General features: G+C 65.9%; 52 protein-coding genes (2 of these 52 only partly in view). 24 read left to right on the top strand and 28 right to left on the bottom strand.

The annotated features are described in order from the left end of the window. Positions 1-1,343: the 3' portion of a hypothetical protein gene (locus V9K97_RS19945; RefSeq protein WP_337320168.1), read on the top strand. The gene continues 397 nt to the left of window position 1, outside the view; the window shows 1,343 of its 1,740 coding nt (coding positions 398-1,740); the start codon falls outside the window, past its left edge; the stop codon is at positions 1,341-1,343. Between the two features lie 87 nt (positions 1,344-1,430). Here the strand turns inward: V9K97_RS19945 and V9K97_RS19950 are convergent, their stop codons facing one another. Next, positions 1,431-2,579, bottom strand: a complete 1,149-nt coding sequence (locus V9K97_RS19950; RefSeq protein ID WP_337320170.1) for a YaaC family protein — start codon at positions 2,577-2,579, stop codon at positions 1,431-1,433. 191 nt (positions 2,580-2,770) lie between these two features. Next, entirely contained in the window at positions 2,771-4,288 is a 1,518-nt protein-coding gene (locus V9K97_RS19955) for a ComEC/Rec2 family competence protein (protein WP_337320171.1), read from the bottom strand. Between the two features lie 231 nt (positions 4,289-4,519). On the opposite strand from V9K97_RS19955, the gene V9K97_RS19960 reads away from it, so the two are divergent. From V9K97_RS19960 to V9K97_RS19970, 3 genes are all read left to right on the top strand, one after another. Further along, positions 4,520-5,347, top strand: a complete 828-nt coding sequence (locus tag V9K97_RS19960) for an HDOD domain-containing protein (protein ID WP_337296685.1) — start codon at positions 4,520-4,522, stop codon at positions 5,345-5,347. A 191-nt stretch (positions 5,348-5,538) separates the two neighbouring features. Further along, the gene (locus tag V9K97_RS19965) at positions 5,539-6,108 is read left to right on the top strand and encodes a PadR family transcriptional regulator (protein ID WP_126746121.1); all 570 of its coding nucleotides are present in this window, start codon (positions 5,539-5,541) and stop codon (positions 6,106-6,108) included. Between the two features lie 15 nt (positions 6,109-6,123). After that, positions 6,124-6,972 carry a siderophore-interacting protein gene (locus V9K97_RS19970; RefSeq protein WP_337320172.1) on the top strand — a complete coding sequence of 283 codons (849 nt, stop codon included), beginning with the start codon at positions 6,124-6,126 and terminating at the stop codon, positions 6,970-6,972. A gap of 131 nt (positions 6,973-7,103) precedes the next feature. Here the strand turns inward: V9K97_RS19970 and corA are convergent, their stop codons facing one another. Then, positions 7,104-8,081, bottom strand: coding sequence for a magnesium/cobalt transporter CorA (gene corA, locus V9K97_RS19975; protein ID WP_337296688.1), 978 nt, complete (start codon positions 8,079-8,081; stop codon positions 7,104-7,106). A 34-nt stretch (positions 8,082-8,115) separates the two neighbouring features. Next, on the bottom strand, positions 8,116-8,739 hold the full coding sequence (locus V9K97_RS19980; protein ID WP_337320173.1) for a hypothetical protein: 624 nt from the start codon (positions 8,737-8,739) through the stop codon (positions 8,116-8,118). A 185-nt stretch (positions 8,740-8,924) separates the two neighbouring features. Here V9K97_RS19980 and mutS point away from each other — a divergent pair, with 185 nt between their 5' ends. The 4 genes from mutS to V9K97_RS20000 all read left to right on the top strand — a co-directional run bounded on the left by mutS (position 8,925) and on the right by V9K97_RS20000 (position 14,093). Then, positions 8,925-11,522, top strand: a complete 2,598-nt coding sequence (gene mutS / locus V9K97_RS19985; protein WP_337320220.1) for a DNA mismatch repair protein MutS — start codon at positions 8,925-8,927, stop codon at positions 11,520-11,522. Between the two features lie 28 nt (positions 11,523-11,550). Beyond that, on the top strand, positions 11,551-12,390 hold the full coding sequence (locus tag V9K97_RS19990; protein WP_157614818.1) for a proteasome-type protease: 840 nt from the start codon (positions 11,551-11,553) through the stop codon (positions 12,388-12,390). A gap of 17 nt (positions 12,391-12,407) precedes the next feature. Beyond that, positions 12,408-13,217: an alpha/beta hydrolase gene (locus tag V9K97_RS19995; RefSeq protein ID WP_337296690.1), complete on the top strand. Its 810-nt coding sequence runs from the start codon at positions 12,408-12,410 to the stop codon at positions 13,215-13,217. A 192-nt stretch (positions 13,218-13,409) separates the two neighbouring features. Continuing rightward, the gene (locus V9K97_RS20000; protein WP_258501318.1) at positions 13,410-14,093 is read left to right on the top strand and encodes a response regulator transcription factor; all 684 of its coding nucleotides are present in this window, start codon (positions 13,410-13,412) and stop codon (positions 14,091-14,093) included. Between the two features lie 3 nt (positions 14,094-14,096). On the opposite strand, the gene V9K97_RS20005 is transcribed toward V9K97_RS20000, so the two are convergent. The 4 genes from V9K97_RS20005 to V9K97_RS20020 all read right to left on the bottom strand — a co-directional run bounded on the left by V9K97_RS20005 (position 14,097) and on the right by V9K97_RS20020 (position 17,988). After that, complete coding sequence (locus V9K97_RS20005; RefSeq protein ID WP_337313904.1) at positions 14,097-14,921, bottom strand: undecaprenyl-diphosphate phosphatase; 825 nt, start codon at positions 14,919-14,921, stop codon at positions 14,097-14,099. An 81-nt stretch (positions 14,922-15,002) separates the two neighbouring features. Then, positions 15,003-15,668 (bottom strand): aspartate/glutamate racemase family protein, encoded by a 666-nt coding sequence (locus V9K97_RS20010; RefSeq protein ID WP_337320174.1) that lies wholly within the window; start codon positions 15,666-15,668, stop codon positions 15,003-15,005. Between the two features lie 13 nt (positions 15,669-15,681). Beyond that, positions 15,682-16,596, bottom strand: coding sequence for a transporter substrate-binding domain-containing protein (locus V9K97_RS20015; RefSeq protein ID WP_337320175.1), 915 nt, complete (start codon positions 16,594-16,596; stop codon positions 15,682-15,684). 57 nt (positions 16,597-16,653) lie between these two features. Then, complete coding sequence (locus V9K97_RS20020) at positions 16,654-17,988, bottom strand: aspartate aminotransferase family protein (protein ID WP_337320177.1); 1,335 nt, start codon at positions 17,986-17,988, stop codon at positions 16,654-16,656. Positions 17,989-18,134: 146 nt separating this feature from the next. Here V9K97_RS20020 and V9K97_RS20025 point away from each other — a divergent pair, with 146 nt between their 5' ends. Beyond that, entirely contained in the window at positions 18,135-19,001 is an 867-nt protein-coding gene (locus tag V9K97_RS20025; RefSeq protein WP_337320178.1) for a MurR/RpiR family transcriptional regulator, read from the top strand. A 113-nt stretch (positions 19,002-19,114) separates the two neighbouring features. Next, the gene (locus tag V9K97_RS20030) at positions 19,115-19,480 is read left to right on the top strand and encodes an SPW repeat protein (RefSeq protein ID WP_337296698.1); all 366 of its coding nucleotides are present in this window, start codon (positions 19,115-19,117) and stop codon (positions 19,478-19,480) included. Positions 19,481-19,491: 11 nt separating this feature from the next. Here V9K97_RS20030 and V9K97_RS20035 read toward each other — a convergent pair whose 3' ends face one another. Genes V9K97_RS20035 through V9K97_RS20050 form a run of 4 tightly spaced genes read right to left on the bottom strand, consistent with a single transcriptional unit; the run spans position 19,492 to position 28,667 of the window. Beyond that, the gene (locus tag V9K97_RS20035) at positions 19,492-20,934 is read right to left on the bottom strand and encodes an efflux transporter outer membrane subunit (RefSeq protein WP_337320179.1); all 1,443 of its coding nucleotides are present in this window, start codon (positions 20,932-20,934) and stop codon (positions 19,492-19,494) included. An 8-nt stretch (positions 20,935-20,942) separates the two neighbouring features. Further along, positions 20,943-24,185, bottom strand: coding sequence for an efflux RND transporter permease subunit (locus V9K97_RS20040; RefSeq protein ID WP_337320180.1), 3,243 nt, complete (start codon positions 24,183-24,185; stop codon positions 20,943-20,945). Continuing rightward, positions 24,182-27,289, bottom strand: a complete 3,108-nt coding sequence (locus V9K97_RS20045) for an efflux RND transporter permease subunit (RefSeq protein ID WP_337320181.1) — start codon at positions 27,287-27,289, stop codon at positions 24,182-24,184. The genes V9K97_RS20040 and V9K97_RS20045 overlap by 4 nt, the downstream gene beginning before the upstream one ends. Positions 27,290-27,332: 43 nt before the next feature. After that, a complete protein-coding gene (locus V9K97_RS20050; protein WP_337320182.1) occupies positions 27,333-28,667 on the bottom strand; it encodes an efflux RND transporter periplasmic adaptor subunit in 1,335 nt (444 codons plus the stop codon). Positions 28,668-28,896: 229 nt separating this feature from the next. On the opposite strand from V9K97_RS20050, the gene V9K97_RS20055 reads away from it, so the two are divergent. The 4 genes from V9K97_RS20055 to V9K97_RS20070 all read left to right on the top strand — a co-directional run bounded on the left by V9K97_RS20055 (position 28,897) and on the right by V9K97_RS20070 (position 31,706). Beyond that, positions 28,897-29,418: a DUF6622 family protein gene (locus tag V9K97_RS20055; RefSeq protein ID WP_258501448.1), complete on the top strand. Its 522-nt coding sequence runs from the start codon at positions 28,897-28,899 to the stop codon at positions 29,416-29,418. Positions 29,419-29,482: 64 nt separating this feature from the next. Then, positions 29,483-29,776, top strand: coding sequence for a 2TM domain-containing protein (locus V9K97_RS20060; RefSeq protein WP_337320184.1), 294 nt, complete (start codon positions 29,483-29,485; stop codon positions 29,774-29,776). Then, a complete protein-coding gene (locus V9K97_RS20065) occupies positions 29,773-30,870 on the top strand; it encodes a sensor histidine kinase (protein WP_337320185.1) in 1,098 nt (365 codons plus the stop codon). Before V9K97_RS20060 ends, V9K97_RS20065 begins: the two co-directional genes overlap by 4 nt. Beyond that, positions 30,867-31,706, top strand: coding sequence for a LytR/AlgR family response regulator transcription factor (locus tag V9K97_RS20070; protein ID WP_258501453.1), 840 nt, complete (start codon positions 30,867-30,869; stop codon positions 31,704-31,706). The genes V9K97_RS20065 and V9K97_RS20070 overlap by 4 nt, the downstream gene beginning before the upstream one ends. 89 nt (positions 31,707-31,795) lie before the next feature. Here the strand turns inward: V9K97_RS20070 and V9K97_RS20075 are convergent, their stop codons facing one another. Continuing rightward, on the bottom strand, positions 31,796-32,146 hold the full coding sequence (locus V9K97_RS20075; protein ID WP_258501455.1) for a hypothetical protein: 351 nt from the start codon (positions 32,144-32,146) through the stop codon (positions 31,796-31,798). A gap of 134 nt (positions 32,147-32,280) precedes the next feature. Here V9K97_RS20075 and V9K97_RS20080 point away from each other — a divergent pair, with 134 nt between their 5' ends. The 3 genes from V9K97_RS20080 to V9K97_RS20090 are packed head-to-tail and all read left to right on the top strand — an operon-like array spanning position 32,281 to position 35,588. Then, positions 32,281-34,095 carry a glutamine--tRNA ligase/YqeY domain fusion protein gene (locus tag V9K97_RS20080; protein ID WP_337320186.1) on the top strand — a complete coding sequence of 605 codons (1,815 nt, stop codon included), beginning with the start codon at positions 32,281-32,283 and terminating at the stop codon, positions 34,093-34,095. Next, positions 34,095-34,631, top strand: a complete 537-nt coding sequence (locus tag V9K97_RS20085; RefSeq protein WP_337320222.1) for a pseudouridine synthase — start codon at positions 34,095-34,097, stop codon at positions 34,629-34,631. Before V9K97_RS20080 ends, V9K97_RS20085 begins: the two co-directional genes overlap by 1 nt. Before the next feature lie 42 nt (positions 34,632-34,673). Continuing rightward, a complete protein-coding gene (locus V9K97_RS20090) occupies positions 34,674-35,588 on the top strand; it encodes a peptidoglycan DD-metalloendopeptidase family protein (RefSeq protein WP_337320187.1) in 915 nt (304 codons plus the stop codon). A 62-nt stretch (positions 35,589-35,650) separates the two neighbouring features. On the opposite strand, the gene V9K97_RS20095 is transcribed toward V9K97_RS20090, so the two are convergent. The 4 genes from V9K97_RS20095 to V9K97_RS20110 form a co-directional block, all read right to left on the bottom strand. Further along, positions 35,651-36,586, bottom strand: a complete 936-nt coding sequence (locus V9K97_RS20095; RefSeq protein WP_337296709.1) for a succinylglutamate desuccinylase/aspartoacylase domain-containing protein — start codon at positions 36,584-36,586, stop codon at positions 35,651-35,653. Between the two features lie 80 nt (positions 36,587-36,666). Beyond that, positions 36,667-37,797, bottom strand: coding sequence for a Fic family protein (locus V9K97_RS20100; protein ID WP_337320188.1), 1,131 nt, complete (start codon positions 37,795-37,797; stop codon positions 36,667-36,669). A 73-nt stretch (positions 37,798-37,870) separates the two neighbouring features. Then, a complete protein-coding gene (locus V9K97_RS20105; protein WP_258501467.1) occupies positions 37,871-39,073 on the bottom strand; it encodes an ammonium transporter in 1,203 nt (400 codons plus the stop codon). 179 nt (positions 39,074-39,252) lie between these two features. After that, positions 39,253-40,152 (bottom strand): LytTR family DNA-binding domain-containing protein, encoded by a 900-nt coding sequence (locus V9K97_RS20110; protein WP_337320189.1) that lies wholly within the window; start codon positions 40,150-40,152, stop codon positions 39,253-39,255. A gap of 161 nt (positions 40,153-40,313) precedes the next feature. On the opposite strand from V9K97_RS20110, the gene V9K97_RS20115 reads away from it, so the two are divergent. Further along, positions 40,314-41,546 (top strand): acyltransferase family protein, encoded by a 1,233-nt coding sequence (locus tag V9K97_RS20115; protein ID WP_337320190.1) that lies wholly within the window; start codon positions 40,314-40,316, stop codon positions 41,544-41,546. On the opposite strand, the gene V9K97_RS20120 is transcribed toward V9K97_RS20115, so the two are convergent. Further along, on the bottom strand, positions 41,482-41,901 hold the full coding sequence (locus tag V9K97_RS20120; protein WP_337320191.1) for a PaaI family thioesterase: 420 nt from the start codon (positions 41,899-41,901) through the stop codon (positions 41,482-41,484). The genes V9K97_RS20115 and V9K97_RS20120 overlap by 65 nt on opposite strands. 206 nt (positions 41,902-42,107) lie before the next feature. On the opposite strand from V9K97_RS20120, the gene V9K97_RS20125 reads away from it, so the two are divergent. Further along, positions 42,108-43,760, top strand: a complete 1,653-nt coding sequence (locus tag V9K97_RS20125) for a DUF4139 domain-containing protein (RefSeq protein ID WP_337320192.1) — start codon at positions 42,108-42,110, stop codon at positions 43,758-43,760. 16 nt (positions 43,761-43,776) lie between these two features. Here V9K97_RS20125 and ylqF read toward each other — a convergent pair whose 3' ends face one another. Continuing rightward, the gene (gene ylqF / locus V9K97_RS20130) at positions 43,777-44,748 is read right to left on the bottom strand and encodes a ribosome biogenesis GTPase YlqF (RefSeq protein WP_337320193.1); all 972 of its coding nucleotides are present in this window, start codon (positions 44,746-44,748) and stop codon (positions 43,777-43,779) included. A 207-nt stretch (positions 44,749-44,955) separates the two neighbouring features. Here ylqF and bamE point away from each other — a divergent pair, with 207 nt between their 5' ends. From bamE to V9K97_RS20145, 3 genes are all read left to right on the top strand, one after another. Next, complete coding sequence (gene bamE / locus V9K97_RS20135) at positions 44,956-45,564, top strand: outer membrane protein assembly factor BamE domain-containing protein (protein ID WP_337320194.1); 609 nt, start codon at positions 44,956-44,958, stop codon at positions 45,562-45,564. A 141-nt stretch (positions 45,565-45,705) separates the two neighbouring features. Beyond that, a complete protein-coding gene (locus V9K97_RS20140; RefSeq protein WP_337320196.1) occupies positions 45,706-46,134 on the top strand; it encodes a CBS domain-containing protein in 429 nt (142 codons plus the stop codon). A gap of 97 nt (positions 46,135-46,231) precedes the next feature. Beyond that, on the top strand, positions 46,232-46,591 hold the full coding sequence (locus tag V9K97_RS20145; RefSeq protein WP_126746153.1) for an HPF/RaiA family ribosome-associated protein: 360 nt from the start codon (positions 46,232-46,234) through the stop codon (positions 46,589-46,591). A 19-nt stretch (positions 46,592-46,610) separates the two neighbouring features. On the opposite strand, the gene V9K97_RS20150 is transcribed toward V9K97_RS20145, so the two are convergent. From V9K97_RS20150 to V9K97_RS20175, 6 genes are all read right to left on the bottom strand, one after another. Beyond that, on the bottom strand, positions 46,611-47,066 hold the full coding sequence (locus tag V9K97_RS20150; protein WP_337320197.1) for a MerR family transcriptional regulator: 456 nt from the start codon (positions 47,064-47,066) through the stop codon (positions 46,611-46,613). Then, the gene (locus V9K97_RS20155; protein WP_258501476.1) at positions 47,056-47,481 is read right to left on the bottom strand and encodes a nuclear transport factor 2 family protein; all 426 of its coding nucleotides are present in this window, start codon (positions 47,479-47,481) and stop codon (positions 47,056-47,058) included. Before V9K97_RS20155 ends, V9K97_RS20150 begins: the two co-directional genes overlap by 11 nt. Before the next feature lie 100 nt (positions 47,482-47,581). Next, positions 47,582-48,505: an SDR family NAD(P)-dependent oxidoreductase gene (locus V9K97_RS20160; protein WP_337320199.1), complete on the bottom strand. Its 924-nt coding sequence runs from the start codon at positions 48,503-48,505 to the stop codon at positions 47,582-47,584. A 118-nt stretch (positions 48,506-48,623) separates the two neighbouring features. After that, entirely contained in the window at positions 48,624-49,004 is a 381-nt protein-coding gene (locus tag V9K97_RS20165; protein WP_337296720.1) for a response regulator transcription factor, read from the bottom strand. 189 nt (positions 49,005-49,193) lie between these two features. Then, entirely contained in the window at positions 49,194-50,750 is a 1,557-nt protein-coding gene (gene gshA, locus V9K97_RS20170; RefSeq protein WP_258501479.1) for a glutamate--cysteine ligase, read from the bottom strand. A gap of 183 nt (positions 50,751-50,933) precedes the next feature. Then, on the bottom strand, positions 50,934-51,599 hold the full coding sequence (locus tag V9K97_RS20175) for an alpha/beta hydrolase (protein WP_258501481.1): 666 nt from the start codon (positions 51,597-51,599) through the stop codon (positions 50,934-50,936). A 108-nt stretch (positions 51,600-51,707) separates the two neighbouring features. Between V9K97_RS20175 and V9K97_RS20180 the strand changes: the two genes are divergently transcribed. Then, entirely contained in the window at positions 51,708-52,190 is a 483-nt protein-coding gene (locus V9K97_RS20180) for a Fur family transcriptional regulator (protein ID WP_258501482.1), read from the top strand. Between the two features lie 14 nt (positions 52,191-52,204). On the opposite strand, the gene zigA is transcribed toward V9K97_RS20180, so the two are convergent. Further along, the gene (gene zigA, locus V9K97_RS20185) at positions 52,205-53,398 is read right to left on the bottom strand and encodes a zinc metallochaperone GTPase ZigA (RefSeq protein ID WP_337320202.1); all 1,194 of its coding nucleotides are present in this window, start codon (positions 53,396-53,398) and stop codon (positions 52,205-52,207) included. A gap of 105 nt (positions 53,399-53,503) precedes the next feature. Between zigA and V9K97_RS20190 the strand changes: the two genes are divergently transcribed. Further along, a complete protein-coding gene (locus V9K97_RS20190) occupies positions 53,504-54,160 on the top strand; it encodes a glutathione S-transferase (protein ID WP_337320204.1) in 657 nt (218 codons plus the stop codon). On the opposite strand, the gene V9K97_RS20195 is transcribed toward V9K97_RS20190, so the two are convergent. Further along, positions 54,161-54,958 carry an enoyl-CoA hydratase/isomerase family protein gene (locus tag V9K97_RS20195; RefSeq protein WP_337320205.1) on the bottom strand — a complete coding sequence of 266 codons (798 nt, stop codon included), beginning with the start codon at positions 54,956-54,958 and terminating at the stop codon, positions 54,161-54,163. Positions 54,959-55,017: 59 nt separating this feature from the next. After that, on the bottom strand, positions 55,018-55,161 hold the final stretch of the coding sequence (locus V9K97_RS20200) for a hypothetical protein (RefSeq protein ID WP_337320207.1). It continues 279 nt past the right edge of the window; only the last 144 of its 423 coding nucleotides appear in the window; its start codon lies beyond the right edge, outside the window — the gene reads right to left on this strand; its stop codon occupies positions 55,018-55,020.

The following is a 55,161-nucleotide window of genomic DNA, read 5'->3' on the forward strand; positions in this document are numbered from 1 at the left end:
GGGCGGGGTACACGAACAGGCATCGGCAACTGCGCTTCGAGTTCTGGGGAGCCGATAGAGTGTCGGACCTCATTGAGTCGCACTTGTTGAACGAGCACCTCTTCGACGGACAAGATCGCGCGGATCTGCGCAAATCTCTTGTTATGGGCGCCGACAGCGACTATCGCTTCGACGACTTGTGCCGGTTAATGCTGCGTCAGCTAGGGCTAACCGCGGACGGCCAGTTGTCGGATACCGGTTTGAACCAGTCGCCGGCGACGCTATTGAAGGCCTTGCGTCGGGTGCATCTAGCTGCCCTTGTCTGCTCGTACTGGGCAGACGCGGAAGGCGAGCGCCGTCAGGCACTATGGGTCATGGAACGTACCGTGCTCTGGAGTTTCCACCGCGCAGTACTGCAGCGACTGCATGATGACGCTGACATCCAACTGGCAATCCGTGACATCTGGGAATCGTACCTCGCTGCGGCGCGTCGTTACCACGATCGGGTTGAGAGGCACATCCGGATCAAAGATGGCTTGTCGGGATATACCCGCGAAGGCGCAGAGTACGCCATCACCCTGCTTGAGCAAGTGGGGCTGCTCGCGTCAATCGGGCTATCAATGGTAATGACCGGCCACGCGACGCCCGATGGCGAAGATCAAAGGGAATCGATGGCAGACGCGCTGGAGAATCTGCTGCGCAACCATCCGGCAGCCGCCTCGCCCCGGTTGGATGGGCACGTCGTCGACGTTTGCTTGGCCTTGGTGCTTCTGACGCAATGTGGCCGCTTTGACACCGCGCGTTGGTGGGCAGCCGAAATCGCCGGGCGCATGAACTTTGCGTTCACACTGGACAGGATGTTCCCCGTCGGCACTGATTCATTAGACGATTTAGTCGAGCTAGAAGTAGGCCCAGGCGACGAACTGAAAAAGCTGTTGAAACAATGTTCTTGGCTTCTGGCGACTATCGCTTCTTGGAGCGTCATGCTTGGCTTGGACGATATGTATGAAACGATCGCAAAGGGCCATGCGCAAAGTTACCCTGAGGTAGGCAGCCAACTTTGGCATCCTCCGTTGAATTGGAGCGCTGGGTGGTACTACGGTCCCGCACACCACGAACGGGGAAGCAGCGAAGCACCCTACCTTCTTCCAGCGAGCGCACAAGACCTGCGGGACCGAATCACCAAGTTCAACACCAGCGGCCGCCTTAAGTGGGAGGAGACCTCACCGGCGCTGCAGGCGGGATTGTGGGCCATTGATTTTGTAGCCTGCCGGCACTTTCGCACGCCGGTTCCCGCGTCTATGTGGTACCACCTGCGCGACGAGCCCACATCGATGGCCGAGCAGATAGGCGCTGATGACTGAACGAACAAGAACCGGTCACCATGCGGCCTCGCTTCAGGAGCTATCCCTACAAGCCTGGTAACGGCCCACGGCGCAAGTCGACTGGAGTTAGAGGATCGAGGGTTTGGCAATTTCTCGGCGGCTGAATTCCGAGGCCAAGAGGTAGAGAAACTGCTGCGGCTGACCCGTGATGAAATCCTGAACACGAGGACCGAATGGCCCGTCAGTGATGAGTGGGAAGTGATGTGGCCGATAGCGTGTTATCGATCCTAGATAGTAAGCCACCGCGTATATCGAAAGTAGTTGCGAAACCGTCTGCGCCGCTTCGGCAGGTGGCCGCAAATAAACGTAGTGTCTTCGGTACGGCGGGATAGTCGCAACGGTAGCCCAAAGGAAGGGTCGTGCTGTGTCGAAGAGTTGCTGCAGCGAATTTCCGTATTTTGTGTTGGAGCTGACGATTGGGACCTTTTGCTGGAAGCTGACCAGCGAGCGACCGGAGCCGTCGGTCTCACTGCAGGCGACTTGAACGAACGAAGCTGCCAAGCCGGATTCGGCCAAGAATTTCTTGTGGGTGACACCGATCCTCGAGAGATCATCAGCAACAAAATACAGCCCAAGCCAAAGCTCCCTTGTGGTCTTGCTGACAAAAGTTCTGATCTCGTGGATCGCAACGAAGCGCTCCTTCTTGTTCGCCGCGGATGACCACAGCCGATGACCTGGAAGTATCTGAGGCAGCAGAACCGAAAGATCGTAGTCGATTTGTGCAGCAAGTCCGGCACTGTTCAGCACCGCCATGAACTCGGAGAAATTCTGCAGATCACCTTTAGCATTCGGACTTGGAAAAGCTCGCAAAAACGCATCTGTTAGCTCGCGGTTCGCAGGTCGCAGCATCTCTGACAAGCCATGTTTCGCTTTGTCGAAAGTCGTCTGCGCGCCTTTGGTGAGACAGAACGCCTTCACGAGATTCATGAAGCAGTAGTACAGAGACAAAGGCCTAGCGGAAACGCGCTGAGAGTCAACCGCACCCTCGTAGAAATCGCGGGCCTGCCGAGTGCACGCGAGAGCCTCGGGCCGGTTAGCCAGAGGACACGAAGTCTTGATGGCTTGATCAATGATCGACCAAGGGTCAAGCGAAAAGAGAAGAGTCTGGAGACTCGCATTGCCCTTAGGTCCAAGCTTGATCGGCCAGAAGCTATAGGGGATCAACTTGTTGTTGACGCGTAGCCTTTCGCCGACGCGCGGAGCTGCAAGTTTCATTTTCGTCCCCTTAGTAAGCAATCATCGAAGCGGCGATTTCGTCCGGCGGACGACTCGTGGCGAAACTGAGCGTGACTTATCACTTTGGAAAGGCCAGTAGATCAAGACAAAGCTCGCGGTCGACGGGCCACATCCGCTGCACACCGGAACTCCGAGTCAGCTACCTTGTTCGATGCACATACCACCGCCCCTCAATCCTCCCGAACCAGCACATCCCCCTCAAACCGATACCGAAAATAAAACCACTTCTCAACCTCCGACTTAGCCTCAATGCGGAATGCCGTAATCAGCCGCTCCCCATCGGTCTTCAGATAGATCGCGCCATACACCTCGACGTTGCTGCGCGCGAGTTGCTTCACATCGGCCTTCAACTGCGCAACCTTGTCTTGCGAGAGCGTTCTAGCCGCCAGCTTGTCGATGCCGGCCATCAGCGCGTCGACGGAGTTCTTGTTCTCCATGGCGCGTGAAGAGCGCTGGAGCTCGGTCGAAAGAATGACCGGTGCGCCGCCGCGGCCGAAGCGGCCCAGGCGGCCGAGCAAGTCGGGCCTGGGGTGGATGTGGCCCTCTTCATCTCCTGACGAAATGATGAAGGCAGCCGGATTGACGGCGTCCAGAAACGCATCGGTGACCTTTTCGGAGCCGTGGTGGCAAGACTTCATGATGTCTGACCTGAAGGTGTCTCGCGCCTTGGTCACCATGTCGTCGTAGGCGGGCGTGCCTGCTTTCGGAAACTTGTTATCCGCAGTGCCGGTGTAGTGCTGCAGCAAGAATTTTTCGGCGCCTTCGTTCAAGTCGCCGCCGAACAGCACGCTGAACTTGCCGTATTGCAGCCGCAAGATGACGGAGTGGCCGTTCTTGGTTTCGTTGTATGAGCCCAGCTGCCGCAGCGCGGGGGTGCCGTCGGGGCCTTCTTCAACCACGGGCGCAAGCACGCGTATGGTGTAGCCGCGGTCGTCCGACGGGGCAAAGCCGGGCATCCAGGCGGTGTCGTCTTCCATGGCCGCGTGCTGGGCCGAGAGCATGCAGATGTCCTGGATCTTCGGGTTGTTTAGCGCGGCCTTCATGACTTGCGGAAAGAGGTGGGTGGTGCCCGCGTTTCCGAAGATGGTCTTCACGGTGGCGTAGTCGGCGGCAAGGTCGCCAATGTAGGCAACCGATGCGCCGTTTTCCTTCACGGGTTTGCCGCCGAGCTTTTCCCACGTGCCGCTCACGGGCCGCTCGACAAGGCCGCTGTGATACACGGTGCCAGAGCCGATGCCTGGGTCGGCAAAGATGTCCTTGAAGCCCAGGTAATGGTCGCTGTCGGGGTGCGTCATTACGGCGGCGGCAAAGTCGAAGCCGCGGTAGGTCTGAAACCTGGCGGCAAGAAAGGCGCGCATGTTGCCGCCCTCTCCGGCGTCGATGACGACAATGCGTTCATCGCCGCCGGTCTCGGGCGAGATGAGCACGGCACCGTCGCCCTGGCCCACGTCGACAAAGATGATTTCGAGCGGCCGGCGGGCGACTGTGTCTTCTTTGGGGATGTAGAGGGTGCGCCGCTTGGTGGGCGAACGGGCGGCCCAGTCGATTTCGAGCCAGCCATCGCCAAGGTCTTTCTTGACCTTGAGGAAGTCGCCCCAGATGACTTCGCGGATCTTTTTCTTCTTGTCGTCGAAGAGGTGAACGGGGCTTCCGTCCGCGCGCAAATTGACGAATCGGTGTGCTGCCATGCGCCCGCTCCCTCTTTTTTGACGAATCCCGCACTTTTAGCAGTGCGGGGGTGCAGGCGCATCACTCAAAAGCGGTATGGCAATAGGCAGGCGGCTCCGGACAATGGCGGCTTTGTTGCTGGAAGTCTGCATTCGGACTATGGGAGTTGACCCGATCCCTGAAGACATCAACATGTAACACTATAGTTGCAGCACAATTCCGGGCAGCGAAAACTACAGCCTGAGATCGCCATGACCCTGGACGAACTGTTTGCCGAAAGCCATTTGCTTCCCACGGTGCCCAAGGTGGTGTTCGACTTGATCGAGCTCTTGCGCAACGAGGACGCCTCTATTCCCGTGGTTGCACGCAAGGTCGAGCTCGACCAGGTGCTGACGGCCCGGGTGCTGCGCATGGCCAACTCTCCGTACTTCGGGCTGCGCCGCAAAATCCTCTCGATCCAAGACGCGATCCAGCTGCTGGGTTTCTCGTCGATCCGCTCGCTGGTGGTGAGCTCTGGCCTTACGGGCACGTTCCGCAAGGTCGACGGGGTGCATCTGCCGTCTTTCTGGTCGCACAGCCTGCGCGTGGCAGCGGTGGCCCGCTACCTTGCCGGCAAGACCCGCAGCGTGGACCAGAGCCTTGCGTTCACCGTGGGCAGCATGCACGCCATCGGCCACCTGATCATGGCCGGTGCCATGAAGGAGCAAATGGCCAAGCTCAACGCCGTGCACCCGTTCGACATGATGGGCCGGCTCGAGGTCGAACGGCAGAAGTTCGGCTTTCACTATGGCGAAGTGGGCGCCCGGCTGGCTGCCCGCTGGGAGTTTGCGCCCGAGTTCATCAGCGCCCTCTCTTGCTTTGCCAACCCGATGGAGGCCGAGCAGGTCGACCCGTTGGCCAATGTGCTGCACCTTGCCGTCTGGCGCGTGGCGCTGGAGCGCGAAGGCCTGCGCATTGGCGACTCGCAGCACATGTGGCCTGCCCAGTCAGCGGATGCCATTGGCATTTCTGAAGACGTGATGCAAGACATGCCGGCGCCCCGCGAGCTGGCGTCCGACCTGGAATCGATGATCGCCTGATCGTCGGCTGATCGTCCTTTGACGGGTGGCGCCCTGCCGCCCCGTTTTGCTGGCTTCGGCCAGCGCCTTCTTCTCTCCCCTCCCCCTGGCCGAGCCTTGAACGGTGCCGCACGACGATGCGGCAGGCACAGTCGTTTGACTTTTTTAGATATATCGAAAATAATTTCGACATACTTCGAGAGGACATCGATATGCGACACCCCCACTTCGGCCACCACCATCACCACCACTGCCACACGCCCCGCGGCGAGCACGAAGACGGCCTTTCGGGTGGCCGTGGCGGACGCGGCGGCGGGCGGGTGTTCGGCCATGGCGGCCTGCGTTTTGTGCTGCTGCGGCTCATTGCCGACAAGCCGGCCCACGGCTACGAACTCATCAAGGCCATTGAAGACCGCCTGGGCGGCAGCTATGCGCCGAGCCCCGGCGTGGTGTACCCCACGCTCACGCTGCTCGAAGAAATGGGCTACCTGAGCGTGGAAACTGCCGACACCGGCGGGCGCAAGCGCTACAGCATCACGGCCAGCGGCCAGGAGTTTCTGGCCGCCAACAGCGACACGGCCGACGCGATGATGGCCCGCATGAACGGCGGCGTAGACGGTGCCGGCCCGCGCGGCGGGCGTCCGCCGCAGGTGACGCGCGCTATTGAGAACCTGAAGCTCGCCATGCGCATGCGCCTTTCGGGCCCGCCCCTCACAGAACAACAAGCCCACGATTTCGCCGCGGTGCTCGACAGCGCCGCCCAGCAACTGGAACGCATCTAGAAAGCTTTTTCTGAAATGACCGACTTCTCGACCGACACATCTCCCGCTTCTTCTTCCCCGCCCGACCGCACGCCGCGCCGCGTGCGGCACGAGCTTCGTTTTCGGCAGCTCACGGTAAAAACGGTGCAGCGCGTTACGCCGCACCTGATCCGCATCACGCTCACCGGCGATGACCTTGCGGGCTTTACGAGCCTGGGCTTCGACGACCACGCGAAGATCTTTTTTCCCGATGCCGCGACCGGCAAGCTCACGCTGCCTACCGTGGGGCCTGAAGGCCCGGTGTGGCCCGCAGGCGGCCGGCCGACCATGCGCGACTACACGCCGCGCCGCTACGACGCGCAGGCCAACACGCTGGAGCTCGACTTCGCGCTGCACGAGGCCGGCCCCGCCACCCGGTGGGCCGAACAGGCCAAGCCCGGCGACATGCTCGGCGTGGGCGGGCCGCGCGGCTCGTTCATCGTGCCGACCGATTTCGACTGGCACCTGCTGATCGGCGACGACACCGCCCTGCCCGCCATCGCACGGCGCCTGGCCGAGTTGCCGGCCGGTGCGCGCGTGGTGGTGCTGGCCGAGGTCGGCAGCGAGGCGGACCAGGTGCCGTTCGAAACGCAGGCTGAGCTCACGCTGCAATGGGTGCACCGCAAGGGCGCTGAACCGGGGCTGAGCCCGGTGCTGCTCGATGCGCTCAAGGCAATGAAGCTGCCGGCGGGCGACTTTCACGCCTGGGTGGGGTGCGAGTCGGCCATTGCGAAGGCCCTGCGCGCGCACCTGGTGGGCGAGCGAGGCGCCAATCCGAAGTGGGTTCGCGCTTCAGGCTACTGGCGCCGCGGTGCCGCGGCTACACACGACACGCACGACGAGTAATCTGCATTGCTCCTTCCCCCTCTGGGGGAAGGTTGGGATGGGGGCACGCGGCCTACGAAAAAGCCGCTATCACTTGATACGCCGCCTGCCCCCACCCCTGCCCTCCCCCGGAAGGGGAGGGAGAAAGAAATTCAGAGCCAGCCGGCGCGCCTGAAGCGGTAGTAAAGGTAGCTGCAGGTGCCGCCCATCAGCGCCAGCGCGGCCGCATAGCCGTAGCGAAGTTTCAGCTCCGGCATGTGCTCGAAGTTCATGCCCCAGATGCCGGCAAACGCGGTGCACACCGCAAAAATGCTGGCCCAGGCGGCAAGCCGCTTGGTCACTTCGCTCTCTTCGATGGTGACCATCGACAGGTTCACCGAAATGGCCGTGCCGATGGTGTCGCGCATCGCGTCGATGGAGCCGTTGATGCGCACCAGATGGTCGGCCACATCGCGAAAGTATTCCTGCGAGCTCATGCAGATCTGCGGCACCCGCCCGCCATGCAGCTTGCCGGCCGCTTCGGTCAGCGGCGCCACCGCGCGCTTGAGGATCATGCTGCGCCGCTTCAGGTCATAAAGCTGCTTGATCTTGTCGCGCGCCGCGCCGCCCTGGGTAAAGATCTGCTGCTCGATGGATTCAAGCTCCACCTCGAGCGCGTCGATCACCGGAAAGTAGCGGTCGACCACCGCATCCATCAGCGCATACAGCACAAAGCCCGCGCCGTTGCGCAGCAAGTCGGGCTCGCGCTCGCAGCGTTCGCGCACGCCCAGAAAGCCCTGCTGGCTGCGGTTGCGCACCGAAAGCACGTAGTTCTTGCCGACGAACACGTCGACCTCTCCCACGTTCACGCAATGAGCGCCTTCGGTAGAGGGCTCGACGAGGTGCATCACCACGAAGAGCGAGTCGCCGTACTCCTCGACCTTGGGGCGCTGGTGGCCGTGATGGGCGTCTTCGACCGCCAGCGGATGCAAGTTGAACTCGTCCTTCATCTGCGCCAGCTCTTCCGGCGTTGCGTCGCTCAGCGCCACCCACACAAAGCAGCCGGGGCGGGTGATGTATTCGCTGATGTCCTCGACCGGGATATCGGCGAGCTTGGCGCCGTTTTCGTAGGCCACGCAGTTGATCAGCATCGGTACTCGTCCATGGTCAATCTTTGAATCGGAGTCAGGCTGCCGAGGCCGGATTCGAAGCCGCCGCCAGCGCCGCGGTGGCGGCCAGCGAAGCTTCGATGGCCTGCGTCTCGCTCTTGAGCAGCGCCAGGCCTTTCTCGGCCAACGCAGAGTGGCTTGCAACGTCAGCCCACAGGCTGGCTGCGGCTTCGGCGCAGGTCAATGATGTGAAGCGGATACGGCCCTTTGCCAGTTCCGCGAAGCGCTTCTCGCGCAGAGGGTCGGCCCGGTCCCAGGCGCCGCCTATGAGCACTCGCCTGCCGCGCTTGACGCGGGGTTCCAGTTCCGCAAAGAACGGCAGCTCGGCGGACACCCAGCCCAGCATTCCGGAGTTCAACGCGGTGTCGAACGCCGTTGGGGCGGTGTGGGCCTTCGCAAAGCTGCGCAATGTGCCAAGCGTGTAGAGCAGCGGGTCTTTCGGCCCGGCTGCACCGCCTTCCACTGGCCTGATGACGGGCGGGCCGTTGCCTGCTCGCCCGTCGGGCCGCTTCGATTTGCGCAGGTCGGCAAGCTGGGCAGGCGACATGCAAAGGTACAACGCGGCAAACTCTGCGGGCAAGGTGGCGGTGTCGGGCAACGCGGCCGCTTCAGGGCCTTTGAATTCATCCGGGTGAGCCATGGGCGCCTTGTTCTTCACGCGGGGTTTGCGTCGGCGGATTTTAGAGCGGCGGGTGCACGCCGGCCTGCCGCAACCGCCGCAATGGGCACCGGCTTGCCGCCCGCTCGTCCCCGATAATCGCCCGAGTGAAAACGACGACTGCCCAACCCTCCCCCTCGACCAGCGACTTCTCCGGGCACACGCCCATGATGGCGCAGTACCTGGGCCTCAAGGCCAACCATCCGGACACGCTGCTGTTCTACCGGATGGGCGATTTCTACGAGCTGTTCTGGGCCGACGCCGAAAAGGCCGCGCGCCTGCTCGACATCACGCTCACCCAGCGCGGCCAGTCGGCCGGCCAGCCGGTGGTGATGTGCGGCGTGCCCTTTCATGCGGTCGATACTTATCTCGCGCGGCTCATCAAGCTGGGCGAATCGGTGGCTATTTGCGAGCAGGTGGGCGAAGTCGGCGCGAGCAAGGGGCCGGTCGAGCGCAAGGTGGTGCGGGTGGTTACGCCCGGCACGCTGACCGATTCGGAACTGCTCAACGACAAGAGCGAATCGCTGCTGCTCGCGGTACATGCGGGCACGCGCAACTTCTGCGGCCTGGCCTGGCTCAGCGTGACCGGCGCCGAGCTGCGGCTGGCCGAATGCCCGGCCGATGCGCTCGAAACCTGGATTGCCCGCATCGCCCCAAGCGAGCTGCTGTACAGCGCCGAGGTAACGCCGGCTTTCGAGCAGCGCCTGAAGGCCGCACGCGCGGCCACGCCTTTCACGCTTTCTATTCGCCCGGCCTGGCAGTTCGACGGCGGCCTGGGCGAACGCAAGCTCAGCGAGCAAATGGGCAGCAAGAGCCTGGCCGCGTGGAACGCCGAATCGCTCGCCAACGCGCATGCCGCCGCCGCCGCGCTGCTGGGCTATGCCGAGCACACGCAGGGCCGCGCGCTTTCGCACGTGCAGCGCCTTTCGGTGGAGCGCGACGGCGACCTGATCGAGCTGCCGCCCACCACGCGGCGCAACCTGGAGCTGGTGCAAACGCTGCGCGGCGAAGATTCGCCCACCATGTTCTCGCTGCTCGACACCTGCATGACGGGCATGGGCAGCCGCTTGCTGAAGCGCTGGCTGCTGTCGCCGCGGCGCGACCGCAGCGAGGCGCAGGCGCGGCTTGAAGCCATCGGCGCGCTGCAGTCCACAGTGCTGGGCGGCACGGCGGCGCCCTGGCGCACGCTGCGCGAGCAGCTCAAGAACACGAGCGACGTGGAGCGCATTGCAGCGCGCATTGCGCTGCGCCAGGTGCGCCCGCGCGAACTGCTGGCGCTGCGGCTTGCCTTGGCCAAGGCGGAACAGTTGTCGCCGCTTCTGCCCGGCTCGGCCGCGCTGCTCGACCAGATTGCCGAGCGCCTTGCACCGCCGCCGGGATGCGCCGACCTGCTGGCAAGCGCCATCAAGCCCGACCCGTCGGCGCTGGTGCGCGACGGCGGCGTGATTGCCACCGGCCACGACGCCGAGCTCGACGAGCTGCGCGCCATCAGCGAGAACTGCGACGACTTTCTGCTGAAGCTCGAAGTGAGCGAGCGCGAACGCACCGGCATCAGCAACCTGCGTGTGCAGTTCAACCGCGTGCACGGCTTCTACATCGAAGTGACGCAAAGCGCGCTCTCGAAGGTGCCCGACAACTACCGCCGCCGCCAGACGCTGAAGAACGCCGAGCGCTTCATCACGCCCGAGCTCAAGGCTTTCGAAGACAAGGCCCTGAGCGCGCAAGACCGGGCCCTCGCCCGCGAAAAGTGGCTCTACGAGCAACTGCTCGATGCGCTGCAGCCCTCGGTGCACGCGCTCACGCAGCTGGCGGGCGCCATTGCCACGCTCGACGCACTCTGCGCGCTGGCCGAACGCTCGCACACGCTGCACTGGCGCGCGCCGAGCTTCGTGTCGCACCCGTGCATCGAAATCCAGCAGGGCCGCCACCCGGTGGTGGAGGCGCGGCTGGCCGAGAAGTCGTCCGGCGGCTTCATCGCCAATGACACGGTGCTCGGGCCGCAGCAGCGCATGCAGGTGATCACCGGCCCCAACATGGGCGGTAAGTCGACCTACATGCGGCAGGTGGCCATCATCGTGCTGCTGGCCTCCATTGGCTCGCACGTGCCGGCGGCGGCGTGCCGGCTGGGGCCCATCGACGCGATTCACACCCGCATTGGCGCGGCGGACGACCTGGCCAATGCGCAGTCGACCTTCATGCTCGAGATGACCGAGGCTGCGCAAATCCTGCACAGCGCCACCGCGCAGTCGCTGGTGCTCATGGACGAAATCGGCCGCGGCACCAGCACCTTCGACGGCCTGGCGCTGGCGGCCGGCATTGCGGCCCAACTGCACGACCGCAGCAAGGCCTTCACGCTCTTTGCCACCCACTACTTCGAGTTGACCGAGTTTCCGGCCACGCACCACTGCGCGGTGAACATGCACGTGAGCGCCACCGAAGCGGGCCGCGACATCGTGTTTTTGCACGAAATGCAGCCCGGCCCGGCCAGCAAGAGCTACGGCATCCAGGTGGCGCGGCTCGCGGGCATGCCCTCTGCGGTGGTCAACCATGCACGCCAGGCGCTCGAGGCGCTGGAGTCGCAGCATGCCCAGACGCGCGCGCAGGTCGACCTGTTCGCACCTCCGCCGGCGGCCGAAACGCCGATGGCCAGCGCCGTAGAATCCGCCCTGGCCGCGCTCGACCCCGACGCGATGACGCCACGGGAGGCGCTCGACGCGCTCTATGCCTTACAAAAACTGAACACGCGCGAACGCAGCGCCATGTGAGCGGGCATCCTTCGTGCGAGATGAAAAAATGACTTATTGCGTAGGCATCAAACTCAACGCCGGACTGGTGTTTCTTTCCGACTCGCGCACCAATGCGGGGGTGGACCACATCAGCACCTTCCGCAAGATGATCGTCTACGAGCAGCCGGGCGACCGTGTCATGGTGCTGCTGTCTTCGGGCAACCTGAGCATCTCGCAGTCGGTGCGCGAAATCCTGCAGATAGAAGAGCTGCGCGAAACCCGTGAAGACGGCTCGCAGGGCGACCCCATCACCATCTGGAACGCCAAGAGCATGTTCGATGCCGCACGCGTGCTCGGCTCGGCCGTGCGCCACGTGTACGACCGCGACGCCGAGGCGCTCAAGCATGCGGGCCTCGACTTCAACGTGTCGTTCATCTTCGGCGGGCAGGTCAAGGGCGAAGGCATGCGCCTGTTCCTGGTGTATTCGGCGGGCAACTTCATTGAAGCCACCACCGAGACGCCCTACTTCCAGGTGGGCGAATCGAAGTACGGCAAGCCGGTGCTCGACCGCGTGCTCACGCCCGAAACCCCGCTCGACGAGGCCGCCAAGTGCGCGCTTGTGTCGATGGACTCGACCATGAAGTCGAACCTCTCGGTGGGCCTGCCGCTCGACCTGGTGGTGTACGAGGCCAACAAGTTCGAAACCGACCGCGTGATCTGCATCGACGCCGACAACCCCTACTACCGCATGATGCACAACAGCTGGGGCCAGAAGCTGCGCGAGGTGTTCGACAGCATTGAAGACCCGGTGTGGGACGACTCCGCCACCCAGCACCCGCTGAAGATGCCGGCCACGCGGCACAGCCCGCTGCGCAAGATTTCCACGCCGGACGAAAAGCTCATCTGAGCCCGGCCGCAGCAGCCATGGCGATGCCGCCCATCGTCTTCTCGCACGGCAACAGCTTTCCGGCGAGCACCTACCGCGTTGTTTTAGACAGCCTGCGCAACCGCGGCTTCGAGGTCGACGCCATAGAGAAGTTCGGGCACGACCCGAAGTACCCCGTCACCGACAACTGGCCGCACCTGGTGCAGCAGCTGGCCGACTTTGCCAAGCAGCACGCCGACCGTGCCGGCGGCCCGGTGTTTCTGGTCGGCCATTCGCTCGGCGGATTCCTGAGCCTGATGTGCGCGGCGCTGCATCCGGCGCTCGCCCGCGGCGTGGTGCTGCTCGACTCGCCGATTCTGGGCGGCTGGCGCGCAAACACGCTGAGCCTGGTCAAGCGCACCCCGCTGATGAAGACCGTGTCGCCCGGCGCCATCAGCCGCAGGCGCAAGAACAAGTGGGAGCACCGCGAAGCCGTGTTCGAGCACTTCCGCAGCAAGAAGGCCTTTGCCAAGTGGGACGAGCAGGTGCTGCACGACTACATCGATCACGGCACCTTCGACAGCGAAGACACGCGCGAGCTGAGCTTCGACCGCAACGTGGAAACGGCCATCTACAACACCTTGCCCCACAACCTGGGCGCCCTGCTGCGCCGCCATCCGCTCAAATGCAAGGTGGCCTTCATCGGCGGGCGCCAGTCGGCCGAGATGAAGCAGGTGGGCATGGCCATGACCCAGAAGGTGACCAAGGGCCGTATTGCAATGCTCGACGGCACGCACCTGTTTCCCATGGAAAAGCCGCTGGCCACGGCGGCGGCAGTCGAGGCGGCGCTGCGCAACCTGCTGGACTGATCGATCCATCGATCGGGAGATGCAAAAGCCGGGTGGAAACTCGGCATCGCCATGCCCTGGGCGCCTCTCTCCGTTGAATCCCTGTCAAGAGGGACATAACCGAACGATACAAATTGCAATCATCGGTAACAATGGCTGAAAATAAGTAAAAACGTCCCAGTTCATCGGTCGCCGCTTCAAAATGTCGAGCAAATGTCAACTTCCTACCCGGAAGCCGTTGAAGCCGTTTCTCTGAGTCCGACGCTCGTGGTCGAAAACGATCCGTCGATGCAGGAACGTTTTCGCTACATCCTGTCGACGCTCGGATGCGACGAGCCCCAGATCGTCTGGACCGAGAGCGGTGAGACGGCCATGCAACTGCTCGAGAGCCAGCGTTTTGGTGTGGCCCTTGTGGACATCGGCTTGCCCGATGGCAGCGGTATCGAACTCATCGACTGGCTGCAGGCCCACCAACCGAAAGTGCCCGCCGTCGCGGTTTCCGCGAAGCGCACCGACGAAACCATTTTTTCAGCGCTGCGCGCCGGCGCGATGGCCTACCTGCTGAAGGAGCGCGACGATCTCGAGCTCAGCATCGGCCTGCGCAGCATCGAGCAAGGCGGCGCGCCGATCGACGCAGCCATTGCGCGGCGCATCCTGGCGTGGGACTCAAGTCACGCGGCCGATTCACCGGCCGATTCGGACACGACGCTGTCGCTGCGCGAACGCAAGATGCTCGAGCTGGTGGTGCAGGGGCGCAGCTACAGCGACATTGCCGAAACGCTTTCGGCGCCCAAGCTGGCGCTGGAGCGCCGCACCAAGGGCATCTACAGGAAGCTGGCACTCGGCTCGCGCGCCGAGACGGCGCACGCGGGCGGCGAAGATTCCTTTTCGCGCTGAGGCTTACTCCGCCCAGACCACCATGCCGGTCCACGCCGTGGCCAGCACCACGATGCCGAAGGCGATGCGGTACCACGCAAAGGGAATGAAGTTGTGCGTGCTGATGTACCGCAGCAGCCAGCGCACGCAGAGCCACGCGCTCAAAAACGAAAACACCAGCCCCACCGAGAACAGCGGAATGTCGGCCACCGACAGCAGCGCGCGCTCCTTGTACAGGCTGTAGGCCCCGGCGCCGATGAGCGTCGGAATGGCAAGAAAGAACGAAAAATCAGTGGCCGCCTGGCGCGAGAGGCCCAGCAGCATGCCGCCGATGATGGTCGAGCCGCTGCGGCTGGTGCCCGGAATCATCGCGAAGCACTGCACGAGGCCAACCTTGAGGGCGTCCCACATCGTCATGTCGTCGACGTGCTCGATGCGCACCGAGCCCGGCGGCCGCTTTTCGGCCCAGAGAATGATGAAGCCGCCGATGATGAAGGTGCTGGCCACCACCACCGGGGTGAAGAGATGCGCCTTGATCATCTTGCCGAAGATCAGCCCCAGCACGACGGCCGGAAGAAAACCGAGCACCACGTTGATGGCCAGGCGCCTGGCCTTGGGCTGCCGCGGCAGCGCCACCACGGTGGAGTGGATCTTCTGCCAGTACACCAGGATCACCGCGAAGATCGCACCCGTCTGAATGGCAATGTCGAACACCTTGGCCTTGGCGTCGTCGAAGCCGAGCAGCGAGCCCGCAAGAATCAGATGCCCGGTCGACGAGATCGGCAGAAACTCTGTCAGCCCTTCGACGATGCCCATGACAGCGGCCTTCACCAGCAAAACGATGTCCACGCTTACTCCTTTAAAGAGCGCCAATTATGGCGAGGCATCGAGTCAGGCCGGGTTCAGGCGGCCCCGTGCGGCTGCGGGCTTTTATCGGGGGGCTTGCCCAGAGCGCGCTCGCAGCGTCCGCACGGCGCTGTCTACGGTGGTGAGCACCGGCAGGCCGCTGGCTTGCTCGCAGGCGGCACGGGCGCGCGCCATACTGAACTGTGCGAGCGCAATGCGCGTGCAGCCGCGCTCGCGCAGGGCCAGTGCCTGCGCGGCAATCAGGGCGTCGTGCCGCGCCGTATCGCCGGCATTCAGCGCGTCGAGCGCGCCTTCGGCCAAGGCGGGCTCCAAATCGAAGCCGGGCGGGAACTCGGGCGGCATCGACGCCAGCGTGGCTGCGAAGGTTGCAATGAGGCCGAGCCGGCCCTGCCCTTGGCCTTGCGCCTGCACGGCCTCGGCCACCATCGCCTCGTTGGGCTTGAGCACCGGAATGCCCGCGTGCCGCTTTGCTACCGCCTCGATGCATGGGCCGAAGGCCGAACAGGTGAAGAGAATGCCCTGCGCGCCGGTGTCGACCGCGTACTGCGCAAGCCGCTGAAAGCGCTCGTGCATCGCGGCGTCGAGCCCCCGGCCGCCGCGTGCCAGGTCGGCCGAGAGGCTGTCGTCCAGCAGGTTCATGCGCTCGGCCTCGGGCCAGTCGCGCTCGAAGGCGGCGTTGATGGGCGCAACCGAATGAGAAAGCGCGTGGATCAGGGCGATGCGGATCATGCGGCAGGAATCGTCAGATGCCCTTGGACGACGGGTTGGCAAAGGCCTCCTTCGTCTCGGCGTTGAGCGGATAGTTGATGTTGATGCCCTTGGGCGGAATCGGCGACATGAACCACTTGCTGTAGAGCTTTTCCATTTCGCCCGACTTCATCATGCCCGACACCACGCGGTCGACCAGCGCCTTGAAGGCCGGGTCGTCCTTGCGGAACATGAGCGACTGGTTCTCGGTGCGCAGGCTCTCGCCGGTAATGACAAAGTCCTTCGGGTTGCGCGCGTTCGCGATCTGGCCGGCCAGCAGGATGTCGTCGAGCACAAAGGCCTGCGCCCTGCCGCTTTCCACCAGCAGGAACGAGTCGCTGTGGTCCTTGCCGCCGAGGTTGTTCACCTCGAGGTTGCGGCCCTTGTCGGCCTCGCGCAGCAGGCGGAATGACGTGGTGCCAGTGGTGGTAACCACCGTCTTGCCCTGCAGGTCGGCAATGCTCTTGATGCCTGAATCGGCCTTGACCAGCATGCGCACGTTGTAGCGGAAGATGTCCGGTGAAAACGCCACCTGCTTCTGGCGCTCGACCAGGTTGGTGGTGGAGCCGCACTCGATGTCGACCGTTCCGTTCTGCACCAGCGGAATGCGGTTGGCCGAGGTCACGGCCTGGTATTTGATCTCGATGGCCGGCAGCTTCAGCTCGCTCTTCACCGCTTCGACGATGCGGTTGCAGATCTCGATGCTGTAGCCCACGGGCTTCAGGGCGCCGTCGAGGTAGGAGAAGCCGAACGACGACTCGCGGTACCCGAAGGTGATGGCGCCGCTCGCCTTGATCTTGGCGAGCGTGTCGTTGTTGTCCTGGGCCCGCGCGGCATGCGGCAACAGCAGGGCAGAAGCCGCCGCGAGAGCGGCAGCACCAAAGAAAATCGGCAGACGAAGCTTGGGCATGAGAGCGCTCCTTGGAACGGGCGGGTTGGAAAAAAACGAAGAAGAAAAGCGCTGCGGTCAGCGGGTGGCGGCGCTCGTCACGGCATCGACGGAAGCCGCAAGGCGCGTTGCGATCTCGCGCAGGTCCGCACGCGTGGCGATGAAGGGCGGCGCGAGCAGCACATGGTCGCCCTGCCGGCCATCGACCGTGCCGCCGAAGGGGTAGCACAGCAGGCCGCGCGCCATGGCGTCTTTCTTGATGGCTGCGTTGATCTTCAAGGTCGGATCGAACGGTGCCTTGCTCGCGCGGTCGGCCACGAGCTCGATGCCCCAGAAGAAGCCGCGGCCGCGGATGTCGCCCACATGCGCGTGGCCGCCGAGTGCCTCGGCCAGCATGGCGCCGAATGCTGCGCCGTCTTCGCGAACCTTAGCGACCAAGCCGTCGCGCCGGATCACCTGCTGCACCGCGAGCGCCGCCGCGCAAGCCATCGGATGCCCAAGGTAGGTGTGGCCGTGCTGGAAGAAGCCGCTGCCTCTGGACATGGCATCGACGATCTTGCGCTGCGCCAGCACCGCGCCAATCGGCTGGTAGCCGCCGCCAAGGCCCTTGGCAATGGTCATCAGGTCGGGTACCACGCCCTCCTGCTCGCAGGCGTGCAGCGTTCCGGTGCGGCCCATGCCGCACATCACTTCGTCGAGGATCAGCAGCACACCATATTTGTCGCACACCGCGCGCACGGCCTTGAAGTAGCCCGGCACCGGCGTGAGCACACCGGCCGTGGCGCCGCCCACTGTTTCGGCCACGAAGGCGATCACGCGATCGGCGCCCTGCGCGACGATGGCAGCCTCGAGTTCGGCCGCGAGACGCAGGCCGTATTGCTCGGCGCTTTCATCGGCCCGCTGCTCGCGGTACGGGTAGCACGGCGCGACGTGCGTGGGCGGCACCAGAATGGGCGCGAACGGTTCGCGCCGCCATGCATTGCCGCCCACCGCAAGCGCGCCCAGCGTGTTGCCGTGGTAGCTCTGGCGGCGCGCGATGAAGTGCGTGCGCTGCGGCTGGCCAATCTCTACGAAGTACTGCCGCGCCATCTTCAGCGCCGCCTCCACCGCCTCGGAGCCGCCGCTCACCAGGTACACATGGCTCATGCCTTCGGGCGCCGATGAAATCAGCTCGTCGGCCAACTGCTCGGCCACCTCGCTGGTGAAGAAGCTGGTGTGCGCGTACGCCAGCTTGTCGAGCTGCGCGTGCATGGCGGCCAGCACTTCGGGGTGCGCATGGCCGAGCGAAGACACGGCTGCGCCGCCCGATGCGTCGAGGTATTCGCGCCCTTCGGCGTCGCGGATGAACATGCCATTGGAGCCCGCGGCAACCGGCGGGCTCTGGCGAAGGTGGCGGTGAAAGACGTGCGTCATGGTGGCGGGTGGCAGCAAGATGGCGGATTCGTGTTTGGAACTAACGTTCCGACGGATTATTGTTTGGAACATTTGTTCCGTCAACTGTTCCGTCGTCCCATGTCCGGTACATTCGTTCCAACAGCAGCTGCCAAAGAGACACCGCCATGGGCGCCAGAGACCAGATCCGCCAGCGTTTCAACGAACTGAGCCCCGCCTTGCAGCAGGTGGCGCGCTATGTCCTTGACCATCCGAACGAAGTGGTGACCACGTCGATGCGCAACGTGGGCACGCGCGCGCAGAGCACGCCCGCCACGCTGGTGCGCTTTGCGCAGCACCTCGGCTATGCGGGCTGGCCGCAGCTGAAGGAAGCCTTTGCGGGCGACATGGGCCTTGGCACCGAAACGTACGGCGGGCGCGCCAAGCAGCTCATCGGCCGTGCGCAAGACCGGAGCCTCACGGGCGAGATGTTCGAGGTGCAGCGCCGCAACCTGGAGGCCACGCACCAGCAGAGCGAGCAGGCGCTGCAAAAGGCCTGCGCATTGATCGAGAAGGCGCCCGCGGTGCACGCGGCGGGGTTCAGGGCCTGCTTTCCGATCGCGTTCTCGTTCGTCTACGTGTACCGGCTCTTCCGCGCCAGCGTGCACCTCGTCGACGGCCAGGGCGGCTCGCTCGAAATGCAACAGCGCGCCTTTGCCAAGGGCGATGCGCTGGTGGTGGCCAGCTTCATGCCCTACTCGCGCGAGGCGCTGCAGGTGACGGAGGCGGCCAAGGCGGCGGGCTGCCGCATCGTTGCCATTACCGACAGCGTGGCTTCGCCGCTGTCGCTGCTGGCGGATGAAACGCTGCTCTTCACGATCAACAGCCCCTCGTTCTTTCCCTCGGTGGCGGCCGGCGTGGCCGTGACCGAGGCGCTGGTCGAACTGCTCGCGAGCCGCGCGGGCAAGCCGGTGATCCGGCGCATCGACCAGGCGGAGGCGCAGCTGTTCGAATCAGGCGCGTACCTAGCGCCGCCGGTGGCGCGCGGTAGCTAGAAAATAGGTGCGGCCAACCAATCGCATGCTGCGGTGCCGCATTGCGGAACCCGCGCAAAACCGCCCGGTCAAACAGCTGTCGCGGCTTTGTGCTGCGACAGGAGGTAATGACCATGAAGCAAGTGAAACACTGGCAAGACCCGGTCAACATCGTTCTGGGTGTGTGGCTGATCGTTTCGCCCTGGGTTCTGGGTTTCCAGGACGTGACCTTCGCGATGTGGAGCACGGTAGCGACGGGTATCGCACTGGGCGCCGTGGCACTCGGGGCGACCCTGGTTCCCCGTGCCTGGGAAGAGTGGACCGAAGGCGCGCTCGCGATCTGGCTGGCCGTATCCCCCTGGGTACTCGGCTTTGCCACCGTCGAGAACGCGATGGTCAACGCAGTGCTCGTGTCCGCGGCCATCCTGGTGCTTGCGCTCTGGGTGCTTGTGACCGACAAGGACTACCTGGGCGGGTCGATGGACCGTCACGCGCACTGAAGGCACGTTGATTACGTTGCCCCAGCCTGCCAGCCGCCGCCGAGGGCTTGGATGAGCGCCACTGCGGCGGTCTGGCGATTTACAAGCAGCTGCACCAGCGTGCGGCGTGCGTTCAACGCGGCTGCCTGCGCAGTGACCACCTCGGTGTAGCTGACCTGGCCGGCGCGATAGCGGTTGAGCAACTGCTGCTCGGTCTTGTCGGCCGCGGCCGAGGCTTCGCGCCGCAGGCCTTCCTGCTGTGCCAGCGCGGCACCGGCGGTGAGCTGGTCTTCCACGGCCTGGAAAGCGGTGAGCACCGTCTGCCGGTAACGCGCCACGCTGGCTTCGTGGCCCGCCTTGGCCGAATCGACGCTCGCGCCGATGGCGCCCGCGTCGAACACCACCTGCGCCACCGAAAGGCCGAGCGCCCACAGCGTGTTGGATGCGTTGAACAGGTCTTTCACGCGGCTTGCGTTGCCGCCCACCGAGGCGCTGAGCCCAAAGTTGGGAAAGTACGCCGAGCGCGCAATGCCGATCTGCGCATTGGCGGCCGCCACCGCGCGCTCGGCCGCCGCGATGTCGGGCCGGCGCTGCAGCAGCGTCGATGGCACGCCCGTCGGAATCCCCGGTACCGTGGGCGTCCACTGCGCCGCGGGCAGGCTGAAGTCGGCCGGCGCCACGCCCACCAGCATGGCGATGGCGTGCTCCAGCGTGGCGCGGGTGCGCTGCAGGCCCACGCGCTCGGCCTGGGCGCTGACGAGCTGGGTCTGTGCCTGCAGCACGTCGGTCTGCGCGGCAATGCCGGCCTTGTATCGGTTGTTCGTGATCTCGAAGGCACGCTGGTAGCCTTCGATGGTCTGGTCGAGCAGCACAATCTCGGCATCGGTTTCACGCAGCGAGAAGTAGTTGGTGGCCAGGTCGCCAATGGCCGAGAGTCGCGCCGAAGCGAGATCGGCCTCGCTGGCCTCTGCATTGGCCTGCGCGCTGCTCACGGCCTGACGCAGCCGGCCCCACACATCGGGCGCCCAATCGACACCCAGCGTTGCGGCAAAAGTGCTGGTTGCGTTGCTGGTGCTGCCGGCATTGCCGCTTCGCCTGCCGCTGCCGTCGAGCGACACCGTCGGGAACAGCGCGGCGCGCTCTCCGCGCACCAGCGCCTGGGCCTGCGCGTAGTTGGCCACCGCCGCGGCAATGTTCTGGTTCGACACCTGCACGCGGGCAGCCAGCTCGTCGAGCGTCACGTCGCCGAAAAGCTTCCACCATTCGCCGCGGTCGAGCGCGTCGGCCGGCGCGGCGGGCAGCCAGCCTTCGGCGGCCTTCTGCTCTTTCCATTCGACAGGAGCGGCCGAGCTTGGCACCTGGTATGTGGGACCTACGGCGCAGCCGGCCACCATGGCGGCCAACACGAGTGCGGACAGCCTGCCGGGCAGATGCGAGCGAATGCGTGGTCGTTGTTTCATGGCAGGTTCGTTCATTCTTCTGTTCATGTCGGCGAGCTTGCGGCGCGGCTCAGGTGGCGCTCGTTGCCGGAGCGCCGGCGAAGCTTGTCGAGCAGCACATAGACCACAGGCGTTGTCAGCAGCGTAAGCAGTTGGCTCGCCACCAGGCCGCCGATGATCGCGACGCCCAGCGGCTGGCGCAGCTCGGAGCCCTGGCCGAAGCCGATGGCCAGCGGCAACGCGCCTAGCGCGGCAGCGAGCGTGGTCATGAGAATCGGCCGGAAGCGCAGCAGGCAGGCCTCGCGCACCGCTTCCACGGCCGAGATGCCGCGCGCACGCTCGGCCTCGAGCGCAAAGTCGATGATCAGGATCGCGTTCTTCTTCACGATGCCGATCAGTAGAAAGAGCCCGATCAGCGCAATGATCGAAAACTCCATGCGGAACAGCAGCAGCGCCAGCACCGCGCCCACGCCCGCAGAAGGCAGCGTGGTGAGCACGGTGATCGGGTGGATCAGGCTTTCATAAAGCACGCCCAGCACGATGTAGATGACCACGATGGCGGCCACGATGAGCGCCAGCTGCTGCCCCTGCGATTGCTGCGCCGCCAGCGCCGTGCCCTGGAAGCTGCCGCGCACATTCACAGGCATGGCAATGTCCGCCTCGGCCTGCGCGACGATGCGCCGCGCATCCTGCAGCGTGACTCCCTCGCCCAGGTTGAACGAGACGGTGCTCGCGAGCTCGGTGTCCTGGTGGTCGATGGAGCTGGGCACCGCCCGCTCGCTCACCTTGGCAATGGCCGAGAGCGGCACCATGAGCGTGGTGTTGGCCGCCAGCGCCTGGCCCGTGGAAGCGGTGCGCAGCCCCGGGTTGGCCGACGTGGTGGTCGATGTGCCGGTGCTCGCGTCGGTTGTGTTGGCCAGCGAGCTCACGGTGGTGGCGCCGCTCGCGGTGGTGCTGGTGGTGAGCGTCGAAGGCACGTACAGGTCCTTCAGCACCACGGGCGCGCGCTGGTAGCGCGGGGCCCATTCCATGATGACGGAATACTGGTTGAGCTCGTCGTAGATGGTGGCAACCGAGCGCTGGCCGTAGGCGTTGTAGAGCGCGTTGTCGACCGCGCTCGAGGTCACGCCAAGCCGCGCGGCGCTGTCGCGGTCGACGTCGACGAAGGTTTCCACGCCGTTGTCGGCCTGGTCGCTGTCCACGTCGGTGAGCGCGGTTTCCTGGCGCAGCCGGTCGGCCAGCTTTGCGGTCCAGGTGCGCAGGTCCGCAAGGTTGTCGCCCTTCAGCGTGTACTGGTAGGTCGAGTTGCTCGAGCGCCCGCCCATGCGCAGGTCTTGCACCGGGCTCAGGAACACGCGCAGGCCGGTCAGCTGGTTGAGCTGCGGCCGCAGGCGGTTGACGACCGCCGCGGTCTTTTCGGTGCGCTGCGAGAGTGGCTTGAGGTTGACGAACATGAAGCCGCCGCCCGAGCGGCTGCCGCCCGCAAAGCCCACCACGGAATCGACGGCCGGGTCCTTGTGAATGATGTCGACCGCCTGGCGCAGCTTTTCGCTCAGTGCCACCGATGAAATGCTCTGGTCCGCGCGCAGGCCCGCATTCAGCTGTCCGTTGTCCTGCTCGGGGAAGTAGCCCTTGGGAATGGCGGCAAACAGGTAGAAGTTCAGGCCGACCACGGCCAGCAGCACCACCATGACCACGGCCTTGCTCGCGAGCGCCCAGTCGAGGCTGTGGGCATAGGTGCGCAGGCTCCACTGGTACACGCCTTCCGACATGCGCGCCAAGCGCCCCGGCGGCTTGGCATTGGGCTCCTCGGGCTTGAGCAGCATGGCGCAGAGCATGGGCGTGGTGGTGAGCGATATGACCAGCGAGATCAGCACCGACACCGACAGCGTGACCGCGAATTCGCGGAACAGCCGGCCGATCTGCCCATCCATGAACAGCAGCGGAATGAACACCGCCACCAGCGAGAGGCTGATCGACAGCACGGTAAAGCCCACCTCGCGCGCACCGCGCAGCGCAGCCTCCACGCGGCCCATGCCGGCCTCGATGTGGCGGCTGGTGTTTTCGAGCACCACGATGGCGTCGTCCACCACGAAACCGGTCGCCACGGTGAGCGCCATCAGGCTCAGGTTGTTGAGGCTGTAGCCCAGCAGGTGCATCACCCCGAAGGTGCCGAGCAACGACACCACCGTGGCCACCGCGGGGATGATGGTGGCGCGCGCCTTGCGCAAGAACAGGCCGACCACCAGCACCACCAGCGCAATGGAGATCATGAGCGTGGCCTCGATCTCGCGCAGCGAGGCGCGGATGGAGTTGGTGCGGTCCGAAGCCACCTGCACCTCGATGTCCTGCGGCAGCTGCGCGCGCAGCTCGGGCAGCAGTTCGCGCACGCCATCCACGGTGTCGATGATGTTGGCGCCGGGCTCCTGCGTCACCAGCACGATCACCGCAGGCTGGCCGTTGAAGAGGCCCAGCGTGCGCGTGTTCTCCACGCTGTCGATCACCCGTGCCACGTCGCCCAGCCGCACGGCCGCGCCGTTGCGCCAGGCAATGACCATGTCGCGGTATTCCACGGCGTGGCGGCCCGGGGACGGCGTGTAGATCTGCAGCCGTCGGTCGTCGTTCTCGATGGCGCCCTTGGGCCGGTTGGCGTTGTTGGCCTGGATGGCGGCGCGCACGTCTTCGCTGCTGATGCCGAACCGGTTGAGCGAGAAAGGCTCCAGCTCCACCCGCACAGCCGGCAGCGAGCCGCCGCCGATCTCGACCTCGCCCACGCCTTCCACCTGCGAGAGCTTCTGGCTCACGATGTTGGACACGGCCTCGTAGATCTGCCCCGGCGTGCGCGTCTTGGAGGTGAGCGCCAGAATCGCAATGGGTGCAGCCGTCGGGTTGCGCTTGCGGTAGGTCGGGTTGCTGCGCAAGGTGGCCGGCAGGTCGGCTCGCGCCGCGTTGATGGCCGCCTGCACCTCGCGCGCGGCGCTGTCGATGTTGCGCTTCAGGTCGAACTGCAGGCTGATGCGGGTCGAGCCGTTCGAGCTGGTCGAGGTGAGCTCGTTCACGCCCGCAATGACGCCCAGCCGCCGCTCCAGCGGCGTGGCAACGCTCGACGCCATGGTGCTCGGGCTCGCACCCGCGAGGCTGGCGGTCACCGAAATGGTCGGAAAGTCGACCTGCGGCAGCGGCGACACAGGCAGCACGAAGAACGCCGCAATCCCGGCCAGCGCGATGCCGACGGTCAACAAGACCGTGGCGATCGGGCGTTCGACGAAAGGCCTGGAGAGGTTCATTCGGCCACAGCCTCCCGCTTGCGCCCGAATCGGCGGCCCATGCGGTCGAAAGCCAGGTACACCACCGGCGTGGTGAAGAGCGTGAGCACCTGGCTCACCACCAAGCCGCCAAAGATGGCCAGGCCCAGCGGCCGGCGCAGCTCTGCGCCCTCGCCCCAGCCGAACATCAGCGGCAGCGCCGCAAAAAGCGCCGCCAGCGTCGTCATCAGAATGGGCCGGAAGCGCAGCAGAGCCGCCTGGTGAATGGCCTCCTGCGGCGACTTGCCCTCGCGACGCTCGGCGTCAATGGCAAAGTCGATCATCATGATTGCGTTCTTCTTCACGATGCCGATCAGCAAGATGATGCCGATGATGCCGATCACGCCCAGGTCGTTGCCCGTGACCATGAGCGCAAGCAGCGCGCCCACGCCGGCCGAAGGCAGCGTCGAGAGAATCGTGAGCGGATGGATGTAGCTCTCATACAGCACGCCCAGCACGATGTACACGCACACCACCGCCGCCAGAATGAGCCACAGCTGGTTGGACAGCGACTTTTCGTAGGCCCCCGCCGCACCCAGGAAGCTCATCGTCATGCTCGCCGGCATGCCGATTTCCTTTGCCGCCGCGCGAATGGCCGCCACCGATTTGCCGAGCGCCACGTTCTCGGCCGTGTCGAAGCCCACCGTGGCCGCCGGGTACTGCGCCACGTGCGTCACCTGCAGCGGCGCGGACTGCTCGCGCACCGTGGCAATCGACGACAGCGTGGTCGGCGCGCCGCTGCCGGTGCGCAACTGCAGGTTGCCCAAGAGCTGCGGCGAGGCCAGCGCTTCGCGCTGTGCTTCGAGGATCACGCGGTACTGGTTGGTCTCGGTGAAGATGGTCGAGACGATGCGCTGGCCGAATGCGCTGTAGAGCGTGTCGTCCACCGAACTGGCCGTGACCGAGAGGCGCGACGCCGTGTTGCGGTCGATGTCGACATAGGCGGCCAGGCCCTTGGCACCCGCGTTGGTGGTGGCATTGCGCACCAGCGGCTCGGAGCGCAAGCGCTCCACGAGCTTTTGGGCCCAGGTGTCGACGGTGTTGGTGTCCACCCCTTCGAGCGACACGCGGAATTCGGTCGGGCCCGTCTCGGCGTCGATGGTCAGGTCTTGCGTGGGCTGCAGGTACAGCGTGACGCCGGCCACCGACCGCACCCTCTCGCGCAGGCGCTGCATGGTGGCTTCCTGGTTGCCCCGGTCGGCCTTCATGTTGATGAGCATGCTGCCGGTGTTCAGCGCCGTGTTGTTGGCCGCGTCCACCCCCACCACGGAGCTCACGCTGGCCACCTCCGGGTCGGCCAGGATGGCATTGGCGGCCTGCTGCTGCAGCTCGGCCATGCGGGTGTACGACACGTCTTGCGCGGCTTCGATGCGTGCCTGCAACTGCCCGGTGTCCTGCGTGGGAAAGAGCCCCTTCGGAATCACCATGTAGAGCAGCACCGTGAGCGCCACCGTGGCCACTGCCACCACGAGCGTCAGCGGCTGATGGCGCAGCACCCATTGCAGCCACACGTCGTAGCGGGCGATCACGCGGTCGAAAAAGCGCTGCACGCTGGCACCGAAGCGCCCGCCCTCTTCGGCTTGCGGCTTGAGCCAGCGCGCCGACATCATCGGCACCAGCGTGAGCGACACCACGGCGGAAATCAGGATGGTGATGGCCAGCGTGACGGCGAACTCGCGGAACAGCCGGCCCACCACGTCGCCCATGAACAGCAGTGGAATCAGCACCGCGATGAGCGACACGGTGAGCGAGATGATGGTGAAGCCGATTTGCGTGGCGCCCTTGAGCGCGGCCTTGAACGGCGGGTCGCCCTCTTCCAGGTAGCGCGCGATGTTTTCGATCATCACGATCGCATCGTCGACCACGAAGCCCGTGGCAATGGTCAGCGCCATCAGGCTCAGGTTGTTGAGGCTGTAGCCCAGCAGGTACATCAGCCCGCAGGTGCCGATGAGCGAGATCGGCACCGCAAGGCTTGCAATGATGGTCGCGCGCACGCTGTGCAAGAAGAAGAAGATCACCAGCACCACCATCACCACGGCCAGCCCGAGCTCGAGCTGCACATGCGAGACCGATGCGCGGATGCCGGTGGTGCGGTCGCTCAGCACCTCCACCTTCAGCGAGCCCGGCAGCGAGGCTTCGAGTTCGGGCAACTGCTTCTTGATGGCGTCGACCGTGCCGATCACGTTGGCGCCGGGCTGGCGCTGCACGTTCAGGATGATGGCCGGGTACAGCACGGGGTCCCGCTCGCCCACGCGCAGGGCGGCCCAGGCGCCCAGCTGCGTGTTCTCGGCGCCGTCGACCACGCGCGCCACGTCGGTCATGCGCACCGGCGCACCGTTCTTCCAGGCGACGATGAGATTCTTGTAGTCGTCCGCCGTCACGAGCTGGTCGTTGGCGTTGATGGTGTATGCCCTGCGCGGTCCGTCGAAGCTGCCCTTGGCGCTGTTGGCATTGGCCGCGGTGATGGCGCTGCGCAGCGTGTCCAGGCCAATGCCTACCGACGCCAGTGCGTTGGTGTCGGCCTGGATACGCACCGCCGGCCGCTGCCCGCCCGAAAGCGACACCAGCCCCACGCCGCTCACTTGGCTGATCTTCTGCGCGAGCCGCGTGTTCACGAGGTTCTGCACCTCGGTGAGCGGCATGGTTTCGGAGCTCACGGCCAGCGTGAGGATGGGCGCGTCGGCCGGGTTCACCTTGGCATACACGGGCGGCGCCGGCAGGTCGGCCGGCAGCAGCGAGCCGCCGGCATTGATGGCCGCCTGCACCTGCTGCTCGGCCACGTCCAGCGTCTGGTCGAGCGCGAACTGAAGCGTGACGATCGACACGCCCGCCGAGCTCACGGAGCTCATGCGGTTGAGCCCGGCCATTTGGCCGAACTGGCGCTCCAGCGGCGCGGTGACGGTGCGGCTCATCACCTCGGGGCTGGCGCCGGGGTAGAGGGTCTGCACCTGGATGGTCGGGTAGTCGACCTGCGGCAGCGCGGCCAGCGGCAGCAGCCGCAGGCCCACGAAGCCGGCCAGCACAATGGCTACCATCAGCAGCGCCGTGGCCACCGGCCGATCGATAAAAGGGCGTGAGGGGCTCATCGCGAACGCGCTCGCTTGTTCCGTGGGTTGTTGCCGATGCTCTTCATTGCGGCGGGCGCTGGCGCCGCCGCTCTCCACCGCCTTCGCCGCGTTCTCCGCGCGGGCCCGATGCCGCACCGCGGGGCCCCGAGGCGCCGCCGCGCGGGCCCATGGCCGGGCGCTCGCCCTGCAGCTGAACAACGGCGCCGTCCTTGATGCGGTCGCCGCCTTCGGTCACCACGTTCTCGCCGGCCTGCAGGCCTGAAGTGATGGCGACCACATCGACATTCGCCTCGCCGCGCTTCACCTGGCGCATCGAGACGGTGCGGTCCTGGTTGATGACATACACGTAGTCGCCATTGGGGCCGGTGCGCACCGCCGTGACCGGCACCACCACCGCGCGCACCTTGCGCAGCAGCATCTGCACGTTGACGAACTGGCTCGGGAACAGCGTGGTCTGCGCATTGCCGAAGCGGGCCTTGGCCTTGACCGTGCCGGTGGTGGTGTCGACCACGTTGTCGAGCGTGGAGAAGGTGCCCGTGTCGAGCGTTGCCGCGCGGGTGCGGTCGAAGGCGGTAACCGGCAGCGGCTCGCCCTTGGCAAGCTGCGCCTGGATGTCGGGCACGCGGTCTTGCGGCACCGAGAACTGCACGTCGATCGGGTTCATCTGCGTGATGACCGCAATGCCCGTGGTTGCATTGGCTGTGACGGTGTTGCCCGCGTCCACCGCGCGCAGGCCGATGCGGCCGGCCACTGGCGCTGTGATGCGGGTGTAGTCGAGGTTCAGCTTGGCGGCGGCTTCGGCGGCCAGGTCGGTGGTGACCGTGCCTTCGAGCTGCCGGACCAGCGCGGCCTGGGTGTCCACGTCTTGCCGGGCGATGGAGTCTTGCCCCAGCAGCGTGCGGTAGCGAGCGAGCGTCACGCGCGCGGCCTCGAGCTGCGCCTCGTCGCGCTGGCGCGTGCCGCGTGCCTGCATCAGCGCCTGCTCGTAGGGCCGGGGGTCGATGCGCGCGAGCAGCTGGTTCTTGGCAACGGTCTGCCCTTCGGTGAACAGCACCTCGGTGAGCACCCCGCCCACCTGCGCCCTGAGCGTGATGGTTGCGAGCGGCGTGACCGTGCCGAGCGCGTCGATGGTCACCGGCAGCTCGATCTCGCGCGCCAGCGCATTGCCAACGGTAACGGTGGCGCCGCCGAAGCCCGGCCCGCCGGCGGTGCTGGCCTTGCGGTTGATGAGGTACCAGGCGCCGCCTCCCAGCAGCAGCAATAACAGCAGCGCAATCAGGCTGCCAAGCCAGAGCCGGCGGCGCGAAGGCGGCCGGGGCGGCGGGGACGAGGCGGGGTGTACCGGTTGAACAGCAGGCGAATCGCCGGAAGAAGGCTCGGAGTTCGGTGATTCCATGTGTGGTGTGGCAATGCGCAAGTACGGCCGCTAGTGGAGCGCTGGATCGTAGCGCTCCTGTCTTATGAACCGTAAAGCATCGGTAAAGCTTCGGAAAACGGTGCGTTTCGCGCCCGTTGGCTGCATTCCGCGCGCCCGGCCTGCATTTCGTCGCAGACCCATGGCCCGGGCTCGCATGCGCCGGCACAGTCCGGCCCATCGAATCATCTTTTCACCCAGGAGAAACGCCATGCTGCTGCAGATCATTCTTCATACCCCGAAGTGGGTCTTTGCCGTTTTTGCGCTGCTCCTGTGGCTTGGCTGCAGGCAGTTGCTGACCGGCCAAGTCAGCCTGGCCAAGGTGACGGTGATGCCCGTTGCCATGACCGGCCTTTCGCTGGCGGGCGTGATCTCGGCCTTCGGCGATTCGCCGGGTGCCCTGCTCGGCTGGGCCGTGGCCGCCGCCGCGCTGGTGCTGGTGGTGCTTCAGCAGCCCCTGCCCGCCACCACGCGCTATGACCGCGACGCTCGCAAGTTTCACGTGGCCGGCAGCGCCGTGCCGCTGGTGCTGATGATGGGCATCTTCTTCACCAAGTACGCGGTCGGCGTGTCCCTCGCCATGCACCCTGAACTGCGCCAGCAGGCCAGCTTCGCCGCTGCAATCCCGATGCTGTACGGCGCCTTCAGCGGCATCTTCGCGGCGCGCGCCGTGCGGCTCTGGAAGCTGGCCATCCGCACCGACGCCATGGCCGTGCAGGCCCGTGCGGCCTAAGATCGCCAGCCGATTCATCGACTGCCCCAGACCATTCGACCCATTCGTTTTTTGGAGAACCGTCATGAACCCCACACAAGCCAACCCGTCCACCCGCGACGTCGAAAAACTCGCCCGCCGCCGTGCCGGCGCCAAGATGGGCTGGTACATCCATGCCCTGGTCTACGTGCTGGTCAACCTCGGGCTGGTGGCGCTTTCCGCATCGCGCGGCCACACCTGGGCGATCTATCCGCTCATGGGCTGGGGCCTGGGCCTGCTGATTCACGGCGCCGTCATCTGGTTCATTGCGCCGGGCGGCAGTTTTTATGACCGGCTGGTGGAGCGCGAACGGCGCGCGCTGCATGGAGGCAATTCTTGACGCCTGCTCCCGCTCCACGGGTCGTCCCTCTGGCAGAAAACCTGCGCGACCTGCTGCGGCACGGCCTCATCACCGCGGCATGCTGCTGCGTGATCGCGGCGGCCATCGCCGCATCCGGAGGCGGCCCCTGGAGTGAGCAGCTCGTCTATTCGCTGTCCATCGGGCTCATCAGCTGGTTGCTCATCGACGTGGGCCGGCTGCTGCTGAGCGGGCAAGAGCCCATCCGCTGGCCGCGCGGTGTTCGCGGCGTCGTGCTGGTGGCGGTGAGCGTCACCATCGGCTTTTTCGCCGGCCAGGCCATCGGCGATGCATGGAGCGGCCGTCCGCTGTTCGCGTTCTACAAGCTGGGCCAGGCGAAGATGGTTTCCACCATCGGCATCACGCTGGCAGCCACCGCCGGCATCTCCTACTTCTTCTACAGCCTTGGCAAGAGCCGGCACATGCAGGGCCAGCTCAATGTGGCGCAGCGCAACGCCACGGAAGCGCGGCTCAAGCTGCTCGAAACGCAACTCGAGCCGCACATGCTCTTCAACACGCTGGCCAACCTGCGCGTGCTGATCACGGCCGACCCGCCGCGCGCCGTGGCCATGCTCGATCGCCTCAACAACTACCTGCGCATGACGCTCAGCGGCTCGCGCGCTCTTGCGCATCCGCTGTCGGCCGAGTTCGAACGGCTGGCCGATTACCTCGAGCTGATGTCGGTTCGAATGGGCGCCCGCCTGCGCTACACGCTCGATCTGCCCGAAGATTTGCGCGACACGCCGGTGCCGCCGCTGCTCTTGCAGCCGCTGGTTGAAAACAGCATTCGCCACGGGCTCGAGCCCAAGGTGGAGGGCGGCAAGATCGTTGTGCGCGCGCGGCAGGACGCCGGCCGCCTGGTCATCGAAGTGAGCGACACCGGTGTCGGCCTCGACGTGGCCCGGCCCTCGTCGATCGAAGGTGACGAAGGCGGCGAAGGCAGCGGCTTCGGGCTCGAACAGGTGCGCGAACGGCTTGCCACCATGTACGGCGACCAGGGCCGCATGAGCCTGGCCGCCGCGCCCGCGGGCGGAACCCGCACCACGCTCAGCTTTCCCTTGCCCACAGCCGCATGAAACCCACTGCCCTCATTGCCGAAGACGAGCCCCTGCTCGCCCACGCCCTCAAGGCCGAACTGGCCGCGGCGTGGCCTGAACTGCAGGTGCTTGCCACCGCGGGCGATGGCCGCAGCGCCGTGCGCGAGGCGCTGCGGCTGCTGCCCCAGGTGCTGTTCTTCGACATTCGCATGCCTGGGCTGGACGGCCTGGGTGCCGCGGCCGAACTGGCCGACCGCTGGCCCACCGACGAGGCGCCCATGCCGCAACTCGTCTTCGTGACCGCCTACGACGAATATGCCGCCCGCGCCTTCGAGACCCAGGCCATCGACTACGTGCTCAAGCCCGTGCAGCCCGAGCGCCTGCGCAAGACCGTGCTGCGGCTCCGGCAGGCGTTGGCGGCGCAGCAACAGGCCAACCTGGCTTCGGCCGTTGCCGACGAGGCCCTGGAGAGAACCCTTGCGCAGTGGCGCCAGGTGCTTGCCGCTGCGGGTAACGGCGGATCGCCGCCGCCCGCCTCCGCCGCCCCGCTGAAGATGATTGCCGCCAGCGAAGCCGGTGGAAGCACCGTGCGCATGGTTCCAATCGACGAAGTGCTGTACTTCGAGGCGGCCGACAAGTACATCCGCGTGCTGACCGCCAGGCATGAATACCTGATCCGCACGCCGCTGAAGCAGCTGCTGACCCAACTCGACCCCGAGGTCTTCTGGCAGGTGCACCGCGCGGTGGTGGTGCGCAGTGCGGCCATCGAGGCCGTGCACCGCGACGAGGCCGGCAAGCTGCACCTGGACCTGAGGGGCCGGCCCGAAAAAATTCCTGTCAGCCGGCTTTACGGCCACCTCTTTCGCGCCATGTGAAATCGACAGTCGAACGCGCATAAAAAAGCCGACTCCCAAGGGAGCCGGCTTTTTTTACTTTGCGAATCGCGCCTTGAGGGCGCTATGGCTTAACGCCAGTGGCGATGGCCGTGGCCGTGCCCATGACCGCGGTAGTAGCCACGCGGTGCGTAATACGCCGGGGGAGCGTAGTACACCGGTGCCGGGCGGTAATACACCGGCGGCGGCGGACGGTAGTACACCGGAGGCGGCGGCGCGTAATAAACAGGCGCCGGGGCCGCATAAACCGGGGCGGGGTAGTAGGCCGGAGCGCCAACGCCCACGGACACGCCCGGAAGGCCCACGCCCACAGACCAGCTCACGTCGCCGCGGGCACTGGCCGAAGTGGCCGCAAACAAAGCGCCGGCTGCCACGACACCCGCGGCGGCCCATTTGAAGAAGGTTGAACGTGTGAGGCTCATGATCTTTGAACTCCTGGTTGGGGCGTTTCCGCCCATGTAGGTATTGAACGCGCCAAATGCAAAGCGGTTGCCCGCCGTAATGTGAAGAACGTTGCCAAAAGTAACCGGGAGGGGGTGCCCTCTAGAATGCCGCAATGACCTCCCCGACCGACAAAGACAGCGCGAAAACGGCCGCTGCACCGAGTAATTTCTTGCGCCACGTGATCGAAAACGACCTTGCGCAGGGTGCCTATTCTGGCCGCAAGTGGGGTGGCTCGCCCGGCGACGCCGCCCATCACGCCCAAGGCATGCCCGACCCGGCGAAGGTTCGCATGCGCTTTCCACCCGAGCCCAATGGCTACCTGCACATCGGCCATGCCAAGAGCATCTGGCTCAACTTCGAGCTGGCAAAGGAATACGGCGGCGTGTGCCACCTGCGCTTCGACGACACCAACCCGGAGAAGGAAGAGCAGGAATACGTCGATTCCATCCGCGACGCGGTCAAGTGGCTCGGTTACGAAACCTATCTGGCAGACCGCCCCAGCGCCCCGGGCACCCTGCAGCCGCACGAGTATTTTGCGAGCGACTACTTCGACTTCATGTACCGCGCCGCCGAATACCTGATTGGCGCCGGCCTGGCCTATGTGGACGAGCAAAGCGCCGAGGAAATCCGCGCCAACCGCGGCGACTTCAACACGCCCGGCACCGACAGCCCCTTCCGCAGCCGCAGCGTGGAAGAAAACCTCGCCCGCTTCCGCGCCATGCGGGACGGCCAGTTGCCCGACGGCGCCGCCATCCTGCGCGCCAAGATCGACATGGCGAGCCCCAACATCAACATGCGCGACCCCGCGCTGTACCGCATACGGCGCGCAACGCACCACAACACCGGCGATAAGTGGTGCATCTACCCGATGTACACCTTTGCGCACCCAATCGAAGACGCGCTGGAGCAGATCACCCACTCCATCTGCACGCTGGAGTTCGAAGACCAGCGCCCCTTCTACGACTGGCTGCTCGACCGCCTGGCCGAAGGCGGCCTCATCGCGAGCCCGCATCCGCGCCAGTATGAATTTGCGCGCCTGAACGTCACCCACGTGCTCACCAGCAAGCGCAAGCTGCGCCAGTTGGTCGAAGAAAAGCACGTCGACGGCTGGGACGACCCCCGCATGCCCACGCTGGCGGGCCTGCGCCGCCGCGGCTACACGCCCGAGGCGCTTCGGCTGTTCTGCGAACGCAGCGGCACCACCAAGTCCGGCGGCTGGATCGACTACGCCAGCCTGGAAGCCGCGCTGCGCGACACCCTGGACCCCATCGCACCGCGCGCCATGGCCGTGCTCGACCCCGTGAAGCTGGTCATTACCAACTGGGGCGAACTCATGGGTGGCGACGAGGTACTCGACGACTGCTCGGCTCCCGTGCACCCGCATCACCCCGAAATGGGCAAGCGCGAGTTCAAGCTCGGCCGCGAGGTGTGGATCGAACGCACCGACTACGAGGAAGTGCAGCCCAAGGGCTTCTTCCGCCTGTTCCCCGGCAACAAGGTGCGGCTCAAATACGGCCATGTCATCGAATGCACCGGCGGCACCAAGGACGCGAGCGGCAAGCTCATTGAAGTGCAGGCCACGCTGGTGCCCGACACCAAGAGCGGCACACCCGGCGCCGACGCCATCAAGGTGAAGGGCAACATCACATGGGTGGCTGCAGCGGACGCCGTGCGGGCCGAAGTGCGCTTGTATGAGCGGCTGTTTGCGGCGGCCAACCCGGGCAGCGGCGAGCTGATGGACGAGCTGAACAAGGCCAGCCTCGAAGCTTGCACGGCCTATGTGGAACCGTCACTGGCAAAGGCCGAGCCCGGCGTCGGCATCCAGTTCGAGCGGCATGGGTACTTCGTGCGCGACAGCAAGGCGAGTGCCGACGGCAAGCCGGTGTTCAATCGCGCCGCGGGCATGCGGGACAGCTGGGGCAAGTAATCCCTTCTCGCCTCATTCGCTTCAACAAGCCCTATGGCGTGCTCAGCCAGTTCACGCCAGAGGGTCGCTGGCGCGGGCTGAAAGACTTCATCGACATTCCCGGCGTCTATGTCGCCGGGCGCCTCGATGCCGACAGCGAAGGCCTGCTGCTTCTCACCGATGACGGCCAGCTCCAGGCGCGCATTGCCGATCCGCGCTTCAAGATGGAGAAGACCTATTGGGTGCAGGTGGAAGGCGTGCCCACCGAGGAGGCGCTGGCCGCGCTGCGCGAAGGCGTGCAACTCAACGACGGCCTCACGCGGCCAGCCCGCGCGCGTCTGCTCGATCCACCGCCCGATGTGTGGGTGCGGCAGCCGCCCATCAGGGAACGCAAGAGCATTCCCACCGCATGGCTGGAGCTGGCGATCAGCGAAGGCCGCAACCGGCAGGTGCGGCGCATGACCGCCGCCGTGGGGCTTCCCACCCTGCGCCTGATTCGCGCTGCCATCGGGCCGCACACGCTGGACGGACTGGCGCCCGGCACCTGGCTGGAGTAGCGCAACAGCGGCACGGCACATCTTTCATTCATTCGATCTCTTATGCGCAGCAACCGCTCCCATTTCTCCGATCTCCTCTCGCCCACTCTGCTGAATCGCCGCCACGCTTTGCTCGGCGCGCTGGGCCTGCTGGCGCTGCCCGCTGCAACGCATGTCAGCGCCGCGCCCGCTGCGAAGCCGAAGCAACAGCGCCCCGACGTCTGGCCGCACGCGTCCCAGGTGCCGGGCGGCGTGGCGCGCCTGTCGCTCGGCCCGAGCGCCAAACGACCGGCCGCCTTATCAGGCGATGTGCCATTGCTCGTGCTGGGCGACGCCATCGAGTGGACGGCGCTGGTGGGCATTCCGCTCGCCGCCACGCCAGGCGACGCAAGCATCGTTGTGCGCTCCGAGAGCGGCGCCGAAAAACAGGTCGCCTATACCGTGGGCCCCAAGCAGTACCGCGAGCAACGCCTTACGGTGCCACCGCGCACGGTCGACCTCTCGCCCGAAGACGAGGCGCGCTATGAGCGCGAACGCGCGCACCTGGCCACCGTGATGGCAACCTTCACCGACCTGAGGCCCGATGCCTCGCTGCAGATGCGCGTGCCCGTTCCGGGCCGCCGCTCCAGCTCGTTCGGCCTGCGCCGCGTGTTCAATGGCCAGTCGCGCAATCCGCACAGCGGCATGGACATCGCGGCCGCCACCGGCACGCCCGTGCTGGCGCCTCTGCCGGGGCGGGTCATCGACACGGGGGATTATTTCTTCAACGGCGGCACGGTGTGGCTCGACCACGGCGGCGGTTTGCTGACGATGTATTGCCACCTGAGCCGAGTGGACGTGAAGGTGGGCGACCTGCTGAAGACCGGCGAGCAGCTTGCGGCCGTGGGTGCCACCGGTCGCGTGACGGGGCCGCATCTGCACTGGTCGGTGATGCTGAACCGGGCGATGGTGGATCCGGCGCTATTCATTGCGGCTTGAGATGACCCAGCATCGGCGACGACTTCACTTTGAAAGCGTCGTCACCTGATTGCCGGCCGATCTCAAATCGGCTTCGTCAGATACACCGCCTCGCGCCCCACGATCACGTGCTGCGCGGGCATGAAGATCGTGCACTCATCGCATGGCGCGCGAATCTCGTCAGGGCCGTTGGTTGCAATCAGCTCGCCCTTGGCAAAGGTCTCGAAGCCGATCAGCGGGCGCACGAACGCAAACTCTTCCGACTTGATGATGTGCGTTTGCAGCAGCTCGAAGCGGCGCTGCGGGCCGGGCGCGGGCACAGCCGGGTCTTTGTCGATGAGGCCGAAGTGCGCCAGAAAGTCGAGCGAAATGGCGATGGCCAGCTCTGACGCTGAGCGCAGGAAGTGCTGGCCGCATTCGGCGACCAGCGCCACGCCCTTGCCATCGGGCTGGCCGTGGCGGCCATGCTGGATCAGCGGCGTGCCGGAGCCCAGGCCGTCGGGCATGACCAGGTGCACCGGGGGGCGGCCGAGGGCGAGTGCCGCTTCGGCATTGCGCTCATAGGCCGGGTACACCCAGAACGGAACCACAGGCTGGCTGGTGGAGTGAATGTCCAGGATGTGGTCGGCCGCGCTCACCACCGGGCGCAGCACGCGGGCGCGGCGCAGCTCGGGGCTGTCTTCGGGCCCGTCAAGCCATTCGGGGGACCAGATGCGGTTGAGGTTATGCACCAGCTGGCGGCTGTCGGAGGGCAGCGCTTCGTTGAACGACTCGTACGCCTCCACGTTGGCAAAGCTCACGGTGAGCGTGCCGATCTTGGGGCGCACGTTGGTGTCGAGCAGGTGCGTGGCGGCGGTCATGCCGCAGATTTCGTTGCCGTGCGTGAGCGCGTTGATCAGCACGTGCGGCCCGGGCTTGCCGGATTCGAAGCGGTGCACGTAGTCGATGCCGATGTTGCCCTTGCGGTAGGCGGAGATGTCGCGGGGGAGAACTTCGAAGGCGGGGGGCGTTTGGGTCATGGGCGGTGGTGAGTATTCAAGCGGAGCGGTCGACCGAGTTTGCTACAGGCCGCGCTTTCTTGCTCTTGTGCTTCCCTCGGCTACGTCGAGCGAACGAGCGCATACCGGGTTGCTTTGCCCTGCCCTGTTCTTTCGAGCAAGCCCGATGTCGCCAACTCGGTCAGCTCCCGATACGCGGTGGCGCGCGACACGCCTGCAATAGCCACGTATTTCTCTGTGCTCATGCCACCCAGAAATCCACCGGGACCCGCGTCATAGAGCTTGTTCAACACCTTGCGCTGGCTTGGCGTCAGTTGCGGATGCGCAGTGTCCAGAAGTGCCCAGAAGCCAGCCTTGGCGCCCGCAGCCTGGATCTGGGCCAGCGTTGCGAGGCACGCCTTTTCAACACAGCCGACAAACCAGCGCACCCACGGTGTGACATCCATGCTTTCCTGGGCACTGGCGGCCTGCAATTGGTTGTAGTAACCCGCGCGGTCGAGCCATAGCTGCTGAGACATGCTGAAGAGACGCTGGCTACTGCGGAGATCCTGCGCCAGCGCCAAGTCGCTCAGAGCGCGGCCGATCCGGCCATTGCCATCTTCGAATGGATGGATGGTTTCGAACCACAAGTGCGCGATGGCGCTGCGCACGATGCCGTCCATTGCGGGCTGCTCCCGACTGTGCTCGAACCATTCGAGCAACGCTCTCATCTGAGCCGGCACATCGCGTGAAGGCGGCGCTTCATAGTGCACCGTATCCGGCTTGCCGATGCGCGGGGTGACGATCTGCATGGGGTCTGCGTGGACACGGTAGCCACCCGTCACGATGCGTGTGATGCCGCTTCGTCCGTTCGGGAAAAGCGCGGCGTGCCAATCGAGAAGTCGCTCTTCTGAAAGTGGCTCATCCCAACGCGCAACGGCTGCTTCAACAATGTCGAGCGTGGCTTCCGTACGCGCATCTCTTGGCATGCGATCGGCCGGCGTGAGCCCAAGCCGCCGGGCCGCCGAAGCGCGCACCGAATTGACCTGGAGCGTTTCGCCCTCGATCTGGGCGGTAGAGATGGCTTCTTGCGTCCACTCGCCAAGTTGGAGTTCGCTCAGGTCGACGAGTTGAAGGTTGCCCGCCACGCCCAGCATGCGCCCCTGTGCAAGGCGCGCAGCCGACAGCGCCGGTTGCAGTGCCTGCGCGTCGACTTCAAAGCGCGGCCATTTTTTGGCTTGCCAGATCCACATGAAGCGCATTCTAGCCAAATACGCTTCACATTTGAAGCGTATTTGCCGAAAATACGCTTCAGCCCGGCTTCGCTTACCAGTTCACCTCGCGCTCCGGCGTTGCCGAAATGTGATGGATCGACAGGTCCGCGCCGTCGTATTCCTCTTCCTGCGTGAGCCGCAGGCCCATCGCGGCCTTGAGCACGCCGTACACCGCCGCGCCCGCAAGAGCAGCCCACGCCACGCCCATCAAGGTGCCGATGAGCTGCGCCCACACGTTGACCCCGCCGATGCCGCCCAGCGCCTGCGTGCCGAAGACGCCAGCCGCAATGCCGCCCCAGGTGCCGCACAGGCCGTGCAGCGGCCACACGCCGAGCACGTCGTCGATCTTCCACTTGTTCTGCGTGAGGGTGAACATGAAGACGAAGATGCCGCCGGCCACGCCACCCACCACCAGCGCACCCAGCGGATGCATCAGGTCGGAGCCGGCGCACACGGCCACCAGCCCGGCGAGCGGGCCGTTGTACACAAAGCCGGGGTCGTTCTTGCCCATGGCCAGCGCCACCAGCGTGCCGCCCACCATGGCCATGAGCGAATTGACGGCCACGAGCCCGGAGATCTTGTCGATGGTCTGCGCGCTCATCACGTTGAAGCCGAACCAGCCCGCGCACAGGATCCACGCGCCGAGCGCCAGAAAAGGAATGTTCGAGGGCGGATGCGCGCTCAGCGAGCCGTCGCCCCGGTAGCGGTTGCGGCGCGCTCCCAGCAACAGCACGGCGGGCAACGCGAGCCAGCCGCCCACCGCGTGCACCACCACCGACCCGGCAAAGTCATGAAACTCGTGGCCGGTGGCCGAGGCAATCCACTCCTGGATGCCGAATGCCTTGTTCCACGCAATGCCCTCGTACAGCGGATAGACAAGGCCGACGATGACCGCCGTGGCAATGAGCTGGGGCCAGAACTTGGCGCGCTCGGCGATGCCGCCCGAAATAATGGCCGGAATGGCCGCGGCAAAGGTCAGCAGAAAGAAGAACTTCACCAGCTCGTAGCCGCTCTTGGCCGCCAGCTCGGTCGCGCCCACAAAGAAGTGGGTGCCATAGGCCACGCCATAGCCGACGAGGAAGTACACGACTGTCGAGACCGAGAAATCGACCAGGATCTTGACCAGCGCATTGACCTGATTCTTCTTGCGCACGGTGCCCAATTCCAGAAAGGCAAAGCCGGCATGCATGGCAAAGACCATGATGGCGCCGAGAAGGATGAACAGCGCATCTGCGCCCTGTTTGAGTGCGTCCATGGGAGCTTCTTGCAGTTTTTGGTTTGAATTGGTGCGTCGCACCCGAATCGCTCGGGGCGGCGCCGCAAGGAAGCAAAAATGGTGCCTGAAGGCTCTTTCATGGTGCGCAAAGGCGCTGAATGAGCGTTCCCAGTGCAGAAGCTGCACCGGAACAGGACGGACGAACAAGCTATCGCCGCTCAGCTCAAGCCCGCACGCAGCGCATCGCGATAGCGCCGGCTGCACGGCACGGTGGATCCATCGTGCATGTGCAGCCGGGCGTCGCCACCGTCGAGCGGCTCTATCTCCTTGATGTGCCCCAGGTTGACCGCGTGGCTGCGGTGCACGCGCACGAATCGGGCGGGGTCGAGCTGGGTCAGAAAGTCGGTGAGCGTGGCGCGCAGCAGGTAGTCGTGGCCGTTGACGTGCAGGCCGACGTAGTTGCCTTCGGCCTGGAGCCAGTCGATGTCGCCGGCGGCAATCAGGAATTCGCGCCGCAGCTTGCGCACCAGAAAGCGCTCGGGCCGCGAGGGCTGCGCGGGCGGCGCCGGTTGATGCACGTCAGGCTCGGCGGGCGCCGCCTCGGGCGGGTCGAGCACGCGCGCCTCGCCCTGCAGCCGCAGCATGAAGACGCCATAGACCCAGATGCCGAACACCATCGACAGGTAGGCGCGCACGTCCTTCAGGTATTCGTAGCCCCAGCGCCCGGTCCAGCCCGCAAAGTCGTAGCGCTCGCCCATGGCCGAATAGACCATGGCCCGCAGCGCGAACATCGCGGCCACGTGCACCAGGCTGAAGACGACGCTGGCAGCCAGGTGCCAGGCCAGGTAGCGCAGCAGGTGCGTGCGCGCGAGCGGCGACAGCCTGCGCTGGACGGCGACCACCGCCGGCACCAGCGCCAGCAGCACCAAGTGGCTGGACACCTCCCAGGTCACGATCTCCCAGGCGGCGCGGGGCACCGCGCGGTCACGCGCATCGATCAGCGCCACGGTGGTGTTGAAGACCGCCTGCAGCGCCAGGAAGACGACCCAGAAGCCCACTTCCACCCAGCGGCGGATGGGCTCGTAGCGCTCGTACAGGTTCTTTCGGGAGTCTCCCATGCCCGGGATTCTCGCGATGATCCGCGCACCGGCGGGCGAATTTCGTCCCTGGTGGGCACCGCTCGTCACAAACAAGGCGCGATCCGTCCCTTTGGTGCTCTGCCGGCGGCGGCTGGACACGACCATGGCGGCTTCTCTGTTGCGTCATTCGAGGAGTTTCGATGCCCGCACCCTCCGCCGATCGCCGGCACGACATCGATGCGCTGCGTGCGCTGGCCTTCCTGCTCGTCATCCTGTACCACGTGGCGATGTACTACGTGGCCGACTGGCCCTGGCACCTGAAGAGCCCGCATGCGGCCGAATGGCTGCAGTGGCCGATGCGCGTTATCAATCTCTGGCGCATGGACCTCGTGTTCCTGATCTCGGGCGTGTCGCTGGGTTTTTTGAGCCGCAACCAGGGCACCTGGCGCCTGCTGCACAGCCGCGGCGCCCGGTTGATGCTGCCGCTGGCGTTCGGCATGGCGGTGATCGTGCCGTACCAGGCCTATGCCGAAGGCGTGGCCAACGGGCTGGTGGCGCCGGGCTTCGGCGCCTTCCTGCTGCGCTACCTGCCCATGAGCGAGCCATGGCCGAAGCAGGCGTTTGCCGGTGCGGATTTCGGCATCACCTGGAACCACCTCTGGTACCTGCCCTACCTGTTCACCTACACGGCGCTCATCGCGCTCACGCTGCCGATATGGCACTCGCGCGCGGGCCAATGGATGCGCCGCAGCTTCAACGGGCTGCGAGGCTGGAAGCTGCTGTTGCTGCCGGCGCTTCCGTTGCTGGTGTGGACGATGCTGCTGGCCCGGCACTTTCCTCCGACGCACAACCTGGTTCGCGACTTCTACCTGCACAGCATCTTCTTCACCGTGTTTCTGTACGGCTACTGGATGGGCGCGGACACCGGCGTGTGGCGCGAGCTGGCGCGCGTGCGCCGCGTGTCGCTTGCGCTGGCCGCGGCGGCGATCGCGGCTTTCATCGTGCTGCGGCTCGGCGCGAAGGGCCCGCCTTCGGGCGTGCTGATGGACACGCTGCGCATGCTCTACCTGTGGCTGGCGGTCGCCACCATCCTTGGCCACGGCCACCGCTACCTGAACAGGCCCTGGCCGTGGCTGCGCTGGGCCAACGAGTCGGTGTACCCGTGGTACGTGCTGCACCAGACGCTGATCATTGCGGGCATTGCACTGTTGGCACCGCTCGCGCTGGGGCCGGTGCTGGAGCCCGCCTTGCTGGTTGTGCTCACCATCGCCGGCTGCTGGCTACTCACCGACGGGCTGATTTGCCGCTTCACCTGGCTGCGGCCGCTGTTCGGGCTCAGGCCCCGGCGCATCGGTGGCAAGACGGAAATCACTTCACCGGCGGAGCCTCTTCCACCGGAACCAGGATGGCGCTCCCCGTCGCCACGAGCTTGAGGCTGTCGCCCTCGCCCTGGCCGTAGAGCTCGGCGGTGGTGAACACCTGCTTGCGGCCTGCCTTCACGACCTTGCCCCTCGCAATGAAGGCGCGGCCCAGCGCGGGCGAGAGGCAGTTCACCGAAAAGTGCGATGCCAGCACCCGGCCCGCCACGGTGGACGCCGCAAAGCCGCAGGCCGTGTCGAGCATTGCGCCGATGAGCCCCGCGTGCAGAAACCCGGAGTACTGGCCCATGTCCTCCTCGCGCCATTCCATGCGCAGTTCGGCTTCGCCCCCGGCGGCGCGGGTGACTTCGAAACCCGCCCAGCGATTGAAGGCAGCGGTCTTGTTGATGGCCTGGATGGTGTCGAGCATGGCGGTCTTTCAAAAAGAAAGGATGGAAGACGATGAAAGATACGGAGAGCCACTCTACGAAGCGGCTCCGCCGGGCGCCGTCGCGCGGGAGACCCGCACCGCTTCGACAGTTGCCTTGGCGACAGCGCACTTTTTTTGCCGAGACTTAACCCCGGTCTGGAAGCCCCGCCGTATGAGTGAAGGAACGATCCACTACCGAGGCTCCGATGAAAGCAATCTCTTCTTCCTCCTTCTTCTTCCGTGCCGACCTGCGCGCCACCGTTGTTGCCGCAGCCTGGCTGGTGCTCGGCACCGGCGCGTATGCGCAGGCCGTGGCAACCGCGGCCGGCGCGGATGCGTCGCGCATCACGCAAGTCAAGGTGTACCCCGGCAGCGCCACGGTGGAGCGCGTGGCGCGGGTGGCGGCCGGCAGCCGATCGGTCACCTTTGCCTGCCTGCCCGCCGGCCTCGACGTGCAGAGCCTGCAGGTGTCGGCTGGCGCTTCGGTGCGCCTGGGCGAAACCTCGGTGCTCAATGAGCCACGCGAACTCTCGGCGCGCTGCGCGACCAGCGCGCTCGACGGCCGCATTCGCGACCTGGAGGACCAGAAAGCTGCGCTTCAGGCCGAGAGCGATGCACTCGGCCTGGTCACCGGCTATCTCAAGGGCCTCTCGGGGGGCAGCGAACCGGCCCAGGGCGCCCGCGCTCCGGTGGACGCGCGCAACCTTGCCGCGATGACCGATGCGATGCGCCGCACCGGACAGGATTCGCTGCTCAAGCAGCACCAGATCCAGCGCAAGCAGACCGACATCGACCGCCAGCTCAATCCGCTCCTGGCCGAGCGCACGCGCACACAGGGCAACGGCACGCAGGTCGTGGCCGTAACCGTCACGCTGGCGGCCAGCGCAGATACCGACGTGAAGCTCAGCTACCAGGTCAACGGCCCGGGCTGGACGCCCACCTACCGCGCGCTGCTCGACACCGCCACACGCAAGGTGCGCATCGAGCGCCAGGCGCTGGTGGCGCAGGCCACGGGCGAAGACTGGCGCGGCGTGAAGCTGGTGCTTTCCACCGGCCAGCCGCGCCGCGAAACCACGGGCCGCACGCCAAGCGCGTGGCGCATCGGCATCGAGCAGCCGCAGCGTGCGCCCGCAAGCCCGGCCGTTGCCATGATGGCAGCGCCGGCACCCGCTGCATCGCTCGAACGGAAGCGCGCAATGGCCGAGGCTGCGGAGCCGCTTTTCGATGTGGCCGTGTTCGACAACAGCTTTGCCACTGAATTTGCCGTGCCGCAAAGCATCGACGTGCCCTCCAACGGCCAGCGCGTCACGCTGGCGCTGGGCCAGCACGAAGACACGGCGAAGCTTGCCGCGCGCACCAGTCCGCGCGTCGACGCCAGCGCCTTCCTGGTCGCCGAACTCGCCCAACCGTCAGGCGTGTGGCCGGCCGGGGCGCTGCAGCTGTACCGCGACGGCAACTTTGTCGGCAGCGGCCGCTGGAACGCGCCGAGCGACGCGAAGCTCACGCTCTCCTTCGGCCGCGACGAACTCGTGCGCGTGCAACCCGAGCCCGAGCAAGACAGCCAGGGCACGGGCGGCTTCGTCGGCTCGCGCGCGGAGCGCAAGGTGCAGCGCGCCTATGTCGTCGAAAACCGCCACCGCACACCCATTGCGGTGCAGGTGCTCGAGGCCGCGCCGGTTTCCGTCGACGAGCAGGTGCGCGTGGCGGCGCAGTTCGCGCCGCAACCAGGCGAGCTGGCCTGGAACAAGCAGCCGGGCCTAGCGATGTGGAGCTTCGACCTCGATGCCGGCAAGACCGCGCGCGTGGCGGCCGACTACACGATCAGCTACCCGAAGGACGCGCGCCTGCAGATGCGCTGAGCGAGCGCGGCCTTGTTCAGTCCGCCTCGGGCGCCTGGCCTTCCGAAGGCCCGGCGCCCGGCTTGCGCTTCTTGCCGCGTGCGGCTTTCTTGGCCGCACGTTCCGCATCGATGCGCTGGCCCTCTGCGAGCCACTGCAAGAACTCTTCAGGCGTCTCGAGCGTGATGCGCCCCAGGTTGCCGGCGCGGAACTCATGCATGACGATCTCCGCAGCCTTTTGCAGGTTGACGCGGCCCTTGCCCAGCAGCGCGCCGCGCTTGCGGCCGATGGCGTCGAGCAGCTCTTCGTCCTTCATGGCGGCAATGGCGGCGGCGTCGTGCTCCGCCAGCTTGAAGCGCGCGGTAATGCCCTCGGCATAGTTCGCCTTCAGGTAGTTGAGCAGCTCCAGCGCCACTTCTTCCTCGTCGAAGGCATTGCGCCCCACGGCGCCGCTGGCCGCCAGGTTGTAGCCGCTCTTGGGCACCACGATGCGCGGCCACAGCATGCCGGGCGTGTCCCACAGGTAGAAGTCGTCGGCCAGCGTGATGCGCTGCTCCAGCTTGGTAATGCCGGCCTCGTCGCCGGTCTTGGCCTTGCGGCTGCCGGTCAGCGTGTTGATGAGGGTCGACTTGCCCACGTTGGGAATGCCGCAGATCAGCACGCGCATCGGCTTGGCCATGCCGCCGCGGTTGGGCGAGAGCTCGTGGCAGGCGCGCACGATGGCCTGTGCCGGCGTGGTCTGGCTCGCGTCGAGCGGAATGGCGCGCGTGGCCGGCAGCGCGTTGTAGTGCGCGAGCCAGAGCGCGGTGCGCGCCGGGTCGGCCAGGTCCTGCTTGTTGAGCACCTTCAGCGAGGGACGGCCGGCCGTGAGCTCGGCCAGCATCGGGTTGGCGCTGGAGCCGGGCAGCCGCGCGTCGAGCAGCTCGATGACCACGTCGATGTCCTTCACCCGCTCGGTGATGGCCTTCTGGGTCGTGTACATGTGCCCGGGGAACCATTGGATCGCCATCGATGGATGCTCTTTCTTTCGCTCTGTCTGGGAGGGGGCGGCACGAAGGCCGGGTGCGCATTGTCGACGGGGAACGTGCGGCAGATCACACTGCTACGTTTTCCATAGCTTCAGACGTCCATTTTGCCTGTGCTGCGGCGTACCGCACCCCTAGAATCCGCGCGCTGCACCCGCAGCCGCTTTCCAATAATCATTCGAGGGAAATCCATGTTCAAGCGCCTTGCCGCTGCCGCCCTGCTGGCAGCCACCGTTGGTTCCGCGACAGTCGCAACCGTTGCCCATGCCCAGCGCCCCACGCCGCCGCAGGGCCCGATGATCGACGGCTACCTGTGCTGCAACATGCGCACCTACGGCAGCTCCATCAGCGACATCAACTACGACGAGCAAGGCACCAGCATCGTGGCCGTGGGCACGCCGGCCCGCATCACGGCCTACGACATGCGCTGGTTCAGCGCCGACCTGGCCGGCAAGCCGCAACGCATCAAGAACGACTACAGCCGCAACATCACGCTGATCGACTTTGCCAAGCGTTACGTGGTGACCGAAGACCCCAAGCAGAAGATGGCGGCTTTTCCGCCCGCGATCCGCAATGCCATTCTTGCCGTGAAGGTGATGCCCGGCATGACGCGCGAGCAGGTGCTGATGGCCATCGGCTACCCCGTTGCGGCCGAGAACCCCAGCCTCGACGCACCCACGTGGCGCTACTGGCGCGACAGCTGGTCCGAGTACGAGGTCAACTTCGACGAGAAGGGCCTGGTCAAGTCGGTGATCGGCGACCCGGTGGCGCTCAGCCGCGTGCTGGCACCAACACCTTAGTTCGCGTTGGCGCGTCTCGGCGAGACACGTGCAATCCACTAGATGTTTTGCATCGCGGGGGGCTGTTCCGCCCCTATCATTTGACTGAACGCGGCGCATCGGCGCGTCGGTCGAATTGAAACTTTTGATGGAGTTACCGCGATGAAACCCGTCTCCGAACTGCTCAAGCGCCACGACTCCGCGGCCTGGCGCACCTCGCCGGACACCAGCGTGTTCGATGCGCTGGCCACGCTGGCGCATTTCGAAGTGGGCGCGCTCATGGTGATGGACGGCGAAAAGCTGGTGGGCTTTCTCTCCGAGCGCGACTACACCCGCAAGGTGGCGCTGCAGGGCAAGAACTCCAAGGAAATGAAGGTCTCGGAGATCATGACGCCCGACGTGATGACCGTGACCCCGCAAACCCGCACGCGCGCCTGCATGGCGCTCATGAGCCAGCGCAAGTTCCGCCACCTGCCGGTGGTCGACGGCGACAAGGTGGTGGGAATGATCTCCATCCAGGACTTGATGGACGACATCATTGCCGACCACGAAGTGACCATCGCGCAGCTCACGACCTATATCCAGAGTTGATCCCATGCCTGCCCCAAGGTGGGGAACACGCCTACGCGCGCCCGGCCTGTTTAGGGCGCACAGTAGGGGCTCGTTCATCCATCAGCAGGAACACGGCATGCAGATTCAGGTCAACACGAGCAACGGTGTCAACAACAAGGACGCGCTGGAGCGCTGGGCCGATACGGAGATCAAGCAACAGCTGAGCCGCTTCGTCGACGACGTGACGCGCGTCGAAGTGCATCTGAGCGACGAAAACCACGACAAGGCCGGTGCGGGCAACAAGTGCTGCGTGATGGAAGCACGGCTTGCGCACCACCAGCCGCTGGCCGTGACGCAATACGCCACCACCCTGGACGAAGCCTTCCGGGGCGCGGCCGAAAAGCTCAAGCGCCTGCTCGACAACACGCTGGGCCGGCTGAACAACCACCGCGACCGCGACTCCATCCGCAAGGACGCGGGCTTTATCGCGGAATAGCTCCGGCAAGCGCCCGTGCTTACCGCCGGGTGCGGGGTTTCCGCGCGGGAGCCTTGGGGCCGGGCGTCTCGACTGGAATCAACGGCGGGCGGTGGCCGGTCTGCATCCACTCGTCGTAGAAGTCGATCTTGCGGTCGACCAGCGACAAGGCGCGCTTCCACTCGGCAATGGTTTCGGTCACGCGCGCGCGGTGCGCCGCGAGCAGGTCGCGCCGCTGCGGCAGGGTGGTCTTGCCCTGCAGCGCGAGCGCGGTGTACTCCCGCATCTCGGCAATGCTCATGCCGGTGCGGCGCAGCCGGTCCATCAGGTCGAGCCAGCCCACGTGCAGTTCGCCGTAGAGGCGCCGGCCGCCCTCGTCGCGCGAAACGCCGGGCACGAGGCCTTGCGCCTCGTACCAGCGAATGGCGTGCACCGTGCGGCCGGTGCGCGTGGCAAGCTCGCCGATGTGGAACGGGGTGCCGCCGTCAGCCGGCATGGGCGGCGGCGGACGGCGCCTGCAGCGCCTCCTGCACCAGTGCGGTGTCGAAGTACTCGGTCAGTTCTTTCACCTTGCCTCCTTCGAGTCGATAGACGTAGCAATAGCGGTTGTTGTAGCGCTTGCCGGCCTTGGTGGGCACGTCGCCGCTGAACAGCACCACCACCCGGTCGCCTTCGGCAATGATGCGCTCGGTCTTGCTCCGGTAAGGGCCCGCGAACTGCGCAAACAGCGGCTTGATCAGCTCTTCGCGGATGGCCGCCTTGCCCGCATAGGTGCGCGACCATGGCGTGGTGCCTTCGAGCGTCCAGGCGGCATCGTCGGCCAGGCTGTCGATGAAGAGCTGGCCGTTGCCCTCGTCCAGCGCGGCATGGATGCGCTGCACCAGCGCCTTGTTGTCTGTCGTCGTGTTCATGGCTGCATTTCCTTGTGGATGAATGAACCGGAAGTGCCCGGTGAATTCATTGGACATGCTCGAGTGCACTCTAGGTCAAGCGCCGTGACCAGGTTTCGCGTCAGCCCTTGCCCGCGTTGGCCATGGCCTTGCCCACTTCGTTGCTGCCCTGGGCCGAACCGCTCTGGGGCACGATCTCTCCCTCGCGCGAGGTCACCTCGGCAAGCCGCGCGGCCAGTTGCTCGGGCGTGTCCGCGCCGATGCCCAGCCAGGCGCCCTGCGTAAGGGTGATGTGCGCGGCCTCGAAGGTGCCTGCGCCCGCGCAAAGAATGGTGCGGTTCGGCGCGTCGGCGGAGGCCAGCACCAGCATGGCGGGCACCACCGCCTCGGGCTTGAGGGCGTCGAGCACTTCCTTCGGCATCAGGCCCTCGGTCATCCGCGTGGCCGCGGTGGGCGCGAGGCAATTGACGCGGATGTCGTTCTTGGCGCCTTCGATGCTCAGCGTTTGCATGAGCCCCACCAGCGCGAGCTTGGCGGCGCCGTAGTTGCTCTGGCCGAAGTTGCCGTAGAGCCCGGAAGACGAGGTGGTCATCACGATGCGGCCGTATTTCTGCTCGTTCATGAGCGCCCAGACGGCCTTGGTGCAGTTCACCGCGCCCATCAGGTGCACGTCGACCACCAGCTTGAAATCGGCAAGGTCCATCTTGGCAAAGCTCTTGTCGCGCAGGATGCCGGCGTTGTTGACCAGGATGTCGACCCGGCCCCAGGCATCGACGGCCTGCTGCACCATCGCCTGCACCGCGTCGAAGTCGGTCACCGAGGCGCCGTTGGCCATGGCCTCGCCGCCCGCGGCCTTGATCTCGTCCACCACGGCTTGCGCGGCGCTCACCGAGCCGCCGGAACCGTCGGCCGCGCCGCCCAGGTCGTTGACCACCACCTTGGCCCCGCGCGCCGCCAGGGCCAGCGCATGCTGCCGGCCGAGGCCGCCGCCCGCGCCGGTCACGATGGCCACTCGGCCCTTGAAGTCGATGGTGCTTTGGGTCATCTCTTGCTCTCTTGCTTTCTTTCCGTGGGGAATGGGGGTGTAGCCGATGGCCGCCGCTGGCGGCCGCGTGGCGTTTTACCCCAGAAAAGCACGCCGGCGCGAGCGGCCGCGTGCGCGCTCAGTCACGCGCGTGACGCAGCGTTTCGCAGTAGGCCACCAGCTGGTCGAGCTCGGCCGATTTGTCGAAGAAGGCATCGGCGCCCAGTTGGGCGGAGCGCTGGCGCATGTCGGAGGTGGCGTAGTTGCTCAGCACCACGACTTTCTGGCCGGCCATGCGGTCGCGGCAGGCCCTCACCACGCCGAGGCCGTTGCCGCGCTCCAGAAAAAGATCGACGATGGTCAGGTCCCACTCGTCGCGATGCTGACGCAGCCAGCGCACCGCCTCTTCTTCGCTGCTGGCGCAGGCGACCACGTCCGCATCGGCCACGTCGTGCAGAAAGCCGACGAGGTTTTCACGGATGAGGGCGCTGTCCTCGACAAGATAGGCCTTGAAGCTCATGCCGGGATCTCCGGCCGAGCCACGGGCCGGAATACGAATCTGTTGCTTGCGGGGTGCATGCTGCCCATGGTCTCCGGCGCGGCGGCGCGCGCGGTGAGTCATGCAGGCCAATGCCTGTAGGCCATGGGCGCCCGCGCCTGTCGTCAGGCGGGCTGCACCCTGGTGAGACGCGTAGGACAGCCAGCCGGGTCAGGCCGCGACGGCCATCCGCCCACGGCCGAGCCCCAGGCGAGCCGGCGACACGTACTGCTCGCGATAGATCTCGAAGGGCATGGTGTCGGCGGCCTCGATGCGCTTTTGCTCCTGGATCGACTCCTCGGTCATGCGCTCGAACTCGGCCTGCTGCTCGGGCGGGAACGGCAGGGCCAGAAGCGCCGCGCGAGTCTGCTCGGACTGCGCGCGAATGAAGCCGATGAACGAGTTGCCGTGGCGTTGCTCCACCGCCGCCAGAACGCGAGCCGAAGGCAGGCTGTCCGGGTTTTGCAGGGCGGCAAGCGCCGCCTGCACCGCGTCGGCATGGTGCGTGCCGCCGTTCGCGGCATCGAGCGCGGCGGCAATGGGCAGGCACTGCTCCACCAGTTCGATGCCCCAGTCGGCCAGCGCCACTTCGCGCCCGCCCCGCAGCAGGTGCAGGCCCGGCTCGCGCCCGCGCGCGGCGGTGAGGTGCTGGTTGTGGGCCAGCTCGGCAATTTCCTGCGGGGTGTCGGCCGGGCTGTCGCTCAGCAGGCACTGCAGCAGGAACACGTCGATGAAGCGCATCGTCTGCGCGTTGATGCCCACCGGCTCGAAGGGGTCGAGGTCCATCAGCCGCACCTCGACGTATTCGACGCCGCGCTCGCGCAGCGCATGCAGCGGGCGCTCGCCGGGGTTGATCACGCGCTTGGGGCGGATGGTGCCGTAGAACTCGTTCTCGATCTGCAGCAAGCTGGTGGCAAGCTGGTTGTAGTCGCCGCCCAGGTTGCGGATGCCAATGGCTTCGTAGGCCGGCCAGGGGCGCGTGAGTGCGTCCTGCAGCGAGGCGCCATAACCTTCGAGGCTGTTGTAGCTCACGGCCAGCGAGGCCTGCGCGTCGCTCTGGTAGCCCAGGCGCCCCATGCGCAGCGAGGTGCCATGCGGCATGAACATGCTGCCGTCGCCCAGCGGCTGGAGCTCGTGCGGGCGGCCCGCGACAAAGCTCGAACACAGCGCCGGCGAAGCGCCGAACAGGTAGAGCAGCAGGAAGGCGTGGCGCCGGAAATTGCGAATGAGCGCGAAATACTGTTCGCTGGACACATCGGGCAGCGACCAGTTGTAGTGAATGCCCGAAATGGTCTGCATGCGCCGCCCGTAGCGGTGACTCAGGCCCATGCGGTAGACGCTCTTGGCGCGCCCCACGTTGGAGGAGCCGTAGCGCCCGATGGGAATGGTTTCGTCCGTCGGCAGGCCGCAGGGCATGCTCGACACCCACAGGCGCTCGTCGCCGAGCGAGTCGAGCACGCGGTAGGTGAACTGGTGCACGCGGGTCAGCTCGTCGAGCGCCGACTCCACATTGGCATGCACGCCCGTGATGAGCTCGAGCTGCGATTCGCTGAAGTCGGTGGTGATGTGCGGATGGGTGAGCGCCGATCCGAGCGCAATCGGATGCGGTGTGAGCGCGAGTTTGCCGTCCGGCAGGGCGCGCAGGCTTTCTTTCTCGATGCCGCGCCGCATCCCCTTCAACCTCGCGGTTGAGAGCGCACCCAACCTCTCCTGCAATCTGCTGCTCATATTGTTATACCCGTCGATCTTCTGAGGGGCTGGAAGGTAGCACGCCCGCGCGGGCACTGCTCGTGCAGGGAATCCCTCCTTCCGCTATGCTGGCCACCGCTATCGTTTTGCTAGCAGAGTTCATGGGGCTTGCGCTTTCGGAGTGGCCGGATGGGAGGCTGGAGCCAGTCGCAGGGCGCCGCGTTATGCCGCCAGCACGCGCAGCAAAAACCGGTTCAGGTCGGCAATTTCTTCCATGCAGACCGAATGCGCCATCGGGTATTCATGCCACTCCACGGTGTAGCCCAGCGCGGTGAGCGCGTCGCGCGACATCAGCGCCCTGTCGAACGGCACCACCGGGTCTTGCCGGCCATGGGCCAGGAAAACCGGGGTTTCGTGGTTGGCCGCATGGCGCTCCGCCGCGGTGGTGGCCGCAATGGGCAGGTAGCCCGAGAGGCCGACGATGCCCGCCAGCCGCTCCGTATGGCGCAGGCCGGTCATCAGCGCCATGGCGCAGCCTTGGGAGAAACCGGCCACCACGATGCGCTCGGCCTTGATGCCGCGGGCTTTCTCGTTGGCAATGAGCGTTTCGATGGTGGCCTGCGAGCGGCGAAGGCCCGCCTCGTCTTCGCGCGCGGCCAGGTCGGCCACCGCAATGTCGTACCACGCCGGCATCTGGTAGCCGCCGTTGATGGTGACCGGGATCACCGGCGCATTCGGGAACACGAAGCGCACGGGGCCCACGCTCGACAGGTCGAGTTCGTTGGCAATCGGCACGAAGTCGTTTCCATCGGCGCCAAGGCCGTGCATCACGATCACCGTGGCGGTGGGATGGGGAGCGGTTTCGATTTCGATCGGGGAGCGGGACATGGTCGGTAGAAGGTATTCAGAGACGCCAAAAACCAGACCTTAGCGCATTCGGGCCGGCCGGGGCGCGGTCTCACGGAATGCAACACAATGGCGGTTCACGCAAAACCCATGAGCCCACACCCCAAGCCCTCCCTCGCCGCCGCCGCCGTAGCCGCCGCGGCATCAGGCAGTGAAGCCCTGCTGCGCAGCAGCGGCCTGCGCGTGACGCGCGCCGCGCAAACCGTGCTGGACCTGCTGGAACGCGCCCCGCAGCCCCTGACGCACGACGACGTGGTTGCCGCCTACACCGGCGCCACCGGAGCCCCGCCCGACCGCGTGACGATCTACCGCGTGCTCGACCGCCTCGTCGAAGCCGGCCTGTGCGACCGCCGCGTGGGCGCGGACCGCATCAACCGCTTTGCACGCCATGTGGAAGCCGCTTCAGGCAACATATTCGAGTGCGACCAGTGCCACAAGGTGCTGGCGCTGCCTTCGGACCCGGAACTGCCCAAGGTGATGAGCCGGCTGGGCCGCGAACTGCGCAAGCAAGGCATCGACACGCGCCATACCGCGCTCACGCTGCACGGCACCTGCGGAGATTGCAGGGGCTGAGCTCTGCAGGGCGGCTACACGTTCCAGGACGGAAAAGGGTCCGGAAGGTTCGCCCACCACGAAGCGCCGTAGCGCATTTCGCTCTCGGTCAGAAGGCAGGCATCGAGTCGCGCGCGCAGGTCGGCTTCGTCCATTCCAATGCCGATCAGCACGAGCTCCTGCCGCGCATCGCCGGTGGCCGGATCCCAGTTCTTGCGGATGATCTCCAACGCTTCTTCATCGACGGGCCAGTGTTCGCGTGGCACCGCGGCCCACCACAGGCCGGCCACGCCATAGCGGCAGGCGCCGCCGGCTTGCGACCAGGAGCCCGCGCGCGTGGCCCGGCTTGCAAGCCAGAAGAACCCCTTGGAGCGCACCACGCCCTCCCACTCGCCTTGCACCAGGTCCCAGAAGCGCTGCGGATGAAACGGCAGCCGCGCGCGGTACACGAAGCTGCGAATGCCGTAGGTGTCGCTCTCGGGCGAATGCTCGCCGCGGAGTTCGGCCAGCCAGCCGGGTGCCTGCTCGGCCTGCTCGAAATCAAACAGGCCCGTGTCCAGCACGCGGTCGAGCGCAACGCGGCCGAACTCCGACGTCTCGATGCGCGCACGTGGGTTGAGGCTGCGCAGAATGGCCATCAGGCGGCCGCGCTCTTCAGCGGTGACGAGGTCGGTCTTGTTGACCACCAGCACGTCGCAGAACTCGATCTGCTCGATCAGCAGGTCGACCACGGTGCGCGTGTCTTCATCGCCGAGCGACTGGCCGCGCTCGCCCAGGCTGTCGGGCGAGCCGTAGTCGCGCAGGAAGTTGAAGGCATCGACCACCGTCACCATGGTGTCCAGCCGCGCCACGTCGGCCAGGCTCTTGCCGTCTTCGCCGGCAAAGGTGAAGGTCTCGGCCACCGGCAGCGGCTCCGAGATGCCGGTCGATTCGATCACGAGCTGGTCGAAGCGCCCTTCCTTCGCGAGCCGGCCCACCTCGATGAGCAGGTCTTCGCGCAGCGTGCAGCAGATGCAGCCGTTGCTCATCTCGACCAGCTTCTCGTCGGTGCGCGAAAGCTGGGCGCCGCCGCCCCGCACCAGCGCTGCGTCGATGTTGACCTCGCTCATGTCGTTGACGATGACCGCCACGCGCCGCCCCTCGCGGTTGTGCAGGATGTGGTTCAGCAGCGTGGTCTTGCCGGCGCCGAGAAAGCCGGACAGCACGGTAACGGGAAGGCGTTGGTTCATGGGCGTGGCTTTATATGCAACAGAATTGCATTATATGAAGCAATGCAACCATGTTGCATTTAATCCGAGCAGCAATTCCCGGCCCCGCATAGACTCCTGTCTTCGATGCAGCACCCGAGCCTCCCCGTTCTCTACAGCTTTCGCCGTTGCCCGTACGCAATGCGCGCCCGCCTGGCGCTGGCCGCCAGCGGCGAACCGTGCGAACTGCGCGAAGTGGTCTTGAAGAACAAGCCCGCCGAGATGCTCGCCGCGTCGCCCAAGGGCACGGTGCCCGTGCTGGTGCTGCCCGAGGCGGCGGTGCTGGAGCAAAGTCTCGACATCATGCTGTGGGCCCTGCGCCGCAACGACCCGCTGCGCTGGCTCGAACCCGAGGCGGGCACGCTCGACGACATGCTTGCGCTCATCGCCACCTGCGACAACGACTTCAAGCCGCAGCTCGACCGCTACAAATACCCGGGGCGGTTCAGCGAATTGCCGGAGAACGCATGCGAAAGCGGCTCCCGGTTTCTTTCGCAGCTCGAGGCAAGGCTTGTCGCCGGTTCCCAGCTTTTCGGCACGCGGGCCACGTTGGCCGATGCCGCGGTCATGCCCTTCGTGCGGCAGTTCGCAATGGTCGATCCCTCATGGTTCGAAAGCCAGCCTTGGCCGCAGCTGCGCAGCTGGCTCGCAGGTTGGACCGGGTCACAGCTGTTCGAGCGCGCGATGCGGAAGTACGCGCCGTGGGTATCGGGCGCGGCCGGCGTCGCCTACCCGCCCGCCTGATCAGCCAAAGTTCGGCGCCCGCCGTTCGCGCAGCGAGGTCACGCCCTCGCGCACGTCGGCACCGGCAAAGCCCATGAATTCGAGCGCCAGCGAGGCGTCGAACGTCGGCCCGGCCTGGCGCAGCCAGTTGTTGAGTGCGTACTTGGTGAGGCGAATCGCGCTCTGGCTGCCGGCCGCCAGCCGGTCAGCCACTTCATAGGCGCGCGGCAGCAGGTCGGCCTCGTCCACCGCGAGCGACACCAGGCCGATGCGCTCGGCCTCCTCGCCGCTCACCGGCTCGCACAGCAGCAGGTGGTACTTGGCCTTGGCCATGCCGCACAAGAGCGGCCAGACGATGGCCGCATGGTCGCCCGCCGCCACGCCCAGGCGCGTGTGGCCGTCGACGATCTTCGCGCCCTTGCTCGCAATGGAAATATCGGCCAGCAGCCCCGCCACCAGCCCGGCGCCCACGGCCGGGCCGTGCATGGCGCTGACGATCGGCTTGTCGCAGTTGATGATGTTGTAGACGAGGTCGCGCGCTTCTTTCCACACACGCTGGCGCACCGCGTCGTCGGTGGTCATGTCTTGCACCATGGCCAGGTCGCCGCCGCCGGAAAAGCCGAGCCCTTCGCCCCGCAGCACCGCGCAGCGCACCGTGTCGTCAGTCGCCACATCGCGCCAGATTTCGGCAAGCTCGCGGTGGCCGTCATGGCCGGCCGTGGGCAGCTTGCCGTTGGCCGCACGCATCTGGATGTCGAGCACCGCATCGTTGATGCCGCGGCGGGTGATGGCAAGGGTCTGGTAGCGGGTGTAGTCCATGCGTGTCTCCGCCCCGCATGGCGTGCGGGGATGTTCTTCTGCGTCGAAAGACGGGAACGCTATTTTCGCGCGGCAAGCTCGCGGCAGCGCTGCACGTTGGCTTCGAAGCGCGGCGCCAGCCCGGGCTCGCACACGTCGCCCGAGGGGTTGAGCTTGCACATGCCGACCACCGCGTAGTCCATCACGGCCTCGGTGCACATCGG

The organism is Variovorax sp. CCNWLW186, assembly GCF_037203865.1.
GTDB lineage: Bacteria > Pseudomonadota > Gammaproteobacteria > Burkholderiales > Burkholderiaceae_C > Variovorax.

Bases quoted from the DNA above. Each gene is read 5' to 3' on its own strand.
- V9K97_RS20105 (WP_258501467.1), bottom strand. From the start codon at position 39,073: ATGGACGCACTCAAACAGGGCGCAGATGCGCTGTTCATCCTTCTCGGC.
- V9K97_RS20070 (WP_258501453.1), top strand. From the start codon at position 30,867: ATGAAACCCACTGCCCTCATTGCCGAAGACGAGCCCCTGCTCGCCCAC.
- V9K97_RS20035 (WP_337320179.1), bottom strand. From the start codon at position 20,934: ATGAACGAACCTGCCATGAAACAACGACCACGCATTCGCTCGCATCTG.
- V9K97_RS20025 (WP_337320178.1), top strand. From the start codon at position 18,135: ATGGGCGCCAGAGACCAGATCCGCCAGCGTTTCAACGAACTGAGCCCC.
- V9K97_RS19980 (WP_337320173.1), bottom strand. From the start codon at position 8,739: ATGGCTCACCCGGATGAATTCAAAGGCCCTGAAGCGGCCGCGTTGCCC.
- V9K97_RS20030 (WP_337296698.1), top strand. From the start codon at position 19,115: ATGAAGCAAGTGAAACACTGGCAAGACCCGGTCAACATCGTTCTGGGT.
- V9K97_RS20010 (WP_337320174.1), bottom strand. From the start codon at position 15,668: ATGATCCGCATCGCCCTGATCCACGCGCTTTCTCATTCGGTTGCGCCC.
- V9K97_RS19970 (WP_337320172.1), top strand. From the start codon at position 6,124: ATGACCGACTTCTCGACCGACACATCTCCCGCTTCTTCTTCCCCGCCC.
- V9K97_RS20090 (WP_337320187.1), top strand. From the start codon at position 34,674: ATGCGCAGCAACCGCTCCCATTTCTCCGATCTCCTCTCGCCCACTCTG.
- gshA (WP_258501479.1), bottom strand. From the start codon at position 50,750: ATGAGCAGCAGATTGCAGGAGAGGTTGGGTGCGCTCTCAACCGCGAGG.
- V9K97_RS19990 (WP_157614818.1), top strand. From the start codon at position 11,551: ATGACTTATTGCGTAGGCATCAAACTCAACGCCGGACTGGTGTTTCTT.
- bamE (WP_337320194.1), top strand. From the start codon at position 44,956: ATGTTCAAGCGCCTTGCCGCTGCCGCCCTGCTGGCAGCCACCGTTGGT.
- V9K97_RS20150 (WP_337320197.1), bottom strand. From the start codon at position 47,066: ATGCCGGCTGACGGCGGCACCCCGTTCCACATCGGCGAGCTTGCCACG.
- V9K97_RS20000 (WP_258501318.1), top strand. From the start codon at position 13,410: ATGTCAACTTCCTACCCGGAAGCCGTTGAAGCCGTTTCTCTGAGTCCG.
- V9K97_RS20110 (WP_337320189.1), bottom strand. From the start codon at position 40,152: ATGGGAGACTCCCGAAAGAACCTGTACGAGCGCTACGAGCCCATCCGC.
- V9K97_RS19955 (WP_337320171.1), bottom strand. From the start codon at position 4,288: ATGGCAGCACACCGATTCGTCAATTTGCGCGCGGACGGAAGCCCCGTT.
- V9K97_RS20100 (WP_337320188.1), bottom strand. From the start codon at position 37,797: ATGTGGATCTGGCAAGCCAAAAAATGGCCGCGCTTTGAAGTCGACGCG.
- V9K97_RS20060 (WP_337320184.1), top strand. From the start codon at position 29,483: ATGAACCCCACACAAGCCAACCCGTCCACCCGCGACGTCGAAAAACTC.
- V9K97_RS20080 (WP_337320186.1), top strand. From the start codon at position 32,281: ATGACCTCCCCGACCGACAAAGACAGCGCGAAAACGGCCGCTGCACCG.
- V9K97_RS20145 (WP_126746153.1), top strand. From the start codon at position 46,232: ATGCAGATTCAGGTCAACACGAGCAACGGTGTCAACAACAAGGACGCG.
- V9K97_RS19950 (WP_337320170.1), bottom strand. From the start codon at position 2,579: ATGAAACTTGCAGCTCCGCGCGTCGGCGAAAGGCTACGCGTCAACAAC.
- V9K97_RS20075 (WP_258501455.1), bottom strand. From the start codon at position 32,146: ATGAGCCTCACACGTTCAACCTTCTTCAAATGGGCCGCCGCGGGTGTC.
- V9K97_RS20055 (WP_258501448.1), top strand. From the start codon at position 28,897: ATGCTGCTGCAGATCATTCTTCATACCCCGAAGTGGGTCTTTGCCGTT.
- V9K97_RS19965 (WP_126746121.1), top strand. From the start codon at position 5,539: ATGCGACACCCCCACTTCGGCCACCACCATCACCACCACTGCCACACG.
- V9K97_RS20015 (WP_337320175.1), bottom strand. From the start codon at position 16,596: ATGCCCAAGCTTCGTCTGCCGATTTTCTTTGGTGCTGCCGCTCTCGCG.
- V9K97_RS20175 (WP_258501481.1), bottom strand. From the start codon at position 51,599: ATGTCCCGCTCCCCGATCGAAATCGAAACCGCTCCCCATCCCACCGCC.
- V9K97_RS19960 (WP_337296685.1), top strand. From the start codon at position 4,520: ATGACCCTGGACGAACTGTTTGCCGAAAGCCATTTGCTTCCCACGGTG.
- corA (WP_337296688.1), bottom strand. From the start codon at position 8,081: ATGCTGATCAACTGCGTGGCCTACGAAAACGGCGCCAAGCTCGCCGAT.
- ylqF (WP_337320193.1), bottom strand. From the start codon at position 44,748: ATGGCGATCCAATGGTTCCCCGGGCACATGTACACGACCCAGAAGGCC.
- V9K97_RS20190 (WP_337320204.1), top strand. From the start codon at position 53,504: ATGCAGCACCCGAGCCTCCCCGTTCTCTACAGCTTTCGCCGTTGCCCG.
- V9K97_RS20155 (WP_258501476.1), bottom strand. From the start codon at position 47,481: ATGAACACGACGACAGACAACAAGGCGCTGGTGCAGCGCATCCATGCC.
- mutS (WP_337320220.1), top strand. From the start codon at position 8,925: ATGATGGCGCAGTACCTGGGCCTCAAGGCCAACCATCCGGACACGCTG.
- V9K97_RS20165 (WP_337296720.1), bottom strand. From the start codon at position 49,004: ATGAGCTTCAAGGCCTATCTTGTCGAGGACAGCGCCCTCATCCGTGAA.
- V9K97_RS20140 (WP_337320196.1), top strand. From the start codon at position 45,706: ATGAAACCCGTCTCCGAACTGCTCAAGCGCCACGACTCCGCGGCCTGG.
- V9K97_RS20180 (WP_258501482.1), top strand. From the start codon at position 51,708: ATGAGCCCACACCCCAAGCCCTCCCTCGCCGCCGCCGCCGTAGCCGCC.
- V9K97_RS20125 (WP_337320192.1), top strand. From the start codon at position 42,108: ATGAAAGCAATCTCTTCTTCCTCCTTCTTCTTCCGTGCCGACCTGCGC.
- zigA (WP_337320202.1), bottom strand. From the start codon at position 53,398: ATGAACCAACGCCTTCCCGTTACCGTGCTGTCCGGCTTTCTCGGCGCC.
- V9K97_RS19995 (WP_337296690.1), top strand. From the start codon at position 12,408: ATGGCGATGCCGCCCATCGTCTTCTCGCACGGCAACAGCTTTCCGGCG.
- V9K97_RS20160 (WP_337320199.1), bottom strand. From the start codon at position 48,505: ATGACCCAAAGCACCATCGACTTCAAGGGCCGAGTGGCCATCGTGACC.
- V9K97_RS20045 (WP_337320181.1), bottom strand. From the start codon at position 27,289: ATGAGCCCCTCACGCCCTTTTATCGATCGGCCGGTGGCCACGGCGCTG.
- V9K97_RS20040 (WP_337320180.1), bottom strand. From the start codon at position 24,185: ATGAACCTCTCCAGGCCTTTCGTCGAACGCCCGATCGCCACGGTCTTG.
- V9K97_RS20095 (WP_337296709.1), bottom strand. From the start codon at position 36,586: ATGACCCAAACGCCCCCCGCCTTCGAAGTTCTCCCCCGCGACATCTCC.
- V9K97_RS20020 (WP_337320177.1), bottom strand. From the start codon at position 17,988: ATGACGCACGTCTTTCACCGCCACCTTCGCCAGAGCCCGCCGGTTGCC.
- V9K97_RS20115 (WP_337320190.1), top strand. From the start codon at position 40,314: ATGCCCGCACCCTCCGCCGATCGCCGGCACGACATCGATGCGCTGCGT.
- V9K97_RS20050 (WP_337320182.1), bottom strand. From the start codon at position 28,667: ATGGAATCACCGAACTCCGAGCCTTCTTCCGGCGATTCGCCTGCTGTT.
- V9K97_RS20195 (WP_337320205.1), bottom strand. From the start codon at position 54,958: ATGGACTACACCCGCTACCAGACCCTTGCCATCACCCGCCGCGGCATC.
- V9K97_RS20120 (WP_337320191.1), bottom strand. From the start codon at position 41,901: ATGCTCGACACCATCCAGGCCATCAACAAGACCGCTGCCTTCAATCGC.